At 33.3% G+C, this 57671-nt stretch carries 65 protein-coding genes and 2 other annotated features (1 of these 67 running past the window's edge); of the genes, 11 read left to right on the forward strand and 54 right to left on the reverse strand.

The genetic code is table 11. From position 1 onward, the window contains the following. The 20 genes from ERL59_RS09130 to ERL59_RS09215 all read right to left on the reverse strand — a co-directional run. Positions 1 to 311 (reverse strand): terminase small subunit (locus ERL59_RS09130; protein ID WP_160645905.1); only part of this gene is annotated, 311 nt, incomplete at its 3' end. Between the two features lie 62 nt (positions 312 to 373). After that, the gene (locus ERL59_RS09135; protein WP_160645906.1) at positions 374 to 1063 is read right to left on the reverse strand and encodes a DNA-methyltransferase; all 690 of its coding nucleotides are present in this window, start codon (positions 1061 to 1063) and stop codon (positions 374 to 376) included. 358 nt (positions 1064 to 1421) lie between these two features. Continuing rightward, positions 1422 to 2222, reverse strand: coding sequence for a TIR domain-containing protein (locus ERL59_RS09140; RefSeq protein WP_328699927.1), 801 nt, complete (start codon positions 2220 to 2222; stop codon positions 1422 to 1424). A gap of 234 nt (positions 2223 to 2456) precedes the next feature. Then, positions 2457 to 2999, reverse strand: a complete 543-nt coding sequence (locus ERL59_RS09145) for a site-specific integrase (RefSeq protein ID WP_160645908.1) — start codon at positions 2997 to 2999, stop codon at positions 2457 to 2459. After that, the gene (locus ERL59_RS09150) at positions 2996 to 3442 is read right to left on the reverse strand and encodes an ArpU family phage packaging/lysis transcriptional regulator (RefSeq protein ID WP_160645909.1); all 447 of its coding nucleotides are present in this window, start codon (positions 3440 to 3442) and stop codon (positions 2996 to 2998) included. The genes ERL59_RS09145 and ERL59_RS09150 overlap by 4 nt, the downstream gene beginning before the upstream one ends. Before the next feature lie 101 nt (positions 3443 to 3543). Continuing rightward, on the reverse strand, positions 3544 to 3702 hold the full coding sequence (locus ERL59_RS09155; RefSeq protein ID WP_407925701.1) for a DUF3954 domain-containing protein: 159 nt from the start codon (positions 3700 to 3702) through the stop codon (positions 3544 to 3546). A gap of 48 nt (positions 3703 to 3750) precedes the next feature. Then, the gene (locus tag ERL59_RS09160; protein ID WP_160645911.1) at positions 3751 to 4212 is read right to left on the reverse strand and encodes a hypothetical protein; all 462 of its coding nucleotides are present in this window, start codon (positions 4210 to 4212) and stop codon (positions 3751 to 3753) included. Between the two features lie 29 nt (positions 4213 to 4241). Beyond that, positions 4242 to 4811: a hypothetical protein gene (locus tag ERL59_RS09165; RefSeq protein WP_160645912.1), complete on the reverse strand. Its 570-nt coding sequence runs from the start codon at positions 4809 to 4811 to the stop codon at positions 4242 to 4244. Positions 4812 to 5117: 306 nt separating this feature from the next. After that, complete coding sequence (locus tag ERL59_RS09170) at positions 5118 to 5381, reverse strand: DUF3310 domain-containing protein (RefSeq protein ID WP_160645979.1); 264 nt, start codon at positions 5379 to 5381, stop codon at positions 5118 to 5120. A gap of 2 nt (positions 5382 to 5383) precedes the next feature. Continuing rightward, positions 5384 to 5713, reverse strand: a complete 330-nt coding sequence (locus ERL59_RS09175) for a nucleoside triphosphate pyrophosphohydrolase family protein (RefSeq protein WP_160645913.1) — start codon at positions 5711 to 5713, stop codon at positions 5384 to 5386. Continuing rightward, positions 5714 to 5935, reverse strand: a complete 222-nt coding sequence (locus ERL59_RS09180) for a hypothetical protein (protein WP_160645914.1) — start codon at positions 5933 to 5935, stop codon at positions 5714 to 5716. Then, entirely contained in the window at positions 5936 to 6787 is an 852-nt protein-coding gene (locus ERL59_RS09185) for an ATP-binding protein (protein ID WP_160645915.1), read from the reverse strand. Next, positions 6717 to 7508 carry a DnaD domain protein gene (locus tag ERL59_RS09190; RefSeq protein WP_160645916.1) on the reverse strand — a complete coding sequence of 264 codons (792 nt, stop codon included), beginning with the start codon at positions 7506 to 7508 and terminating at the stop codon, positions 6717 to 6719. Before ERL59_RS09190 ends, ERL59_RS09185 begins: the two co-directional genes overlap by 71 nt. A gap of 11 nt (positions 7509 to 7519) precedes the next feature. Beyond that, on the reverse strand, positions 7520 to 7633 hold the full coding sequence (locus ERL59_RS21600) for a DUF6906 family protein (protein WP_407925702.1): 114 nt from the start codon (positions 7631 to 7633) through the stop codon (positions 7520 to 7522). A gap of 9 nt (positions 7634 to 7642) precedes the next feature. After that, a complete protein-coding gene (locus ERL59_RS09195; RefSeq protein ID WP_160645917.1) occupies positions 7643 to 7807 on the reverse strand; it encodes a hypothetical protein in 165 nt (54 codons plus the stop codon). A gap of 10 nt (positions 7808 to 7817) precedes the next feature. Then, positions 7818 to 7982, reverse strand: coding sequence for a hypothetical protein (locus tag ERL59_RS09200; protein WP_160645918.1), 165 nt, complete (start codon positions 7980 to 7982; stop codon positions 7818 to 7820). A 58-nt stretch (positions 7983 to 8040) separates the two neighbouring features. Beyond that, entirely contained in the window at positions 8041 to 8166 is a 126-nt protein-coding gene (locus tag ERL59_RS21310; RefSeq protein WP_268894508.1) for a hypothetical protein, read from the reverse strand. Positions 8167 to 8186: 20 nt separating this feature from the next. Next, entirely contained in the window at positions 8187 to 8669 is a 483-nt protein-coding gene (locus ERL59_RS09205; RefSeq protein ID WP_160645919.1) for a hypothetical protein, read from the reverse strand. 135 nt (positions 8670 to 8804) lie between these two features. After that, positions 8805 to 8969 (reverse strand): hypothetical protein, encoded by a 165-nt coding sequence (locus ERL59_RS09210; protein WP_160645920.1) that lies wholly within the window; start codon positions 8967 to 8969, stop codon positions 8805 to 8807. Between the two features lie 12 nt (positions 8970 to 8981). Further along, complete coding sequence (locus ERL59_RS09215) at positions 8982 to 9206, reverse strand: helix-turn-helix domain-containing protein (protein ID WP_160645921.1); 225 nt, start codon at positions 9204 to 9206, stop codon at positions 8982 to 8984. A 162-nt stretch (positions 9207 to 9368) separates the two neighbouring features. Between ERL59_RS09215 and ERL59_RS09220 the strand changes: the two genes are divergently transcribed. Beyond that, positions 9369 to 9974, forward strand: a complete 606-nt coding sequence (locus ERL59_RS09220) for a helix-turn-helix domain-containing protein (protein WP_160645922.1) — start codon at positions 9369 to 9371, stop codon at positions 9972 to 9974. 9 nt (positions 9975 to 9983) lie between these two features. On the opposite strand, the gene ERL59_RS09225 is transcribed toward ERL59_RS09220, so the two are convergent. From ERL59_RS09225 to ERL59_RS09285, 13 genes are all read right to left on the reverse strand, one after another. Further along, positions 9984 to 10148, reverse strand: a complete 165-nt coding sequence (locus tag ERL59_RS09225; protein WP_160645923.1) for a hypothetical protein — start codon at positions 10146 to 10148, stop codon at positions 9984 to 9986. 459 nt (positions 10149 to 10607) lie between these two features. Continuing rightward, positions 10608 to 10799, reverse strand: coding sequence for a hypothetical protein (locus ERL59_RS09230; protein ID WP_160645924.1), 192 nt, complete (start codon positions 10797 to 10799; stop codon positions 10608 to 10610). Positions 10800 to 10801: 2 nt separating this feature from the next. Next, positions 10802 to 12067, reverse strand: coding sequence for a helix-turn-helix domain-containing protein (locus tag ERL59_RS09235; RefSeq protein ID WP_160645925.1), 1266 nt, complete (start codon positions 12065 to 12067; stop codon positions 10802 to 10804). 1279 nt (positions 12068 to 13346) lie between these two features. After that, positions 13347 to 13451 (reverse strand): hypothetical protein, encoded by a 105-nt coding sequence (locus ERL59_RS09240; protein WP_160645926.1) that lies wholly within the window; start codon positions 13449 to 13451, stop codon positions 13347 to 13349. Positions 13452 to 14161: 710 nt separating this feature from the next. After that, positions 14162 to 14467: a hypothetical protein gene (locus tag ERL59_RS09245; protein WP_160645927.1), complete on the reverse strand. Its 306-nt coding sequence runs from the start codon at positions 14465 to 14467 to the stop codon at positions 14162 to 14164. A 950-nt stretch (positions 14468 to 15417) separates the two neighbouring features. Further along, on the reverse strand, positions 15418 to 15882 hold the full coding sequence (locus ERL59_RS09250) for a low molecular weight protein-tyrosine-phosphatase (RefSeq protein WP_160645928.1): 465 nt from the start codon (positions 15880 to 15882) through the stop codon (positions 15418 to 15420). Between the two features lie 338 nt (positions 15883 to 16220). Beyond that, positions 16221 to 16481, reverse strand: coding sequence for a hypothetical protein (locus ERL59_RS09255; protein ID WP_160645929.1), 261 nt, complete (start codon positions 16479 to 16481; stop codon positions 16221 to 16223). Between the two features lie 171 nt (positions 16482 to 16652). Beyond that, complete coding sequence (locus ERL59_RS09260; protein ID WP_160645930.1) at positions 16653 to 17417, reverse strand: protein-glutamine gamma-glutamyltransferase; 765 nt, start codon at positions 17415 to 17417, stop codon at positions 16653 to 16655. A 243-nt stretch (positions 17418 to 17660) separates the two neighbouring features. Further along, positions 17661 to 19436: an ABC transporter ATP-binding protein gene (locus ERL59_RS09265; protein WP_160645931.1), complete on the reverse strand. Its 1776-nt coding sequence runs from the start codon at positions 19434 to 19436 to the stop codon at positions 17661 to 17663. 15 nt (positions 19437 to 19451) lie between these two features. Further along, the gene (locus ERL59_RS09270) at positions 19452 to 20261 is read right to left on the reverse strand and encodes a metal ABC transporter permease (RefSeq protein ID WP_201763518.1); all 810 of its coding nucleotides are present in this window, start codon (positions 20259 to 20261) and stop codon (positions 19452 to 19454) included. Positions 20262 to 20283: 22 nt separating this feature from the next. Next, on the reverse strand, positions 20284 to 21078 hold the full coding sequence (locus ERL59_RS09275; RefSeq protein WP_160645932.1) for a metal ABC transporter ATP-binding protein: 795 nt from the start codon (positions 21076 to 21078) through the stop codon (positions 20284 to 20286). A 27-nt stretch (positions 21079 to 21105) separates the two neighbouring features. Further along, a complete protein-coding gene (gene fni / locus ERL59_RS09280; protein ID WP_160645933.1) occupies positions 21106 to 22158 on the reverse strand; it encodes a type 2 isopentenyl-diphosphate Delta-isomerase in 1053 nt (350 codons plus the stop codon). A 380-nt stretch (positions 22159 to 22538) separates the two neighbouring features. After that, the gene (locus ERL59_RS09285) at positions 22539 to 23528 is read right to left on the reverse strand and encodes an alpha/beta fold hydrolase (RefSeq protein ID WP_160645934.1); all 990 of its coding nucleotides are present in this window, start codon (positions 23526 to 23528) and stop codon (positions 22539 to 22541) included. 184 nt (positions 23529 to 23712) lie between these two features. Between ERL59_RS09285 and ERL59_RS09290 the strand changes: the two genes are divergently transcribed. Next, on the forward strand, positions 23713 to 24621 hold the full coding sequence (locus tag ERL59_RS09290; protein WP_160645935.1) for a fumarylacetoacetate hydrolase family protein: 909 nt from the start codon (positions 23713 to 23715) through the stop codon (positions 24619 to 24621). An 88-nt stretch (positions 24622 to 24709) separates the two neighbouring features. Here the strand turns inward: ERL59_RS09290 and ERL59_RS09295 are convergent, their stop codons facing one another. The 3 genes from ERL59_RS09295 to ERL59_RS09305 form a co-directional block, all read right to left on the reverse strand. Next, positions 24710 to 25975, reverse strand: a complete 1266-nt coding sequence (locus ERL59_RS09295) for a methyl-accepting chemotaxis protein (protein WP_160645936.1) — start codon at positions 25973 to 25975, stop codon at positions 24710 to 24712. A gap of 58 nt (positions 25976 to 26033) precedes the next feature. Further along, positions 26034 to 26801, reverse strand: a complete 768-nt coding sequence (locus ERL59_RS09300; protein WP_160645937.1) for a DUF817 domain-containing protein — start codon at positions 26799 to 26801, stop codon at positions 26034 to 26036. A gap of 69 nt (positions 26802 to 26870) precedes the next feature. After that, positions 26871 to 28388 (reverse strand): MDR family MFS transporter, encoded by a 1518-nt coding sequence (locus tag ERL59_RS09305; RefSeq protein WP_160645981.1) that lies wholly within the window; start codon positions 28386 to 28388, stop codon positions 26871 to 26873. 217 nt (positions 28389 to 28605) lie between these two features. Between ERL59_RS09305 and ERL59_RS09310 the strand changes: the two genes are divergently transcribed. Both ERL59_RS09310 and ERL59_RS09315 read left to right on the forward strand, forming a co-directional pair. Beyond that, entirely contained in the window at positions 28606 to 30213 is a 1608-nt protein-coding gene (locus tag ERL59_RS09310) for an ATP-binding protein (RefSeq protein WP_160645938.1), read from the forward strand. Between the two features lie 46 nt (positions 30214 to 30259). Continuing rightward, positions 30260 to 30940, forward strand: coding sequence for a response regulator (locus tag ERL59_RS09315; protein ID WP_160645939.1), 681 nt, complete (start codon positions 30260 to 30262; stop codon positions 30938 to 30940). 22 nt (positions 30941 to 30962) lie between these two features. Here the strand turns inward: ERL59_RS09315 and ERL59_RS09320 are convergent, their stop codons facing one another. The 16 genes from ERL59_RS09320 to infC form a co-directional block, all read right to left on the reverse strand. After that, on the reverse strand, positions 30963 to 31967 hold the full coding sequence (locus tag ERL59_RS09320; protein WP_160645940.1) for an SAM-dependent methyltransferase: 1005 nt from the start codon (positions 31965 to 31967) through the stop codon (positions 30963 to 30965). Positions 31968 to 32030: 63 nt separating this feature from the next. Further along, the gene (locus tag ERL59_RS09325; protein WP_160645941.1) at positions 32031 to 33389 is read right to left on the reverse strand and encodes a tryptophan 2,3-dioxygenase; all 1359 of its coding nucleotides are present in this window, start codon (positions 33387 to 33389) and stop codon (positions 32031 to 32033) included. A 297-nt stretch (positions 33390 to 33686) separates the two neighbouring features. Then, positions 33687 to 35177: a tripartite tricarboxylate transporter permease gene (locus ERL59_RS09330; RefSeq protein ID WP_160645942.1), complete on the reverse strand. Its 1491-nt coding sequence runs from the start codon at positions 35175 to 35177 to the stop codon at positions 33687 to 33689. A gap of 18 nt (positions 35178 to 35195) precedes the next feature. Further along, positions 35196 to 35654 carry a tripartite tricarboxylate transporter TctB family protein gene (locus ERL59_RS09335; RefSeq protein WP_160645943.1) on the reverse strand — a complete coding sequence of 153 codons (459 nt, stop codon included), beginning with the start codon at positions 35652 to 35654 and terminating at the stop codon, positions 35196 to 35198. A gap of 156 nt (positions 35655 to 35810) precedes the next feature. Next, the gene (locus ERL59_RS09340; RefSeq protein WP_160645944.1) at positions 35811 to 36860 is read right to left on the reverse strand and encodes a tripartite tricarboxylate transporter substrate binding protein; all 1050 of its coding nucleotides are present in this window, start codon (positions 36858 to 36860) and stop codon (positions 35811 to 35813) included. 254 nt (positions 36861 to 37114) lie between these two features. After that, positions 37115 to 38944, reverse strand: coding sequence for a cation:proton antiporter domain-containing protein (locus ERL59_RS09345; protein ID WP_160645945.1), 1830 nt, complete (start codon positions 38942 to 38944; stop codon positions 37115 to 37117). A gap of 168 nt (positions 38945 to 39112) precedes the next feature. Then, positions 39113 to 39562, reverse strand: a complete 450-nt coding sequence (locus ERL59_RS09350) for a TlpA family protein disulfide reductase (protein WP_160645982.1) — start codon at positions 39560 to 39562, stop codon at positions 39113 to 39115. Between the two features lie 122 nt (positions 39563 to 39684). After that, positions 39685 to 40233: a peroxiredoxin gene (locus tag ERL59_RS09355; RefSeq protein WP_160645946.1), complete on the reverse strand. Its 549-nt coding sequence runs from the start codon at positions 40231 to 40233 to the stop codon at positions 39685 to 39687. Between the two features lie 254 nt (positions 40234 to 40487). Further along, complete coding sequence (gene leuB, locus ERL59_RS09360; protein ID WP_160645947.1) at positions 40488 to 41567, reverse strand: 3-isopropylmalate dehydrogenase; 1080 nt, start codon at positions 41565 to 41567, stop codon at positions 40488 to 40490. A 145-nt stretch (positions 41568 to 41712) separates the two neighbouring features. Continuing rightward, entirely contained in the window at positions 41713 to 43266 is a 1554-nt protein-coding gene (locus ERL59_RS09365) for a 2-isopropylmalate synthase (RefSeq protein ID WP_160645948.1), read from the reverse strand. Between the two features lie 98 nt (positions 43267 to 43364). Further along, on the reverse strand, positions 43365 to 44357 hold the full coding sequence (ilvC, locus tag ERL59_RS09370; protein ID WP_160645949.1) for a ketol-acid reductoisomerase: 993 nt from the start codon (positions 44355 to 44357) through the stop codon (positions 43365 to 43367). Between the two features lie 116 nt (positions 44358 to 44473). Then, on the reverse strand, positions 44474 to 44959 hold the full coding sequence (gene ilvN, locus ERL59_RS09375; RefSeq protein ID WP_160645950.1) for an acetolactate synthase small subunit: 486 nt from the start codon (positions 44957 to 44959) through the stop codon (positions 44474 to 44476). A gap of 1 nt (position 44960) precedes the next feature. Next, positions 44961 to 46697 (reverse strand): biosynthetic-type acetolactate synthase large subunit, encoded by a 1737-nt coding sequence (ilvB, locus tag ERL59_RS09380; RefSeq protein ID WP_160645951.1) that lies wholly within the window; start codon positions 46695 to 46697, stop codon positions 44961 to 44963. Positions 46698 to 46782: 85 nt separating this feature from the next. Beyond that, positions 46783 to 47050, reverse strand: a binding site (T-box leader). A gap of 86 nt (positions 47051 to 47136) precedes the next feature. Then, positions 47137 to 47496 carry a 50S ribosomal protein L20 gene (gene rplT / locus ERL59_RS09385; protein ID WP_160645952.1) on the reverse strand — a complete coding sequence of 120 codons (360 nt, stop codon included), beginning with the start codon at positions 47494 to 47496 and terminating at the stop codon, positions 47137 to 47139. Positions 47497 to 47521: 25 nt separating this feature from the next. Further along, the gene (rpmI, locus tag ERL59_RS09390; protein ID WP_160645953.1) at positions 47522 to 47722 is read right to left on the reverse strand and encodes a 50S ribosomal protein L35; all 201 of its coding nucleotides are present in this window, start codon (positions 47720 to 47722) and stop codon (positions 47522 to 47524) included. Positions 47723 to 47774: 52 nt separating this feature from the next. Next, a complete protein-coding gene (gene infC / locus ERL59_RS09395; protein WP_160645983.1) occupies positions 47775 to 48275 on the reverse strand; it encodes a translation initiation factor IF-3 in 501 nt (166 codons plus the stop codon). A 37-nt stretch (positions 48276 to 48312) separates the two neighbouring features. Beyond that, positions 48313 to 48444: a sequence feature (ribosomal protein L20 leader region), on the reverse strand. 296 nt (positions 48445 to 48740) lie between these two features. On the opposite strand from infC, the gene ERL59_RS09400 reads away from it, so the two are divergent. The 3 genes from ERL59_RS09400 (at position 48741) to ERL59_RS09410 (ending at position 50970) form a co-directional block, all read left to right on the forward strand. Further along, on the forward strand, positions 48741 to 49259 hold the full coding sequence (locus tag ERL59_RS09400) for a phosphatase PAP2 family protein (RefSeq protein WP_160645954.1): 519 nt from the start codon (positions 48741 to 48743) through the stop codon (positions 49257 to 49259). Positions 49260 to 49425: 166 nt separating this feature from the next. Continuing rightward, positions 49426 to 50511, forward strand: coding sequence for an MGDG synthase family glycosyltransferase (locus tag ERL59_RS09405; protein ID WP_160645955.1), 1086 nt, complete (start codon positions 49426 to 49428; stop codon positions 50509 to 50511). A 120-nt stretch (positions 50512 to 50631) separates the two neighbouring features. After that, positions 50632 to 50970: a hypothetical protein gene (locus ERL59_RS09410; RefSeq protein ID WP_160645956.1), complete on the forward strand. Its 339-nt coding sequence runs from the start codon at positions 50632 to 50634 to the stop codon at positions 50968 to 50970. Between the two features lie 74 nt (positions 50971 to 51044). On the opposite strand, the gene trmB is transcribed toward ERL59_RS09410, so the two are convergent. Both trmB and ERL59_RS09420 read right to left on the reverse strand, forming a co-directional pair. Next, positions 51045 to 51713: a tRNA (guanosine(46)-N7)-methyltransferase TrmB gene (gene trmB, locus ERL59_RS09415; protein ID WP_160645957.1), complete on the reverse strand. Its 669-nt coding sequence runs from the start codon at positions 51711 to 51713 to the stop codon at positions 51045 to 51047. Between the two features lie 109 nt (positions 51714 to 51822). Next, positions 51823 to 52497, reverse strand: coding sequence for a TetR/AcrR family transcriptional regulator (locus ERL59_RS09420; RefSeq protein WP_160645958.1), 675 nt, complete (start codon positions 52495 to 52497; stop codon positions 51823 to 51825). 185 nt (positions 52498 to 52682) lie between these two features. Here ERL59_RS09420 and ERL59_RS09425 point away from each other — a divergent pair, with 185 nt between their 5' ends. The 4 genes from ERL59_RS09425 to ERL59_RS09440 form a co-directional block, all read left to right on the forward strand. Continuing rightward, complete coding sequence (locus ERL59_RS09425; protein ID WP_160645959.1) at positions 52683 to 53423, forward strand: SDR family oxidoreductase; 741 nt, start codon at positions 52683 to 52685, stop codon at positions 53421 to 53423. A gap of 238 nt (positions 53424 to 53661) precedes the next feature. Then, positions 53662 to 54648 (forward strand): XdhC family protein, encoded by a 987-nt coding sequence (locus tag ERL59_RS09430; protein ID WP_160645960.1) that lies wholly within the window; start codon positions 53662 to 53664, stop codon positions 54646 to 54648. Next, positions 54648 to 55295, forward strand: coding sequence for a nucleotidyltransferase family protein (locus ERL59_RS09435; protein ID WP_160645961.1), 648 nt, complete (start codon positions 54648 to 54650; stop codon positions 55293 to 55295). Before ERL59_RS09430 ends, ERL59_RS09435 begins: the two co-directional genes overlap by 1 nt. 59 nt (positions 55296 to 55354) lie before the next feature. Then, on the forward strand, positions 55355 to 57671 hold the 5' portion of the coding sequence (locus ERL59_RS09440; protein WP_160645962.1) for a xanthine dehydrogenase family protein molybdopterin-binding subunit. The gene runs 14 nt beyond the window's last position; 2317 of the gene's 2331 nt are visible here — the first part of the coding sequence; the start codon lies at positions 55355 to 55357; its stop codon lies beyond the right edge, outside the window.

A 57671-nucleotide genomic window follows, 5' to 3' on the forward strand; every position in this document is an offset into this window, starting at 1 on the left:
GAATATCCTGCCTTGATTGCAGACTGAGTAGCATTGAATGTTTTAATGTAGTGCAAACAAAAAAGCCTTTGTTTATCGGTTAACCCTTCTAACTCAACAAGACTTTCTACTACTTCATTTGATTTAGTTTTTTTGGATGTATCCTTTGCAACCTTTTTTGCATCCTTTTTCTTTGGGGTTGCAACCTTTTTCCACTTCTTTCTGCTCTTTCTACTCTTTAAAGTTCCAAGTTTAAGGCCATACTTTTCAGCTAATGCCTTTAAGGTGATATCTGTTGTTTCGTATTCTTTCCTTATTTCTTCCCAGTTCATTTAAGTCATCACCTCACCTCCAAGTATTGGTTTGTGTTGTTTTGTAGAAATAATAAAAAGCGCTACTGTAAGTGCTTAACCCTGTTCAATGTCATTTCATAATATCCTTGATCAATCTCAAAAGCTGTTATCTTTCTATTCAACTTAACTGCAGCTTCTGTTACAGGTCCAGATCCACTAAAGAAGTCAACTACATGCTCCTCTTCTTCACTACTGTTCTTAATAATCTTTTCCATCATCGATACTGGCTTTTCCGTTGGATGTATCGTTTTGTTACCACTAATCCTAGGTATCCTCCAGATGTCTGTTGTACTTCGTGTGTTGATTCTTCTGACTTTCTTTTTACCCTTTACTGCAAAGATAATCAGTTCATGTTGAAAGCGATATTGCCATCCCATTCCCATATGTTCTTTATCCCAAACAATTATGTTCTTTATTTCAAAACCAACCTTACGCATCCATAAAGCCATATACGGAACCATACGCCAATCAATAAACACATAAATATGCTTACCATAGCTTAATATCCTGTAAGCTTGACGTATCCACTGTAAGGTGAATCTTTGATACTCTCTTGTTGTTAAATCATCATTTGCAATGATTTTAAATCTTGGGCGTTTTGTTTTCGTTTGAGTAGTTCCACCGAACTTTAAATTATATGGAGGATCAGCAATGACTAAATCTACTGCACCATCTTCTATATGTTCTTTGGCTCCTTGTATACAATCCATATTGTATAAATAAAAGTTCATTCTGATCTCCTTTCTTGTTGATATATCTGCTGCTTATTATCATCCTGCTTCCCTCCCCTAGCACAATGGATGATATTTTCCCAACAAAAAAAGCGCTAATTTAGCGCCCTTCTTGATATCCTTATTTACTAAATTGAATTCATGTTTCTACCAACCTGTATCGCCACTAAGTAATGCTATAATTCCGGGTACACTCACTAATGCGGATAGTGTCATTGCAGTTAAGACATTGAATACCGTTTTTGTCTTTTTCATATATAATCACCCTTTCAGAATTCCTTTATTTACTTATTACCATAATAACATCTATTTGAAAGAATATACTGCCAACTTTCTGCCAAGATTCTGCCAAAAATATTTATTTTTCTGCGTTGTAGTGGTTACCATAAATTGCTTCTTCCATTAATTCTGACTGCAATTTCATGTAATGATTCAATATATGTCTTTCTGGTAATGTATATAGCGTTGACAATTTTGAAACTATTTCATTTCTACTATTTCCTTCATTCATTAACTTTAATATCTCTTCTCTCATTTTTCTTTGCAATACTTCAGGGACAGCATAAGTTTTCTCACTACTATCAATTGATCTAAGTTTCTTCTCCAGTGTCCTTGTAGTATTTAGTATTTCGGAAAGTATTTCTTTCTCACTTCTTTCCTCAACTTTATTTTCTAATATATGTGTATCTTCCATTATCTCATTAAACTTAGGATTAAATTGATCCCAATATGTATTAAAACTGCTATCCAAGACATTTTCCTTTAATTTATTCGACTGAAGTTCATTGTTTATCGATCTAACTAATCCCAACATACCTTCTCTAGTAGGTAGAGTAGCATTGAACTGTGAAAGTGGACTTTCTATATCTTTTATTTCTAAATCTATTAGTAAAGGAATAACTCTATTTGAAGATAGACCTTTCAAAAGTGCCCCAGCTTCAAACAATATCCATGGTTTATTTTTATTTTCTTTGGTAATACAAATTATACCTACAGCTGTATCCTTTAGTTCGTCATTTATCTCATTGAACCAAATACTTCCTTTGTCAATATCTTTGCTTGACATCCAAGGTTGTGCCGCTTGAATCACACATGGTAACCATTCATATAAATAAGCGGCTACTTCTCTACTTCTTTCACCTGACCAACTAATAAACACCTTCAATTTATATCTCACCTCTTAATTTTTAATCCTCTATAATTCTACCATATTATTACTATATTTTTCTTATTCAATTACACATATCTTAGATTGTGTGCAACTCGCCAGACCTCTGTAATCCTTGGTATATATGATTTCAATCCACTTCCCTAAAATGAGTTACACATATCCTAAATAAAGCTAATTAGAAAGGATACAAAGAAAAAAGCTCAACCTTGGTTAAAGGTAAGCTTATAATTTAAGGTTCTTCATGACGTTATCCATGGCATCTTGGTCAATTCCAATATAGCGTAATGTAAATGCTGGATCAGTGTGATTCAATATTTTCTGAAGCAATGCAACATCCCCAGTTAATTTGTACACGTGATATCCAAACGTTTTTCGTAATGTATGCGTACCAATATCATCTAATCCTACATATTCACCAGCTTCGCGTAAAATCTTATATGCCATTCTTCTCCCAATCGGTTTGTTGATTCCTTCTCTACTTCGAAATAAGTATTCATGATCTTCTTTTCCTTCTACATAATTTTTAAATTCACGATGAAGTTGTGGTGTCATATCTAATCTTTTTTTCTTGCCTGTTTTCATTTCAGTAATATTGAAGTGTTTTCGTTTTGTATCTTTCACTCGTAAAGAGAGGATATCTGATATTCGTAATCCAGAATTAATTCCTGTTACGAATAACATGTAATTTCGCTCGCTCTGTTTCTTTAAATATCGTTTGATTTCAAATATTTGATCTAGATCTCGTATCGGTTGAACAAAGTTCATCCTGCTTTCACCTCATTTTCATAAACTGCAATATCTAGGGCATTCGCTATACTAATAATGGCTTCTTTCTTTTCTCTGTAATAGGTTCGTGAACTCATACCTAAATCGTTATAAATGACATAATCCTTAATGTTTTCTTTTGACATGTAACTTTGAATCAAAATTGCTCTATGATCTCCATTTAAGCGATTAATTGCATTCTGAATAAATTTCATATACTGTTCACGTTCTACATTAAATATAGCTGCATCTTCAGTAGTAGAATGAAACTCATTCGTTTGATTTGGTGGTGTTAATGAATAGGTTGTTGTAATCTTCGGTAATTTTTCAGTTGGTACTTTAAACAAAAGTTTCCTGTACATTTTAAAGGCATCTTCCACAACTTGTTTTGTAGGGTTAAAATCAATTTTTGGCAACTTAAATGTTATTTGATTCCACTCCATAACCCACACCCCCATTGTTTTTATCACCCTAATAAATAAAGAACACTAGTCACAAAATGATAAGTGTGATCCAGTGTCCTTTGGTTTTTCCATTTGGACTTTTATATTTTTTCTATATATGTTGTTCTTACTAATTTAATCTTGCCGCCTTGCCAAGTGATTGTTTGTTCTCCATAACCTGTTTTTGGTGGTGGAACCTCAGTAAGTTCTCCTTCTTTAGTAATGAAAACTTTACTTTGATTTAATTCAGTCTCTATAATGTTCAGTTTGGGTTCTTTATCATCCAAATAATTCACATCCTCTACCATCTATAATACTTCTAGTTGTAATTTTTTCTTTCTTTCAGAAATATATTTGGCTTTCGCTTCTTTTGGATTTATTGGATACACAGGACGACCTAAGAATGAGAATGATATATCTACATGTTCAATGTTGATTCTCATATACTCCGTTATCTTGTAACTCTCACCTTTGAAATTAAAAATATTACCCAATGCCAGTCTTTTTATTCCTTCAGAATCATCGTATTTTCGTTTTGCTTTAAACTTTAGTTGATACGAAGGTTTATAAACCTTTCTTTTAAAATCTCTTTTTTGTATATTTTGGCAAATATAAGATACCTTTAACACTTTTTCATACAATAGTTCAAAGTTTTCAATTCCTATGATTAAATAAGTTGTGCTTCTATGTTCAAATGTATCACCTATTTTTTTAGGCTGTTTAAATAATCGGAATTTAAATGTAAAACTTCTGATAATACTATCACTCAAAGGAGATCACTTCCTTTTAAGGAATTGCCCTATATCTTCACCATAAGACCCTTTGTATACTCTATTAATTCCCAATCGAATGTCTCTAAAATATTTAACAAACGTTCAACTTTAGACGCTCTCCATGCTGTCATAGCGTATGTGTGAACTTTGTTAGTATAATGATGACGATTTAATTTGATATGTCTTTTTGCCTCTGCTTTTGTTAAAAACATAGTATTGGGAACAATAAATGATATTTCTTCCTCGTATGCAGGATAATATCTTCTACAATCGTCATATTCTTGAATCCAGTTAATAACATCACTAAATGAGCTAAATTCATGCTTGATTTTTAACTCTTCAATTTCATCTTCAGTAAAATCTTCTTTCCGTTCTCCGTTTGTAATTTCTTCAACATATTCTTCAAGGCTTAAGGTTTCGCAATTATCCGCATCATATAGTGATACTCTATCTTCATGCCCTTCTGCTGTAGGTATCCACTTATAATCCACAATTGACCAATATCTAGGTGCTGCTTGACCATCATTTTCTTGTGTTTTTAATTCGTTCTGTAAATCTTTTAAAAATCTGATATCATCTCTTACTGTATCACCCAACCTCTTTCACTCCTTAAAATTCAAGATTTATACCAAGAATCGAACCATTCATCGAATGACATGGGTTTATCAGTTTCAGATACATATTAACGTGTAATTGTATTCCATTGTCCTTCCCTCCTAATATTTAAAAACTCAACTATCTATTTGCTAAGCAATTAACTAACCCATGGTGTTAAATGTCTAATCTTCAAATAGTGTTCTCGATCCTCATACTTCATTTCTTTCGTAGAAATATAATAATCTATAGTTTCACAATCTATCTTATCTCGGTGTACATTACATAAAGGTACTAAAGCCCATGTTTTAGTCGCTTTCTGGTTGCACTTTTGATATTGACATTTCATCTTTTTCACCAACCTCAATGAGTTTATTCAAATACCATCGAGCTTTATTCAAATCTTCCTTACCTCCCTTATGTTCATGTCTAGAGCAATACTTTATGACGTTTCCTAAACAAAATCCCTTGAACTGTTCATCTGTTAATTTTGCTATCATAAAGTCAATAGTTTCAATTCCTCCTGCTGTATAATGTTCTGGATTATTTACAGAATCATTTGATTGTTCCATATTCACGATTCATCCCCCCTGTTTATGCTTCTCTCACTATCAAAGCCATTAGGGTATCTCTTTTCAAGTTTTGCTATATTCCCTTTTGCTATATCTTCTAGTGAAACCCTAAGTGCTTCTGATCCTGCAGCTACATACCAAAGTACATCACCTAGCTCCTTTTTGAGCTTATTCTTATTCAGCTCATGACCTTGAAAAATGTGTTTTTTAAGTTGATCCGCAACTTCTCCACTCTCACCGCATAGTCCTAATGCTGCATTCAAAAGTAAATTTTCTGATTCTAACCCTGCTACTGTCCTCATTGCTTTGTATTGGTATTCGTTTAAATCCATTTAACTTACCCCTCTCAACTCATTTTTTTCACTAACCTCAAAAATTAATTCTTTCAGTTTTTGTAATACAAGTTTTTCTCTATTAGTCGAATCAACCCTAGACACAGCCATACTTTTATATACTGACTGTATTCTGTATTCTAGCCTCTCTAAATCTTCCCTGATTAAAAATTCCCATGACTCCCATTCATCTATCATTTGTTGTTTTAGAAATGTTTCCATTTAAGATACTCCTAATCGTTTCATAGCATCCTCTTGCCTTTTAGAACTGGCTATATTTTCAAAAATGTCACAGGAACCGATAATTCTATCGAGCATTCTTCCTTTGTGATCTAAGGGATTTCCATACTTATCTTTCGCAAACCATTGTTTCAGTTCTTTTAAATTCAAGTTGGTTGTGTAATTCGTTTTTTTACCCATCCGACCATTAATAATGGGATAAAGAATTGAGTTATATTCATATTCAGTGAGGCAACCAGAACCCAGCTCGTCCAGTGTCAATAAATCACAAGATATTGCAGCGTTGATAATCTCCATTATTGTAATTTTGCTATTACGATTCATTGTATCTTTAACTAAATTAAATAATTGGGAGCAATCAAGAAATAATGTTACATAACCTTGTTCATAAAGTTCATGGTGTGTAGCTGCTGCTAAATGACTCTTACCGTTACCGACTGTTCCATAAACCATTTTTCCAAATGTTTGATTATCAAAATCATCTGCAAAACTTTTAAATTCTGAATATGCTCTTTCTGTCCCACTTCTTAAAATAAAATTATCAAAGCTCACTTGCTTTAAAGTTTCACTTATTAAGCTTTGTTTCATGATTCTATCTTGTCTTGCTCTTCGATTTGCTTGTTCTCTTTCACATACTTCATTCTCGTATTCATCTATTTTGCATTTACAAGAGGGTAATGGATTAAGATTACCTAAACCTGTTTTAATTCTTTTAATTTCTTTTTTACATCCAAGGCAGCAATAGGCATCTTTTCTAAGATCATCATCCCATAAGTTTACTGATGACGGAATCAGAGACACCGCTTGCGCTATCGCCTGAGTTCCTGCGATCATTTGAATCACCATCCTTTTGTTTATTATGATCTGAGACATACACAACATTTGAATTTTTCTTTTTAATTTCATACTCTTTTTCTGCAGCTATAAAAGCTTCTAAAGTTAATATTCCTTTATCGTAGCTATTAGATAAAATCCCCCAAAAATATCTTAAATCTTTATTTTTTTCTTTTGTAATCTTAATAGCTCTATTGATTAGTTCAGGTTCCATTTTGTCATCAAGATAAGAATTCACTTTTTCAATGGGTGTCGAGTTATAATCTATTGAGAATTGTGATTTCAAATTTTTAAACATACCCCCTACTCGTTCATCCTTACTACTATTACTACTATTTTCAGTTTCGTTTTCGTTTAAGTTTAATAATGTAGAACGTTTGTCGGCATGATTGTCGGTACAACTATTGGAACGTTTGTCGGCATGATTGTCGGAAATAATTGCGGTCAACGAATTTATTTTATAAATAGGGGCTTTATTACCTTTTCGACTTTGAAAGTCAATGTATCCTTTTTGTTTTAGCTCATTTCTTGCTTTTGATATGGTTCTTTCACTTAACTTTGACTTAACACTTAACACCGATGCAGCCACCGTAAATGTTTCTGCCCATCCAGCCTTATTGTTTATATGCATCAATGCGTGCCATAAAGCAATTGCTGATGCTGACAAGTCATTTAGTTCGAGCTGATCATAGAAAGCATTAATTTCTTTTATGTAGTTCAAACCATCATCCCCTAAGCGGTTTTTTCGATTTTTCTAATCTTGTTAGAAAGTTTGTTCACTAATCTAAGTTCATCTGGTGTATCCCTTTCTACAAACCAGTTATTAGGAATTAAATTAACTGTGATAACAGTTCTTTATGTTGCCTTTTTAATCGTTTTGGATGTTTCATTGTTTATTACTTTCCTTTTCAATTCTTTAATATAGAAACTAATAATCCAGTTGATCAGATATTGTTTTTCTTCCATGACCTCGTAACTGTTAAATCCCTTATAAATTACTTGTCCATAAAACTCTCTCATAAAATCACCTCTATGAAACTTTCAAACTATTAATTTTATGTTTAGCCCAATTAATTCGATCAGAATAATAATGAGCTGCACTAGTATCTCCAAATAATTCTGCTTCTTTTTTTAATTTTTCTGCTCTTGTCATTTCAATTTCCCATAGTTCTATTTGGATCATGTCATGGTTCATATTTTACTTTCCTCCTAAATTTGTTATAATTAACATATATTTTTTATTATTTGTTGGGTTAAAGCGTGACTGTTGCAAGCAGTTGCGCTTTTCTTATTCTTACTAAGTTATTCAAAGCAATTAATCTAGCGTTCTTTTTAGTCGAGTTATTCAAAATATAATGCCAAGCTTCATACTGATACATTTATGCACTCTCCTTTCTTTTTATCGCTCTCCATTCCTAATCAATTCTTTTCTTCTTTTACTTACCTCTACAAGATCAATTCCAAATTCCTCTGCGTATGAACCCTTCACTACGTGGATCACTTCTTCAACGTCCTCAATCTCCATCAATAAATCTGTAACAAGTTCCTTTTTTTTCAGAGGGTTCATTCTAGTCAACGTTAACGCCTCCAATTTTGTGTAAAGTTCTTTCATTTCAATCAGGAGCCTTTCTTTTAAAGCACTTGGATGTAAATCAACATCCTCGCCAAATGTATCAAATAAACTTGAAATATAACCTCCTGTACGCTGATTGGCTATTTCAATAGCCATTTTGAATGACATTCTTGCAATGATTGGTTCACGATCCTCTGGAAGCTTTCTTTTCTCTGTATCAATCATTGCTACAGCACTTCGTGACATATTAAGTCTGACAGCCACTTCTTTTTGAGGCATATTTAACCTCTTAGATAAACTCATTGCCATAAAATCAAATCTCCTTTCGTGACTTTCTTAAAATTCATTATTAGATATGTGACTTTAAACCTCTTTTAAGTCACTGAAATTAGAGGTATTATTTAGTTAGTCCATTCCCACCCACTATTGTTAGTGGCCTTCTTTTTATAGGGTATGTGAGGTATTATTTATATTTAGCTTTTTGTTACTGTTCTGCTGCTTGTACATTTTTTCTTTCTTCTTTTGTAAATAGTTAGGAACAATATGTTTGTTCCATGCTGCTGCAAAAAGTTCAATTGGTGGCTGGGGTAAGTGATTTTTTTTAGACATTTGTTTTACCTCCTATGCTGATTTATTCTTATTATCTAAGAAATTTTCTTTATAAAAATATCTAGGAGAAACCTCAAGTGCTTTACATATTAATTCATAACTATCAATATCAATTTTCTGTTTATTCAGCATTATTCTAGATATTTTTTTTAAATTGATACCTGATAAATTTGCAACAGATGTATACGTAAGACCCTCTGATTTTATAAATTTACGAATGCGTTCGTTCATATTCATTTTTCTCACCTCATTTCTTAGAAACAAAGAATTTATATCATTATAATAATTCTTTGTTTCTAAGAAGTCAAGGTTTTTTATACTTTTTCTGATTATTTAAGAATATTTTCTTAAATAATAGGAATAATGCTATAATAAAATAACTAAAGGAGGATTTAAAACATGTCAATTGTTTCTAGGAGATTAAAGGAAGCTAGAGAAAGGAAAAACTTAAGGCAAATTCAAGTCAGAGAAAAGACCGGTATAAACAACAAAACTCTTAGTGGCTATGAACAAGGTGTTAGTGAACCTGATCTAGATACTCTAAATGTTCTTGCAAATTTATATGAAGTGTCTATGGATTGGTTAATGGGAAGAATTGATGAAAAATCTGAATCACTTCTTCCAAAACCTGAATTATTAACAGAAGAGTTCATTAATGAAGAAAGAAAAATAAATGAAATATTTAAAATTATATTTGAAAAATACCTTAAAATTATAGATATAAATTCTTTAAATAAATTTGGTGAAAAGCGCTATAATATACAAAATGGGGATTTTCATCCTATGACTAAAGAGAATCTCAGAAATATGCTTTCGGAATTATCAATTGATGAAAAAATAGAATTTATGATTGCTTCGGCGACTACAGCAGCAATTGATAACAATTCATTAGTTGTTGATGGCGAGAAGACTAACTTAACTAACGATGAAGCACAACGGATACAGGAAGAACTAGAAATGTACCGACTACTAAAACAGAAAAGGCAGGAAAATAAAGACAAGTAATATATCCCACTACTTGTCTTTGTTTTTTAAACAAATGTCTTCCCATAATCTCCATAGTACTTCATGGCTCCTTTCTTTGATTACCTCTAATGTTTTTTTATTAACCCCTTCTAAATCATCCATACTTACTAATTCATCATTTTTTACTACATAATTGTCTATGTTTCTTCCCATAAATATTACCACCTCTTATTCTGTTTAACTCTGGAGAATATAATTTCCAAAAATAAACCATTTTATGGGTGAAATGCGTAGAGATAGAAGGCACTATTAATCAGTTTATTATTACTACTCTGAAGTAAAACAAACTTACAAACATAATAAGAACATATGTTCTATTTTTATATTATAGTGTAATTTAATTAATTTGTGTAGTAAAAATATGTATATAATTAATTGTTGGTTGTAAGGTACTTAATTGTTTCAATCAGAAGAGTAGATATTTAAACATAATTTCCAATACCCCTTTTTTAAAGTTTTACATTGAATAATGTATTAATATCTACTATTCTACTACGAGTTGCAAAATATCGAAGAAATAAATTTAAATTGCAATATATTCCTTTTTATACAACAAAAATCCACCCTTTTTTACAAGGGCAGATCTTTGTATTTTACATATAGTTTATGTTTCTACCAACCTGTGTCGCCACTTTCTGATAATAGTATGGGTGTTTTAGACTTTTCAAAGGTTGAATCAAAATTTTCAAATATCGGATTTGATGAAGAAAAGTCCTCCTCTGGGACAGCCACATGTATACTTACCATTGCGAATAGTGTAATGGTGATTAAGACTTTGAATGTTACTGTTTTTACTCTATTCATAATTAATCTCCTTTCCTAACTTTTTCATCAAAATAAACTTCTATTTGCTCAATAAGTGAAGAATCAATCTCTTCTTTATTGAGATTATGCATAGTTTGTCGTAAGCATTCGCTTTCTTTAACAACAAGATCAACTTTAGCATATCGTTTTGCTGCCTCCAAGTAACAGCCTATACCTTCCTCTATTTTTTTTAATAAGATATAATAGTCACCTTTGAGTTTGAAATAGAGAGCGAGCTGAGAATGTTTAAATGGTGTTAGGCTAGGAATAGATAATAATTTTTCTTCTAATTGGAAAAGCTCTTGCAGTTCTGATAGTTTTTTCGTTTGCAAGTTTAGTGTGATTAAATGATTTACAACATGTAGTAAAGCGTCATCCAAACAATATGGCAGGCTCTCTCGCAGTTCTGAAATGGCTAATTGATGATTTCCATTTGCTGAAAGTAACATTGTTTCTGTTATTTTGGCATTGTCTTTCACTTCTGGAAGCGAAAATTCCTTATATTGAGCCAAATAATCTTTTGTTTGTTCATAATAACCTAAGTAGTAATAGCCATTACATACTGTATAAATGGAGTCTGCTTTCATTTTAGTATCATATATTTTGGCATCCAATGCCTTTTCACCCAACTCTACACTATCTTTGAACAAACACAAGTTGTAAGCATGAGTCGCTAATTTATAGTACATTATACCCTTCTCTTCACTTGTAAGGAACTCTTCAAATTCTAGAATACCTTTTCCAGATTCATAAGTCGAGCGAAGTTTTGTAAAGTCATCCCGTTTGATTAAGTAAGTCTGTAATAAACTTTTGGCGAAATATGGCATAATTCCATAAGCCCGAGAGTAGTTTACAATCAATTGATATAGAGCTAGTTTAGTTGAGGGTTCCTCTATACTTGCTATTCTAGAATAAAGTTTCTCAACTAAATGTACGCTATCCTCTGTAGGAGATTGAAGAATTTTCTTTGCTATTTTTTTTAACAATTGAATGTTTTCAGAATGATTAAAGTCATTTAAAATAGTAAATAAAACCTCAGATCTTTCTTCAACCTCTATGTATGGTTCCATCAACTCTTCTTTAGGAATTTCTAGTGTAGAACCTATTTTTAAAATAGCTTCCAAAGTTGGTCTCTTAATTTGTCCCGATTCAATCCTAGATATATTTGACTTATCTACATTAGTTAATTGATCTAATTTTTCTAAAGTTATCCTTTTATTATTTCGATGATATCGGATTAACTCCCCCAAAGATGATAATTTTTTCAATTTTTATCCGCCTCTCCGTCTACTTTAAACCAGAACAAGGAAGGTGAACATTCACCAACCTTTATTTAACAAAAGAAAGTCTGACATTTTGATATATTATAAATAATCAATAAATACAGAATTTAAGTTTTGGTGAGTATGCGTTGCCGTTTTTTTGTTTTGTTTTTTAAATTATATAAAACGAACAAATTGCGGTATATTATATTTTTGTAGTAATATTCTTCCTGTTAAGTTAACATAACTATCTCTCCCATACAATTGGGAAACATATTGTAAAATACGACTATTATTTAAATAAAGTTTCTTTCATTGGGCAACTTTTGGAAAATATTACATTTAGACTACCTACAAAATGGTTAGGGAAATTTTAAAGAATTCTATCAGTTAAGAAAATAACAATTGACTTATTAGAAATCAATTGTTATTTTTTCGTATAATAGTATATAATATGAATATAATAATAAAACCGCAGGTACAGGTATACCTACGGTTATACAACTAGATCGTCAGAATAGCGGTCTACTTAGTGAAAGTAATCCACTTCCTAACTTCGGTGGTCAGGGTGGATTACTTTTTTATCTTATCGATTAAAGTAATCACGAGCATGATTAGCGAAATTGTAAGCATTGAGCTTGTAAAAAATATAGCTAATTCACTCATACCGTCCACCCCCTTTCATAGGGGATTGACCGCCACCCTGCCGATCCATTCATGTTGTACATATAAAATTATATCACTGATTACAAACATTACCAATCAAAAAATAAATGTTACTTTGTATCATGTATGGTGATCCTTTTAAGGAGCAAAGATATGATTTTGATTAATGATTAGTTAGTTCTCTTGAACAAATGGAACAGTTCCAACTAATGAATGTTTGACACATTCACCTAGGGACTGTTCTCTTTATTTTAATAACGTAGAAACCTCACTACATCAAATCATAGTGAGGTTTCCATTTAGGCATAAAAATGAGCGCATGTTTTTGATAATTACCTCTTATTACTAAGAGTTGATATATCATATGTTCAAAGACTTCATTTTGTATAGCCAAGTACCCGTAGACAATTACACATTTTTAAAAGTTTTTCACTAGAAGTGCAACTCTCTATTAGCACTTATTAATACCAATCTCCTAATAATGAACGTATCTATAGTATGTATTTAATGATAAAAGACAAGTTACAATTCAATAAAAATGTCACTTATCCCAAATTGTTAGCGTATTTTATTAAATTAAATTTCAATGGAGAAAGATTCTCCATTGAAATTAAGAATATTAATATTTAGAAACAGCTGCAATTAAAATAATAACTAAAAGGATGAATAGTACTAAAACAATAGCTGCAGTTCTGCTTGAACCGTATCCACTGTAACAACTCATTATATCCCCTCCTTTGTATTTGGAATAATATATATTATGTAGTTCATATTTGTCTGGTATAGACACATTACATGCATGTTAAAAAATGTGCATTTTACCTAAACTATTAAGTAAATACTGTATTCCCATATCTAAATTCCTATCCTTTATATAAACATTCCCATTCACATAATAAAGGTAAAAGCCTCACTGGATCACATACAAAATAAAAAATTATAAGGATGTGTTAGTGTTTTTAATGATTCAAAATGTGACTGTTGTGTCTGCTATGAATTAAACTACATGACATACAACTTAAACCGACAAAAAAAAGTACAGGAGATTGTAGTTGTTATGAAGATCCAACTAATAATTGAACCTCTATTAGGTTAAAATGTTGTTTTAAAGATACCGTTTTCTACTTCTATTATTGAATACGTAGGCTAAGGAATTGTTATATTTGGAGGGTTTGAAGGAGCTATACAACAAATAAATATCTTATCTACTTGTGAAACAAGTTTCGTTGATCCACAATAAAATTATTTTACACACAGTTAGGAATATTGATGAGATATGAAGTGACTTATAATGAAAAACTACTCTTCAATAACAATAATGAAGATAAATGGTTTATATATTCATTTATCTTCATTACTGTTATAATCTACACCGATTCTGATAATTTTGCACCCTTATACCATAATAGGGAAATACCTAAAAAAATTTCCCCTTTAATCCTTTTTTAAATTGCTTAAATGTGGCCATAATTGCTTTTGTCTGGCCTCAGGATCAGTTATCTCAGAATCCTTAGTAGTTTGCAAATGACCAATATTTTTTTTCACAACCATTAAATCATCCCTGCCTACTTGAACGCTATTAGATGATTGAACTTCTGTAACACACAATACTTCTCTTGCATTCAAGTTATTATTTTCTCCAGAGTTATTATTAGTTGGTATGGTTTCATCAAATAAAAAGAAACTTCCAGATATTATCATCTCCTTTGCATTTTTAAATGTGACTAGATATTCCTTCATTCATTGTTCCTCCTCAAAATAAAAATAATCAGAATTAGTGGCATTAAACGACACATATATTAAACTTTTCTCAAAGTACGTTCTCCATTTCTGTATATTTTTTTGTTTTATGTATTGAACTTTATCTTTAAGTCACTATTTGTATTAAGTTCTAAAAAAAGATACCTGTTTTTTAGAATACAAAAAGCACCCAATTAGAAGATAAGGTGCTGTGTTGTTCAAAAAAATTATTATTAAGCAACTGGAAAAATGTTTAATATTGATAAGTTCAGCTTTTTTATTGATTTCAAGTTTCTTAAAGTTTAGCACATCACTTCTACTGTCTATGGATGCTGTGTATATTTCAAAATCAGAACATAGTTAGACTAAATTACATTTATAATATGAATATTTACCAGCTTCACAGTGTCATCTATCATAACATGCCTGTTTTTTAAAGTCTATTAGCATTTATTTCCTTTTAATGGATTATTTTAACTATAGAATCAATTAGATCATTTCAATAGTAAACACCCTTCCGTTTAACTGTTCAAGTAATCTATAAAGTAATTACAGTTGCTTTAAGTCTTCCAGATGCAGCACCTAAAATCGTACAGACTTACTTCAGTTTTATAGCATTTTACTACATCAAGATGATACATTTTGATTCCTGCAATTGGATTATCAATAACTTCAAGAAAGATTGTATTGCTAGTTCATATTTTTCACTTCAAATGGGGACCTATTACTGAATTTTGAGTTTTAGAATCAAATTCATCAAGTGATTTTAATCAGTATTTTATTTTTTTTAGTTATATTTTTTTTGGTAAATGGAATAATATATTACGCAAGCTGTCTGTACTAGTCCTTATTAAGAGCCATCTCTTAGTAAGGACTTTCTTTTTATTCAGTGAATAATAACCTTTCCCCAAAAAAAAGAACGCCTTATTAGCGCTCGTTTAAGAATAAAATCACTTCATATTTTTTATCATTGTTTCTAAAAGCTGCTCACAGCTGGAATCAATCATCTCATATACTTCATCAAAATTACCAGTAAAATAAGGATCAGGAACGTTTGTGATCTCACTTGAAGGTAAAAACTCTAACATTCTGTAAATCTGAATCTCTTTATCTTTTGAAAGCATTTTTAAATCCTTCAAGTTTTTTTCATCCATCGCAATAATGTAATCAAAATCATTCATATCTTCAACTACAACTTGTCTTGCTTTTAAACCGGTATAATCCACTTCATATTCATCTAAAATATTCCTAGTTCCTTCATGTGGTGGATTACCTATATGCCAATCTCCAGTACCAGCAGAATCCACTTCTATTTTGTTTTGCAATCCTCTCTTATTCACTTTATGTCTAAAGACAGCCTCTGCCATTGGAGAACGACAAATATTTCCTAAACAAACAAATAAAACTCGAATCACTGTTTAACCACCTATGCTTTCATAATATCATTCGCCCAATTATAACTTGTATAAAAACAGATCTCAACAAAAATGGACAAATAACTAGGGGCATTCGTTTGATTTTTATGTAAATTGGTGAATTCGTCCAGTCAAATAACATGGAACTTCATACTATGTATTATCAAAAAAAAGAATGTCTATTTTCAACAATATTCCAATACTAAGCTGCCCAGTCACTCATAAATGAGACAAATAGTTATACAGTAATAAAGTCAAGGGAAAAAAGTAATATTATAAAATCCACGGAATAGATGGGCATATCTATTCCGTGGAAAAACAGACTTTTTGCATTAAATTTAACACAGAAGCCCTCTACTGAGAATAATAACAAGAAGGATAAACAATACAAGGACAACAGCAGCCCAATTGTATCCTCCTCTTGGACAGTGGTGTTTTGATACAGCTGCTGGCGCTATATTCTCATAGGCTGGTGCTATATTTTCATATTCAGCTGCCAAGGCTGGATTCACATCATATGCTGGCATTACATTGGATGCTGGCATTACATTGGATGTTGGTAATACATTTGCTGGAGCATAAGGATTAACATTATTCATAGTTCTTCTTCCTTTCTATGGTTTATTTGAGGTGTTCCATACTAGTTTATTGCGGATAGACGTTTGTGGACTGGGTATTTAACCATTCTTTCTATTTTTGTGCTAATGCGGAGTTTGTACTTCGTTTCAAACAAACCATTTTGATACTACACTTCAAAGGAAATAACTTCATTACATATATTGTGGTGTATACATCGTAGTATACTCATACAGTCTTTTGTAATCTGGTCTTGTTGCTTGATCTAATAAAAAAGCAGATCTCGTACTTCCTGGATAGCGGAATGAATTTAATTCCGCAATCATACCTTCCTTTGGTTTAATCCCAACACCATGACCAAAATAAAGTCCATTTCCCATATAAACAACATTTTCACCCTGCCATTGAGGAGTACTAGGATCTACATCTGGATTGTCGAAATATAAAATATCACCCGGGAAATAGTCGTATCTTCGGGTAGTAATTAGATGTAAATCTTTATCATACTGCCAGGCCCATAAATATAAATTTTGAAACAAATGATTAAATCTCTCTACGCCTAAAGACTGCATTACTGCTTTGTATAACACAATAACCATGCCGGTAGCACATTCAAACCCATATTCAGAGCCATTAACGAAAATGTCATTTATGGCATCTGAAGGTCGTACTCCTGGAAGTAACCTCAAAGCTCCATTTCTTTCTGTAAACCAATATCTTGGATTTGCTCTTGAATATCTAAACGTAGCAAACGAAGCATCACTATTATTTAATAATTTTGCAGCTTCGGTGATATTCTCTCTCATTTGGAGTTCAAAATCTAATTCTTTGGCAGAAGAATATGAATATACCGCCTGACTATTGATCATTTGTCGTAAAATATCCCTTTGAAATTCAGATAACGTCATTTGTGATTCAAGTTGTGGGAATGTTACATATCGATTGTTGATTCGTATCATTCTCGTACCGTCTCCCCTCTATACAATTGCCTATACAACAGCTTATGAAATTACATAGAGGAGGTTCCTAAAGAAAACTAACTGATTGGCGAGCTTTTTTAAGCGAAGACAGAAGGATAGTTACCCGTTCATAGAGGAATTGGGATCAGGATGTGTTAATGCTAAGGTTATGAAAGCAGAACATTTTACATGGATGTAGTGTGATCTAATCGGCTAATCCATTGAGGATAAATCAATTTTGTATTAATAATTTGTAGTTTTAACAGGTGAATCTGAAGTAAGGTTCTGTACATTATATAAACGTGCATAACCTCCTCCTGTTTTCATTAATTGTTGATGAGTACCCATTTCTTTAATTTGACCATCTTCCATATACACAATTTTATCAGCATGTGTGATTGTGGAAAGACGATGAGCAACAATGAGTGTTGTTCGATCTTTTGCTAAACGGTCTAACGATTTTTGAATCAAGGCTTCTGATTCTAAATCTAGAGCTGAGGTGGCTTCATCCAAAATTAATATTTGTGGATCTTTGAGGAACACTCTTGAGATAGCAACACGTTGTTTTTGCCCTCCAGATAATTTCACTCCACGTTCACCAATTTCAGTATCATACTTATTAGGAAGCTCCAGAATAAAATCATGTGCATTTGCAGCTTTGGCAGCTTGAATCATCTCTTCTTCTGTAGCATCAGGTTTTCCAAACAGAATGTTTTCACGGACAGAGCCACTGAATAAAATGTTATCTTGCTGCACCATTCCAATATTTTCGCGTAAACTTTTTGTTTGAATATTTGTAATATCATGACCATCTATACGAATAACTCCTTGATTGATATCAAAAAATCGAGGAATTAATCCTACAAGTGAAGACTTACCCCCTCCACTCATCCCTACTAAAGCAACTGTTTCCCCTGATCGTATCGAAAATTGAATATCTTTTAAAATAGGCTCCCCATCTTTTAGATAGCTAAAAGTAACATGATCAAATTGGATATCTCCTTTTACGTTTCTAATAGGATAGGCATGAGGAGCATCTACAATATCGTATGGCTCTTCCATGAACTCCACCATTCTTTCTAAAGATGCTGCAGCTTGCGTTAATACAGTAGAGGAATTTACCAAACGACGTAATGGACTGTACAACCGATCCAAATAACCAAAAAAAGCAACAAATGCTCCTAAAGTCAGATTTCCTTGAATCACTTGATAACCACCATAACCGATGACAAGAAGTGGTGCGATATCAGTAAGTGTATTAATAATTGAATGAGTTAGTGCATTCCATCGAGTTTGTTTCAAAGCTTTATCTAAATAGATACTATTTCTTTTTCCAAATCTGTCTCGTTCAACTTTCTCCAATGTAAAACTTCTAATGACTGGTATTCCTTGAATTCTTTCATGTAAATAAGCCTGAATTTCGGCTAAAGCTTGTGAACGATCCTTTGTTAATTGTTTCAAACGTTTATACAATATTTTTACTGCAATCGCATACAGAGGAAAAATCGATATCGCGATTAGTGCGAGTATAGGGTTTAAATAAAACATAAAACCTAGAGCAATTGTAAGCGTAAATAAATCTAACCAAATATTCATCAAACCGACTTCTACTATACTCTTCGTTTGCTCAACATCGTTAATAAATCGAGAGATGATTTCTCCAACCTTTCGGTTTTGATAAAAACGAATGGATAATTTCTGAATATGATCAAATAAACGATTACGGATATCAAACAATATACGACTAGTAGCAAGTTGAGCAAAATATTGCCTTAAGTATTCAATAGGCCATCTCACAATAATAAATAAAATGAGGGCACCTACAAGTAGGTAAACAAGCTTTGAAACCTTCTCATTAACAGCCATTTCATCATTTGTAAGTAAACCATCTATGACATACTGCATCATTAAAGGTAGTGTTAAAGGAATGCCAAATTTGATTACCCCTATAATGATCGTGATAAAAATTAATTTCCAATAGGGCTTTACAAATTGAAAATACGTTTTAAATGGACTCATCATTGTCTGCCCCTTCTATAAAGATTTTTTTCTGGAAAATAAAAACGAAAGCATTAACAGAGCAATAGACAACAATACCACCGTACCTCCAGGAGCAAAATTCCAAATCCCAGCAATGATTAAACCACCCATCATTGCAATTTCAGAAAAAATAATTGCCATCCACATCGTATGTCGAAAGCTCTTTCCAACTACTAAACTACATGCAACTGGAATCGTAATTAAAGCTGATACTAATAATGCTCCAACTATTTTTATGACCACACTAATCACAAGCGCGGTTAAAGTCGTAATTAAAATGTTATAAAGTCGCGTAGAAAGACCGCTTACACTAGCGGCATCTTCGTCTAGTGTAACTAAAAATAATTCCTTATAAGAAATAACAACAAATGTAATTACAATCAAAGTTACGGCAAAAACGATCCAAATATCAGCAGTGTTCAGTGCAACAATACTTCCAAACAAATAATCCTGTACATTGATATTGAATCCTTTACCTGATGTAAATAAAACAGAGGCAAAGGCTATACCTCCAGACATAATAATAGCAATCGATAATTCTGCGTAGCTTGGATAGGCCTTTCGTAATTTCTCTATTGCAAAAGATGCAATAAGCGCAAAAACAATTCCAAGAGCAAGAGGATAGACCTCAATGATAAAACCTAAAGCCACTCCAGCAATGGAAACATGGGATAAAGCATCCCCAATCATGGATAATCTTCGCAATACGATAAACACACCAATTAATGGTGCAACAATTCCTATTAAAAAACCTACAAACAGTGTTTTTTGAAAAAAAGGAAATAAAAATATATCTAAATCCAAAATTCAATCCTCCAAAATCAAATCATATTTTTAAAGCTTCACCTTTTATGAATCCTTTCAAAGAGTGTGTTAAATCTGTTTCAACACAATCTTCCAAGTCATGTGAATGCTTCACATAAAACTTTAACTTTCCAGAAGTATGTATTGCTTCATGCCCTAAATAGGAATACATCATATCAACATCATGTGACACCATTAAAAAAGTAATATTATGCTGCTTATGCATATGTTGAATCATATGAAAAAAACTTTCTTGTGTTTCGGCATCAATACCAACCATAGGTTCATCTAGAATGAGTAAATCTGGATTATTGATTAAAGCTCGTGCTAAAAATGCACGTTGTTGTTGACCTCCGGATAAGTTCCCAATTCGACGATGAGCTAATTTTTCAATACCAAGTGCTTGAAGTGAATCATCACATTTCTCTAATTCTCTTTTTGTTAATCTTTTAAACATTTTTTTCTTTCCGTATAAACCAGAGAGCACAATTTCCTTCACAGTAGCAGGAAAAAATGGATTCATTGCATTTTTTTGAGGCACATAACCAATTCGATCCCAATCTCTAAACTCTGATATCGGTTGATCAAACAATCTAATATTGCCACTTACAGGTTTAATCAAGCCTACAAGCATTTTTAACAATGTAGATTTACCTGCACCATTTGACCCAATTAAACCAACAAAATCTCTCTCAAAAATTTTAAAATTCAAATTTTGAATCACAGGGGTTTTATTTTCATAATAAAACGAAACATCTTCTATGGAAATGATACATTCATGACAATGATCAAAACGATTATTATTCAATTCATTCATTTTCATTCTCCTAACTTCATTCTGCTTTTACATTCTTTTAGCATAGGATTTATACTCAATATTTCTACACTCACACCATTCTTTGGTTGTGCCGGTAACAACCAGCGAAGCATTTACTAGTTTTTCAACGCGTGGTTTTCCAAGCATCGTCATGATCAATTTGATTTGTTCATGCCAATTTTGAATCCTATGTATCGCTTTCTCAACTCCCTGTTCCTTTAAAAGAGACAACACAGGGGATGCCAATCCAATCGCCTTGGCACCTAAAGCAAAGCTTTTCACCATATCAAGTGGATTTCGGATGCCTCCAGAGGATATAAAATCAATCTCAGTTTGATATTTAGCAGACTCAATCAAAGAAACAACTGTGGACTGCCCCCACTCATTTATAAAATCAAAATCTTTGCCTTCTCTTCGCTGATTTTCTATCCAAGCAAAATTGGTACCACCCTTGCCTCCAACGTCAATAATGTGTATTCCAATACCTTTCAGAGTTTCATATGTCTCTTTACACATTCCAAATCCAACTTCTTTTACAATGACAGAAACAGGTACTTTTTCTTTTATATGATGTATTTTTTCAATCATGCCTTTAAAATGTCGATCTCCCTCTGGCATCACTAACTCTTGCGGGATATTTAAATGTAACTGAAGCATATCCGCTTGCACCATTTCAATTGCTTCCAACGCATCCTCTACCGTACTATCTGCACTTACATTTGCAAAAATAATCCCTTTTGGATTTACTTTACGCACTACCTCATAAGTGCGAATAAGTTTATGATTTCGCAAAGCTGCTTTTTGTGAACCTACAGCAAGTGCCATTCCCGTTTCCTTAGCAATAACTGCTAAATCATGATTAATTTGTTCAGTAGAAAAAGCCCCGCCCGTCATCGCATTGATAATCAAAGGAGAAGTCAAATTTAATCCTCCTAAATTCACATTTACATTGCACTCCTGAACATCCATTTCAGGTAAGGAGCGATGAATAAAATGCAACTCATCAAATGATAAATAACGCTCACTTTTATTTGATTGTAGGGCTAAGTTTAAATGATCCAGCTTTCTTTGTTCTCTCATTCACTTTTCCTCTATATGTTTTATTTAGTTATCTATAATATAAACCATTCTTTCATATTAAAATCATCATGCTACATTATAGCTTATAAGATAAGATTTGAACATTTCAGTTGTACAAGTTCCAAATATTAAATCGTAATAATTACTATTTGTATTCTGAATTATACATGAAATTCTTTTAATGTGTCTATCTTTTAGTTATTGTAAGTTTAACATTTTACAGCAAACTAAAAGAATCCACTTTGAAAAAAAGATTGATCAAAATAGATTCTAATTAAATCCATACGCTGATTTTCAATAAATCCTTCCAGTGTTTTATCTAAATTCTTTAATCCCTTTAATTTAACAGTGGAATATGGATTTTCATATTATCATACTAGTTAGTGGCTTTTAATCACTGATATACAAATATCGTAAAACTTATCGGGCTCTTCAAAATTAGGAGAATGAGCAGATTTTTCAAACCAAACTAACTCTTTTTTTGGAGATAGCAACGTATGATAATACTCTTCAATTAACTCATGGGGAGTTTGATAGTCATGACGACCCACGCACAAATATACAGGAACTTTAAATTTATTCACATCTTTTAATAAATCAACTTCCATTAAATCTTCCCATAAATTCTTTAATGAAAAAAGTATGCCATTCTTGATCGTCCTAATCCAATCTAAAAATGTATATTCTTTAAATGCTAAGTACTTTATCAAAAGTTTTAGAAAAGTACTCCCATGAACTGATCCCCCAAATTTTTCCAACCACCTTCTTTGTATACGCAAACCATTCAAACTTTTATATGGTGGAGGACCTATTTTTATTAATTGTCTAATCGCCTTTTTATTATTTGTTTCTTTTGCTTTATCAAGCGCAAAGGAATAAGAAATACTTTCTCCTCTCTTCATGTTCACTACTTGGCCCACTCCTATATATGCATGTATTAATTCAGGATATTTATATGCTGTAATTGAGCCAAGAAAACTTCCCCAAGAATGTCCAACTAAATATAATTTTTCCTGAATGAAACGTTTTAAAAGAGTATTAATTAGTTCATAAATATCAGAAATAAATTGATTAATATTCATTGATTCTCCAGCAATATCTGAAGAGTAAGATTTACCTGCTCCTCTTTGATCCCAATTAACTACAACAAAGCTTTCTTCTAATTTCTTTTGCGATTTTGGTGCAAAACCTATTTGAGCTGAACCAGGACCACCATGTAAGAAAAGTAGTAACGGAGAATTTATATCTTTTCCTCTCATGAGAACATATTGATTTATTCCTCCAATCATCATTACCTCTAAGGAAGCAATACTATCTTTTATTATTCTTCCCTTTGAATCTCTAAAACTAGGTGTTCTACTTTTAATCATTTATATCCCCCTATATATTAAATAATGTATTCAACTTATAAATTACCAATATAATTTCTTTTTAATAACAATGATTTCTAACTGCTAGTCTATAAAAATGGCTTAACAATCACCAATGAATTATCTAATCATAGATTTCGTATGTTAAAATAAAAATAAATACATAAGGTTAGGAGAATGACGGATGAGATTTGTAACAGCAGAAAAAGACAATAGAACATTTATTGGAGTCACTAATGAACAGCTTTCATATGTCCTCGATCTTACTTTAGCAGATAAAACCAAACATCAAACAGCTCAGTTACCAGCTACAATGATTGAATGTATCGAATTAGGAGAGCAATTTCTAAGTTTAGCTAGTTCCCTGGAACAATGGATCATAGAAAATCCTGATCAGAATAAATTCAAATATCAAATAGATGATATCAAATTACTTGCCCCCATCCCTAGACCAACAAAAAATGTATTTTGTATTGGAAAAAACTATAAAGATCATGTACTCGAGATGGGCAGTGAAGCTGATCTTCCATCCGATCCCATCGTATTTACAAAACCCCCTACAGCTGTAATTGGAAACGAAGATATTATTTTAAATCACAAACAAGTGACAGATGAATTAGATTATGAGGGTGAGCTTGCTGTTATTATTGGTAAAAAGGGTACAAACATCACAAAAAAACAAGCTTTAGATTATGTGTTTGGATATACGATCATAAATGACATAACAGCTAGAGATTTACAAAAAAAACATAAGCAATTTTTCATAGGAAAAAGTTTAGACTCTTCCTGCCCAATGGGACCTGTTATCGTGCATAAGACAGAAATTAATAACCCAAATCACTTAAACTTGCAAACGAAAGTAAATGGTGAAATAAGACAAAAGGCAAATACGGAATTATTTATTTTTGATGTAGAAACCATTATCTCTATTATTTCAAAAGGGCATACATTAGAACCTGGTGATATCATAGCAACCGGAACTCCTGCTGGTGTTGGAAAAGGATTTAAACCACCCCGTTTATTGCAACCAGGGGACCAGATTGAAATTTGGGTAGAAGGTATAGGGGTTTTAAGGAACACAGTGGAACACTAAAATCAATTTAGGATAGATAAAGTTATTAAAAAAGGTTATCCATACTCGTTTTTCTAAAACAAAATGGATAACCTTTTTGTGCAATTTATTACACCTTAAATTTCTGAATCATTTCCTGTAAATCAAACGCTAATGCATTTAGTTGACTTGCAGAAGCGGATATTTCTTCAGTGGAAGCATTTTGCTCTTCCGTTAAAGCAGCAATTTGTTGAGATTTAGCAGATGAACTATCAGACACTTCTACAACCTCTTTCGCTAAATCAATCATATCTTTGAATCCTGCATGCATCTGCTGCATCGTTGCTGACACATCTTGAAATTCATGGGATACTTCTTGAATCTTATTCACAATCTCATTAAAGGTTTTCCCAGTTCCTCCAACTAACGAATAACTTTGATCAAATGAAGCTTTGCCTTCTTCTATTGCCGTCACAGCCTGCCCCGCTTCATCTTGGATTTCTTGAATCAACTTACTAATATCTTCAGATGCTTTTGCTGATTGTTCTGCTAGTTTTCTTACTTCTCCTGCAACGACTGCAAAACCTCTACCATGTTCACCCGCACGTGCTGCTTCAATGGAAGCATTTAAGGATAGAAGATTCGTTTGCTGAGATATGTCTGTAATCATTGTAATAATTTTGCCGATCTCCTGTGATTTTTCATCAAAGGATTTCACTATATTTGAAGTATAAGTTACTTTCTCTTCTAGAGATTTCATTTGCTCCATACCTGCTTGTACAACTTGATTTCCATCAACTGCTTTATCATTTGTTGATTTTGTCATTTCAGATATAGATTGAATGGAACCCGTTATTTGACCAATTCCTTCTGAAATATCATTTACAGATTGATAAGTATCTGTAATTTTCATAACCTGTTTTTCTGATCCAAAAGCTACTTCATGAACTACTTTTGTTATTTCATCAATCGACTGATAATTCTGTTCAGTAATTGCAGATAGTTCATTTGATTGATCAGTTACCTGGTTAGAAACCTGGGTAATTTTATGTATTAGATTCTTCCACTGATTAGCCATCTCATTCATCGCTATAGCGATCGGTTTTAATTCCCCTACTTTTTCCACATTAATTTTAGAAGACAAATCACCTGCAGCCATTTGATTGACTCCATTTATAATATCTTTCATAGGCATAATAAATCTTTTAAAGTTTAGTATAGTTATGATAGAACCTATGATCACTCCACCGACTGTTATTCCAATCGTATTCAACCAAAATAATTTCCCTTGTAAATCAATTATAAATCCAATAGAAACCCCTAATAATACACCTCCAAAGATGATGAGTATTATTGTCCGGAATAAATAACGATAAAGTGAAACCGTACCCTTCATTCTATTACCCCTTTACTTTAAAAAATAAGTTATTAATAAGGTTTATTATACCATTTTATCAAGTTTGCAACTGTTCTTTTACATATTTCAACTCTGAGATGATCATAAAAGTGATAACAACCAATAAAAACCACGAGGTTATTTTACTGAAATGAACTAGCTGCCAAAAGTTTGATTGATTAGGATACTGCCAAGCTCCTAAAAAAGTTGAAATATTTTCTGCAATCCAAATGAAAAAACCAATTAGGAAAAAAGATAATGTAACAGGCATACGATAAACTTGATTCATTAATGTGAATAAAACCCGAGTTCGATAAAATAAAATAAACAATAATCCGATCAAGACCCATCTTATATCAGGTAGGACATAGTTCGTAAAAAAATTAACATATATGATTACACCTAAACCCCACACCATCTTTCGATTTGGCCAATAAATCAGCGTGAGTTTTAATCTTCGCCATGCTTGACACATGTAACTTGCTACACTAGCATACATAAAGCCACTATATAACGGAACACCTAATATTTTTGTATAAGCTTCCTCTGGATAAGACCACGATCCAATATTCACTTTATAAAGTTCTAAAACAAGTCCAATTAAATGAAAAACGAAAATAACTTTTAACTCATCCATTGATTCTAATTTACTTTTCACCATAAACCATTGTATAAAGATACAACTCATCAATATAAAATCGTAACGTGGTAAAAAGGGAATTTGTATAACTTTAGAGACTGCAAGCGTTAAAAATATACTTACTGGAAAAATACACGACATTGCTTGATGGTATACAAAAAATAAAAATTGTTTCAAATACTTCATTATGTTATCTCCTATAAAGTTATCTGTTATTGATCACAATTGCATTTAGATGAGAGTAGTTGCATTCATTTACGTCAAAGCTTCTTTTGGTTTTTTCTTCTTTGTTTCTGCTGCTTTCAAACGTTCCTTCCCCATCATCATAACGAATAAGAAAGAAATAAGCGGTAAGAAAATCGACCAAAAAAATAAATTAGAAATTGAATCTGCCAAAAAGGTAGTAATTACTTTTAACAAATCCTCAGGGATGAGTTCCCTGTTTTCTGGAGCAAATAAACTAGTTGCATCTCCCATAAAACTAGGATCGCTTTGACCAAATGAGCTTTCTATCTTACTACTGAAATATTGTGATTGAATCGCCCCAAAAACCGTGACTCCAATTGCAGCACCTATCGTTCTGAAAAAAGAAAGAAGCGATACTCCAACCCCTTTATATCGACCATCAATATTTTGTAAAGCAGACAAATTAAGTACTGATAATGAAGCACCTATACTTAATCCAACGAAAATCATATACATCGTAATCATCAGTCTTGAAGTGTCCCCATCAATGGTTGATAAAAGCGTTAATGCAATCGTTAATAGAATGGTTGATCCCAACATTACAGTTCGATAAGACAAACGATCTACGAGTTTCCCTCCAATAATACTGCTTGCTACTACACCTAACATCATAGGTGTCAACGTTTGACCAGAGGCGCTAGCAGATTCACCATAAACCCCCTGTACAAATATAGGAATGTATGTTGAACAGATCACCATTGCCGCTCCGAAGAACAAGCTGATGAGCTGACTAGAAGTAAACAGATTCTCCTTAAACAATCCAATAACAACAATCGGTGACTGTACACGTTTTTCTACATAAATGAAAGAAACAAACAATAGAACAAATATGCTAAACAACCCGATAATGAACGGGGACGTCCAAGCGTATTGATCTCCACCTAGTTCTATTGCAAACATTAAACTTAACAGTCCAACAATAAGAATGCTAGCCCCAGCCCAGTCAATTTTTTGCTTCTGTAAGCTAAGTGTTTCTTTATAAAAACGTGTAATTAGAATAAAAGATATAATACCAATTGGTATGTTAATATAAAAAACCCATCGCCAATCCAGGTAATCCGTAAAAAAAGCACCTACAGCAGGGCCAAAAACACTGGAAATGCCAAAAACAGCTCCAAATAATCCATTCATTTTCCCTCTTTTTTCGGGAGGAAATATATCAAAGATAATAGCAAAAGTGATCGGCATTAAAGCACCTCCACCAATCCCTTGAATAGCACGAAAAAAAATTAACTGTGACATATTCAAAGCCAATCCACACAAAACAGAACCGATTAAAAAAACGACCAACCCAATTAAGAAAAATAATTTACGGCCATACATATCCGATAATTTTCCGAAAATAGGAGTCGATACTACTGTTGCAATCATATAAGCTGAAAATACCCATACAAAATATTCATATCCACCTAACTCTGAAACGATAGTTGGCATAGCGGTCGCCACAATCGTTTGATCCAATGATGCTACAAATAATCCTAATAATAGTCCCATAACTGCAAAGTTAGAATTCGTCTTCTGGTTCATCAATATTCTATTACCTCCAAAACGAAATATACCCAGATTTTATCATAGGATACATGATAGCATGGGTTATTTTTTTCACAAAAAGGGATAGATACAAAATGTAAGCGTTTCGCTCTATTATTTGATACAATATACTTACTAATAAACCAATTTAATAAGTGAATAATAACCATAAACTCTTAATCTAACAACTATCCAATAAAGTGAGTTGTTTTTCATGAAACCTCTAAAACTTCAAACTAAGATGGCACTATTAATCTTAACTTTACTCGTTTTTGTCATCGTGATTCTAAGCAGTGTGTTTGCCTATTTTATCTCTAACAGCTTAGAAGATCAAATAGGCAGCCGTGCTTTAAACATAGCAAAAACTGTTGCTATCATGCCTGAAATAAGGGGAGGATTTAAAACTGAAAAGCCTTCCGCTATTATTCAACCTCTTGCTGAGCAAGTCCGTATTCAAACAGGTGCTCAATTTGTTGTTATAGGTAATATTGATTCTGTCAGGTATTCTCATCCTGTAGAAGAACGTATTGGACAAACCATGGTTGGAGGAGATAACGATCGAGCATTACTTCATGGTGAATCTTATACGTCTAAAGCTACAGGTACATTAGGTCCATCATTGCGAGGGAAAACTCCGATTTTTGATGAAGCTGGTGAAATTATAGGAATTGTGTCCGTAGGTTTCTTAATTGAAGATATTGAACTGATTTTAAATTCATATCAAAGGAAAGTATTATTGCTAACGATATTTGTTTCTTTCATCGGAATTATTGGTGCTTTATATATTGCTAAAGGATTTAAGAAATCAATATTCGGTTTAGAGCCCAGGGAGATTGCCAGTTTGTTTCTAGAAAAAAATGCAATCTTAGAATCCATACATGAAGGCATCATTGCGATCAATGCAGATGGGAACATCACATTAGTAAATCAAAAAGCGTATCAAATCATAAATAAACACCCTTCAGAAAATATAATTGGAAAAAATATATTAGAAGTGTTGCCACATACTAAAATGTTAGACGTTTTACAAACTAAAAAGAGTCAGTTTAATCAAGAGCTAAAGATTGGAGCAAACGATATCATTGCAAATCGAGTCCCTATTTTTGATAAAAATCAGATTGTGGGTGTTGTTTCTAGCTTTCGTAATAAAACAGAGATTGATCAGTTAACAAATGAACTTTCGCAAGCTCAATCCTATGCTGAAGCTTTAAGGGCACAAACTCATGAGTACTCAAATAAACTCTATACGATCTCTGGCTTGATTCAATTAGCCTCTTATCAGGAAGCCATTGATTTTATTACTAAAGAAACAACGGACCATCAAAATTTAGTCGAATTTTTAATGTCAGCCATTCCAGATACAATGATTGCAGCATTAGTACTTGGAAAATACAATCGTGCACATGAGCTGAAAATTGAATTGATTATTGACAATGAAAGCAGTATGAAAGATATCCCCCATGAATTAAATCGAGAGAAAATCGTCACGATTATAGGTAATTTGATAGATAATGCATTTGACGCTACTAAAACTAACGATATAAATAAAACTGTGAAAATATTTATGACTGACATTGGTAATGATCTCATCTTTGAGGTTGAAGATTCTGGATCAGGTATAGATGAACAAGATTTACCTTATATCTTCCAAAAAGGTTTCAGCACTAAACATGGTGAAGATCGAGGAATAGGTTTATATCTAGTAGATAATGCCGTAAAATATTTAAATGGTTATATTACTACATCGAAAAGTGAACTTGGGGGTACTGTTTTTACAGTGATACTACCTAAGAATACCCAAAAAGTGAACGATAATTCATAGATGATATATCCCTTGTCAAAAACTTAAGCAACAAGGAGGTAGTTACATGCAGAACATTCGGATATTTATTGTAGAAGATGATCTCAAAATAGCAGAAATTAATCGTCGTTTTACAGAGAAAATTCCTGGGTATGAAGTATGTGGGATATCCACAAATTTAACAGAAGCAAAGGAAATGATTGACATCCTTCAACCTGATTTAGTATTGTTGGATATTTACTTTGCGGATGGGAATGGCATTGATTTGTTATGGTTTATACGTCAGCAATACAGGAATACGGATGTCATCATGATCACAGCTGCAAAAGAGGTAGAAAGAGTGCAAAGCGCCATTAGAGGTGGCGCAATTGACTATATCATTAAACCGATTATTTTCCAACGCTTTCAACAAACTTTAGAAAAATACAAAAACTATAAAGAACAAATATCAACGATGAGTCATGTAGATCAAAAACAAGTTGATCATTTATTTGATACGGTTCATAAACAGACAAAGCCATCTGAATACCTTATTCCAAAAGGAATTGACCCTATAACGCTAGATAAAATAAAAAATCATATTAAACATGAAGTAAACGGTATAACTGCTGAGCAACTTGGAAAAGAAATCGGTGTAAGCCGCACTACCTCCCGTAGATATTTAGAATATATGGTATCCATTGGAGATGTACGTGCAGAATTGACATATGGAAGTGTTGGTCGCCCTGAGAGAAGATATTTTCTATGATAAATAATCTCATAAGTAAGAATCACACCTTGAGTAAATAAAGGTACGTATAAGGTGTTCCAAATTCTATACACTTTTCAACAGCTAATCCCGCTCTTGCAAACAACTCATCATATTCTTCTTTTTTGGGTATATATACACCCATGTAATTGTGGAGCAACTCATAACCTACATTAAAAATTGGCAGCTGTTCCAGCTCTTCTAATGAGGGTTTTTGTACTGTATCCGCAATCAGGAAGTATTTTACGTTGGGGAATGCTTCTCGTAAACGATCAAATAGTGTTTCACGCAAATCTGATATGTTATACAAATCATGCAACATCATGAAGCTACTAACTAATTCTACTTCTTCTAAAATAGAATGAAACTTATCAGTGCGAAAAGTATCAAGTACATTGGCGCATACCATTTTTAATCGATTTTCTAATCCATGCATTTTCACTTGTTCTTCAGCCATGCCAATAGCATCTGCACTAATATCAACCCCGACTCCATTGATATGAGAGTAACGCTCTGCCCAAGTGATTAGGCGTCCCCCATTGCCACAACCAAAATCAGCAATGGAATTCACATGAAGATGATCAAGCACATCAAACAACAATTTTTCCATAAAAGATCGATTGTTCATATCAGCCCCAAGGGCTACCATGCCTTCATTACGTAAATGTCCCCATGGCCGAGCACTTTTAGTAAGATTACCCAATTCACGGAACATTTCTCCGTAACCACCAACACTCCAAGTAAAATAGCCTAACATCTGGCGTAATTCTTCTCCCATTTCTGTTACATTCATTGTTCCATCTTTATTAAAATGAAAATAACCTAGAGCTTCGCCTGCTTTTAACAATCCTTGCAATTTTGAAAGATGACTATCTGTTCGAACAGCAATTTCTTCTATCGTTACATTCTCTCCTTTTTTTATCACATCAAATAATCCAATTTGCTGATAAGCAAAGGCAACATTTGCACCTACAAAACCATTAAAAAGCATGTCGGGATGAATAGGTTTAAGTTTTAATACTGGCAATTGAGATTCCTCCTATTAAAAAAATAAAAATATAATACTAAAAATGTTTATTTATCTCATGATTCAAGTCAATTCATTTTCATGGAGAAACGGAAATAATTTTCTTGAAGCATATTTCTCCAAATATGAAGGTCCTAGTGTATACCCTGTTCCTTGTTCATTACCGATCATTTTGACGGCCATCTTAAAATGCATATTGTTCCAAGATATGAATGTCTCTTCAAACCGCTTCATACACTTAATCCATTCTTCAAAAATAGGTTGCTTGCAAACGGACTCATCTGTCAAATAATCTCGCATATAAGTTTGAAAATTGGAAATGTTTCCTTTTAAATAATCTTTTTTTATACTGGGGACAGAATTGAAGGCTGGCGAATTTAATCGCTCTTCCAATGGCTCTGCTGCTAGTATCTCAATCAATTTATACTGTTTAGACTGTATTGCACTTGCACCTTCTGTATAAATACGAAAAGCAGCAAAGTTGTCTTTCTCCATCATCATCACAACTCTGAACAATGCAGGACCACAGTCAAGTATAGCTTTAAGTGTTTCCATAATAGTTATAGATTCTTTAAATTTTTGAATCTTAATTTGGGAGAGACAAGTTTGAAATCCTTTCACTACAATGCTGAAAATAGTTTCTAAACTTTGCAAGCATCTTATAAACATATACTCATCATGAATTGTGTACACTGGCAAAATGGCTAAATTTAATGCTTTTAATGATGACTCCGGCAGTTGTTCTAAAATATCTTCACTTACTTTGAGTAACATATCAGCAAGTTTCTTGCTCAATGTTTCATTTGAATCCAATTCTGTTTGCAAAATTTTTAATGTTTCGTCTAAATTTTTAGGTAACTGGAGAGTATATGAAAATGGACTATACACTTTCATGGCACGTAAAACATGAAAGATAATTCGCTTCAAATGATGGTTAGAAGATAAATTCCTTTGAAACCTCTTATCAGCTCCAATCAATGTATGGCATTCAAAACGAATAATATCAGATAGAATCGCAGCTAGATGTAAAATTTGAACCTCCAAATACTCAATAAATTCTAAGTCATCTGGAATAACTAATTCTGAAATAATTCTAGTTCCGGTATAAGTATGGTAATCATAAATCCCTTTATGTTTATCTAGAAGCATGACTAAAAACTGTTGTAATAAAAATGAATAAAAAGATTTATCCCCTGCTAATCGATGATTCACTTTTTCCTCAATTTGTAATAATTTGTTGAGAATCTCTTCACGAACAAAATGTTTACCCACTTTGTGGTAGTAGTCCAAGATCGTTTGGAATGGAAAATTTTCAAATAATGATTCTAAATGAGCACTCTCATTATCTAACAATGAAAAATAAATTTGGAGTTCATTCATGACTTTACTAGGTTCTATATCTAATGATAAGTTTGTTTTCATATCTAACCACTCCTTACTTTTTTAATAGAAGACAAGTAGTTAAAACAACAAAACAGTCCATACTAATTTGCTTCAACGCAACACAGAATTGAACATCACAAAATGCTTTATAAAACAACTAAACATTATTAACTTTACTTAATTATAACAATATAACCCTATATTTTCCATTAAATGCAAAAAACCCTACTTTAGCACTATATACTTAAAGTAGGGACAATTTTACTAGATAACGTTGAAATTTAAATTTAAACTCTAGTTAATTTGTAAGTAATTCATGTTATCTTTCCAACAGTTTTACTTCTGACTTTTTTTCATTTTACTTCTCAACAGTGGCAATAGAAGTGATAAAACAGATAAAGCAATTAAAACAGCTGAGATTGGACTTTGTACAAAGGTCAAATAATCACCTTTTGAAATGGTTAGAGCCTGACGAAAAGAAGTTTCCATCATCCCTCCTAAAATAAAAGCTAGGATCAGCGGTGCAGCTGGGAAGGATAACAATCTCATCACATACCCTAATATTCCAAAACCCAACAATAAATATAAATCAAATGTATTAAAACTAATGCCATATACTCCAATTAAACAGAATACGATGACAAGAGAAATTAACAACTTTTTCGGGATATATAATATTTTTGCGATCAATGGAATTAACGGTAGGTTTAAAATTAACAAAAAGATATTTCCGAAGTACATGCTAGCGATGACACCCCAAAATACATTGGGTTCTTCCTGCATTAACAATGGCCCTGGTGTAACCCCAGCAACAAGCAAAGCCCCTAGTAAAACTGCAGTTGTACCTGAACCTGGAATACCTAACGTTAACAATGGCACAAACGCACCACTTGTAGCCGCATTATTCGAAGCTTCTGGTGCAGCTAAACCTTTTATATTTCCTTTTCCAAATGTCTCTGGATTTTTAGATATTCGCTTTTCAGTAATGTAAGACAAAAATGATGAAATGGTTGCTCCTGCTCCTGGAAGAACTCCAATGATGAATCCTAATACTGAGTGTCTTGCTATTGGACCAGAAATTTCTTTTGCCTCTTGTTTTGTAACTCTTAAACTTCCAACTTCCGATTCCTTACTATTATTTTTTTTATTCCTACTTAACACTAAATTGGTTACTTCCGCTAATGCAAACAACCCTAAAGCAATGACTAAAAAATCGATTCCATCCAATAAATTTACTGAACCAAATGTAAATCGTGCAGTACCTGTTAATAAATCTCTACCCACTGATGCAATCATAAGACCTAAAACCGCAGAGATTAATGCTTTTATCGTTGACCCTTCCGACAAACTTGAAATGGCTGACAACCCTAAAAACATTAATGCAAAATATTCAGTTGATCCAAATTGAGTAGCAAAACTGGCCATCATCGGTGCTACCAACATTAAAGCAAAAACACTAATCGTACCACCACCAAATGATGAAATTGCGGCAATAGCTAATGCTTTCCCTGCTTTCCCCTGTCTCGCTAAAGGATATCCATCAAATGAAGTAGCTACTGTTCCTGCAACTCCTGGAGCATTTAATAAAATAGATGAGGTTGAACCTCCAAAAATAGCACCGTAATATACACCAGCCATTAATATTAAAGCTGAGGCAGGCTCCATCCCATAACTTAAAGGAATCATGATCGCAATTGCAGAAATGGGTCCCAAACCTGGGAGCATTCCAATTACCGTTCCAGACAACACTCCAATAAAAACAAATAGCATATTTTTAAAACTCAATGCAACTGCAAATCCATTAATTATATTATCAAGAACTTCCATTAGATTTCCCTCCTTATTTTAAAATGGTAATATTCCTGATGGTAAAGATAGTCCAAGTAATTCATTAAAGGAAACATAAATAACGAGGGTAAATATACCAAAAATAATGAACATTCTTATCCAACTTGTGTAACCTAACATTCTTGAAGTAGCAGTCAAAAATAAAATCGTTACAATGATAAAACCAATGAACTCAAGCAATGTAATATATAAAAGTACAAATAAAACGATGAGTAATAACAAACCTATTTCCTGTTTTGATATGTTTCTTTTAGCTTTCTCTTGTTCTGTTTCCTCTTTATTTTCTATAAATAAAAAAACAGATAATATCAATAACAAATATCCTAAACCCTTTGGCATAATATCAGCATCAATTTTAGCAAAGGGTGAGGGTTCTATTTGATAACTATAAATTAAATAGATAATTGAGAATAAAAATATCACGATGGATACTTTACGATTCATGGAGTTTAACATTTTAGTCACCTACCACTCAAATTTATAAAATTCCCCTAACGCTGGCCCTAGGAGATATCGTCAAATCCTCTACTTTATGAATAAGAAGGATGGAGCTACCACCCTTCTCAAATGTTTTCATTTCATGATTTCTTTCTACAATATCTTTTGTTTTTACTATAATCCCAACTCTTCCATAAGAGCTTCATATACAGTGTATTGCTCATCTAAGAACTTACCAAACTCTTCACTGGACATAAAGTTGTCTTTCCATCCAAAGTTATCTCTTCTTTCTTGCCATAAAGCTGTTTCATACATAGACTCAATTGCACTTTCATAATACTTCACAGCTTCTGGATCCATACCTTTAGGAGCCATAAATCCACGCCAGTTAATGAATTCATCCTCAATACCTTGCTGTCTTAAAGTCTGAAATTCAGAGATTACGTCCCCTTCTAAAGGCTCTGGTGAAGTAATCGCCAATACTCTAACATTTCCTGCTTTAGCTTGCTCAGCAGCTTCAGCAAGGCCAGTAGAATATACATCAACATCGCCACCAAGTACTAGTGTCATACCACCGATATCTCCAGCAGGCAAGTAATCGATGGATGTAATATCTACGCCTGCAGCTTTTGCTGCTTTAATAAATTGAATATGATCCATACTACCTGGTGAAGAATCACCAGCTATTGTAATTGAACTTGGATCTGATTTAAGGGCTTCCATCACATCATTTATGTTTTGATATGGCGAATCCACATTCGTAACGAAGGCACCAAAATCAGCAATTACTCCAGCGATTGGTTCAAAATCATTGTGTCCTAATTCTGACCCTCCATTTAAAGGTACTAATAGGATAGGTGAAGAAGTAACAAATAACATATGATTGTCCCCTTGTTTACCATCTACATAAGACCATCCGATCGCCCCACCACTACCTGATTTGTTGACAACAGGCATTCCTTCACTAACAAGTTCTTCTTCAGTCAAAACCTGAGCTACTGTTCTGGCAGTTGTATCCCAGCCACCACCAGCTCCACCTGGTGCAACCACTTCAATCGGTTCACTTGGCTCCCACCCTTCAGCTTTCGGTTCTTCAGTCGTTGGTTCCTCTGTATTAGGTGTTTCTGCTGGTGTTTCCGGTTCACCTGATTCTCCTCCACAAGCTGCTGCAAAAATAAGAATAAATGAGAATAATAACATGAACCAAACTTTTCTATTTTTCATTAATATTCATCCCCTCTTTATTGTAATCGCTTACAGTTAAGAGTTTAATTGATACCATTTTAAAAGTGAATATTTTGTGAATATTAAAAGAAAAATCTATTTTGCTTATTTTGTTCATATTGTTCATGAATTACCATTGACGAGCCACAAAGGGAAAGACAGAAGGTGTATTATCAGTTAAGGACATTCTGATGAGAAGAAAAAAACCTCCAATTAAGGAGGTTATTCGTTCATTAAATTATCCAATTTTTGATTTACTCTACTGAAAATTTCAATTCCCGTATACTCTCTACATCACCACTCACTAGCAAGCGATCCCCTAATTCAATCTGTGTATTTCCGTGTGGAATAATAAATGAATCACCACGATAGATTCGTAAGATCAACATGTTTCCTGGAAGTGGTAAATTGTATAAATATTCATCATGATAGGTTTGATTATTCATCGTTACTTCACCAATAGAACCATCATGATGAGTAATTAATTTTACCGCACTTGGGTGTTCAACCAATGCTTTTAATAATGTTCTGGATGCGTATAAAGTAGAAAATAAAGATAAATCTTCTTCAGTTTGTACATTTTTAAATAAATCAGGATTTTCAATCCTAACAATAATGTTACTAACACCAAGTGTTTTAGCGTATCTAGCTAGTTCTAAATTGATATCATCATCCATCGTAGCAAATACGATGATATCCGTTTTAAATGCATCCAGTTGCTCTAATGATTTAGCATCTAAATGTGGAATTTCAACAAGGGGAAACCGGCTGTATGCTTCTTCCTTCGACTCATCATTTTTCGATTCTGTACTATATAGATTTACTTCATATCCTTCTTTTATCATATCTTGAGATATTGGTAAAGTGATATGATTGGCACCTATAATGGAAATAATTTTTGGCTTTTTAACGATCGGTGGAAAGATTTGATTAAAAAGTATAGGTGCAAGTAAACAGCTGATAACAGCTACTAAAATAAGAGCCCCATGCATCGTCTCATCAATCGCTCCAATTTGTAATGCTAAAGCTGCAGCGGCAATAACTAGACTTAATGTTGAAGAAAGTAAAATCCCTGATCCTAACACTTCGCGCCATGGAAAGTGTCTTTTTAAAATCAAAACAGGAATCATTTTTGAAAGGAAAATGGCTGCCAATAACAACGGCATAAGGATTAAAATTTTAGCATCAGTAAATAGATCCCATAAATTTAGATTTACTCCTAACATGACGAAAAAGATAGGTATCAAAAAGCCATAACCAAATGACTCCAGTTGATGAACAAACTTTTTATCTGGTGCTAATAAAGAAACGATTACTCCAGCCAAAAATGCACCTAGTATGTTTTCAATTTCAAATGTTTCAGATAATACAACAAATAATAATATCAAAGCAAATACAGCTCTTGTTCCCATTTGTGCTGTGCTTTTTCTTAACACATCAAATAACTTGCCCTTAACAAAGTTCTTTAAGAATAAATAAGTAAATACAACTAGTCCGAAAAACACTAACAACAATAACATTTGGGTTACATTTTCTGACTGATAACTTATGTAAACAGCAAGTAAAATCATCGTAGCAAAATCTGATAATACGGCAACAAGTAAAATAATTTGCCCAAGTGGAGTGTCTGTTATTTTCTTCTCTTTTAGGACGGGTACTACAACACCTAATGATATCGTTGCAATGATTAACGTCATTAACAATGGATCTTCAATCAAATTCATCCATAATAACGTATAGGATAAACCAAAGGACACAACGAAAACACCCACTAGAATGATTAAAGATAATAATAGAGGATTTACTTTATTATCTTCCACCGCTTTTTTCTTCTTAAAGGAAGCAAAATCAATTTCCAATCCACTTAAAAATAATAAGTATATAAAACCAAATAATGATAATAATTCTAGCCATTGGTCCTCACTAATCAAATTTAATCCACTCTTACCTATGATTAAACCAGCAATAATTTCTGCAACAACGACAGGTATCATTTTTAAATGAAACCGATGAAGCAGAATAGGTACCAGAAAAGCTATTGTGACAACGATCATTAAAGAAGTTAATTCAGTAGTATGTTCCACTTTAAATATTTCCCTCCGTAATTTCTATATGTAACTTATTTTAGACTAGAGATTTATTTCTAAGATGTTGTCGGCTTTTTTTTTGAAAAAACTAGAGAAAAAACTTAAAAAACACGTTTCTTCTCTAGCTTTGGTTATCTCTATATTATTGTCTTTCCACTCTTTTTTTTATTCTTTTGGGGAAAGAATTTTATTAATACGTTGTTCAACCATTTTCAGTCCCTTTTCACCTGCTTGAAAATGGCGAAGTTGATGATTTTCATCAAACAAATAATAAGCTGGAACATGTTCATTTTGGAACCTATCTGTAATGGCATGCTGATTGTCTATCATAACTGGATGTTTTAATCCATATTTTTGAATGTTTTCTTTGGCAACATCAATATCCGTATCCTTTTCAGATCGAGGCATATGTACCCCTATTACTGTTAAGTTATATTGAGCCTCGTATTTTTCTCGCCATTCATTTATTTGTGACAAGCTTTCCTTACACAAATGACAGCTAACTGCCCAGAAATGGATTAAAACAGGTTTCCCTGTTAATTCATCTTTAGATAATTCTCCATTCACCCATTCAGACACACCTTGAAAAATAGGTAACTCTGTACGCAAACGCATTGGCATTGTCTTTCACCTCTCATTATTTTATCATAACTAACCTTATACTATGCTAATTTATACTTAAAAAGAAGAAACCCCTCTTACCTACAAATGCAGATAGAGGGGGTTATTAATAATACTTAGTTAGCTGTTAATTGTTTTTCCCCTGGTTTCCAGTTTGCTGGACATAAACCACCAGATTGAAGAGCTTGTAATATACGAACCGTTTCATCAACACTTCTACCTACATCGTTGTGGTTTACAACTTGATATTTTAACTCTCCATCAGGATCAATGATGAATAATCCACGAAGTGCAATACCTTCTTCTTCAATTAACACACCATAATCACGAGCTACAGATTTAGTTAAGTCCGCTGCTAGTGGGAAATTTAATTTTCCTAATCCATTTTCATCTACTGGCGTATTGATCCATGCACGGTGAGAGAATTTACTATCTGTACTTACACCTAAAATTTGTGTATCAAGATCTTCAAAAATACCACTTGCTTCACTTAAAGCTGTAATTTCTGTTGGACATACAAATGTAAAATCTAGTGGATAGAAAAATAAAACTAACCATTTTCCTTTATAATCAGAAAGAGATACTGTGCTGAAATCTTCCCCATTACCTAGTGCTGTTTCCATTGTAAAATCTGGTGCTGGTTTCCCTACTAAACGTTCTGCCATTTTAAAAGCCCCTCCTAAAAAATATAATATTTTAAGTTAAATGAAGCTACCAAAAAAACAATTATATGTAATGTTTTAATGGATAAGCATCATTTTTACTGAGTGATGTGTTCACATTAGAAATGTTATCACTCCACAAAACCAAAGTCAATAACTATATTGATTTTTTTTTAATAATTATTATAAATAACAAAATTATAAAATGTTTTTCCATTATTTTCATAGGTTTAAGAAGGAGATTATGGCATTTAAAATTATTTTTTCATTGCAGCTATAATTTGGTCACCCATTTGAGAAGTACTTAACACATTTGTTTGATCAGTAGATATGTCCCCTGTACGATGTCCGTAATCTAATACATTCTTCACTGCTTTTTCAATCAAATCTCCAGCTTTTTGATATCCAAATGAGAGTTTAAACATCAATGCAACAGAAAGAATAGTTGCAATAGGATTTGCTTTTCCTTGTCCTGCAATATCTGGCGCAGAACCATGTACAGGTTCATATAATCCAAAACTTCCTTCACCTAAGGAAGCAGAAGATAACATACCTATAGATCCTGTAAGCATTGCAGCTTCATCACTTAAAATATCCCCAAACATATTCTCTGTTACAATAACATCAAAACTGGAAGGTCTGCGTAATAATTGCATGGCACAGTTATCTACTAACACATGCTCTAATTCAACATCAGGATACTCTGGTGCAAGACGGTTCACTGTTTCTCTCCATAAACGGGAACTTTCCAACACATTTGCTTTATCAACTGAAGCTAGCTTCTTTCTTCTAGTTTTAGCAATCTCAAAAGCTTGTCTTACAATACGTTCAACTTCCATAACATTATAAGCACACGTATCTACTGCTTCTTCACCAAACTCAGTATTACGTCTAAATTTTTCCCCGAAATAAATTCCTCCTGTTAATTCACGAACTACAATTAAATCCGTACCATCTAATACTTCTGGTTTTAAAGTAGAAGCTTCCTTTAAACAATCAAATACAACCGCAGGTCTTATATTTGAAAATAAACCTAATTCTTTTCTAATTCCTAACAACCCAGTTTCAGGTCTTAATTCTTTTGAATTATTGTCCCATTTAGGACCTCCAACAGCACCTAATAAGACTGCATCAGAGTTTTTACACATTTCCAATGTTTCTTGTGGTAGAGGGGTGCCTTTCTCATCAATAGCAATACCACCAAATAACCCGTGTTCTATTTCAAATTGATAACCAAAAAGTTCTTCTGTTTTTCTAAGGACTTTCTTGGCTTCAGCCACTACTTCTGGACCAATCCCATCTCCATCAATGACTGCGATTTTTTTTATGTCAGACATGTTATCTCTCCTTATCAAAAAAATATCCTGCCTAACATAGGATGTGGCAGGTTATTTATTTTTTTATAAACTATTTTCTAGTTAAGAGCCACAAAAGTATTCGAATACTCCTTCTTGGAATTCTCTTCACTTTTGTGGGTATTATTTAAATTAAAGTAATATTTCCTCTCTTATTGACATGATCAGAATTTTTTTTGTCAATAATTCGGTTCACTGCATCAATGTAAGCACGTGCACTTGCATCAAGTATATCTGTGCTAACACCACGTCCCGTGACTGCAATATCACCTTGTTTCAATACAACATGCACTTCACCTAATGCATCTTTACCATGCGTTACCGATTTGATGGCGTAATCCTCTAAAGTAACATCTTCTTGGGTTGCTTTATCAATTGCATTATATATGGCATCTACAGAACCGTTTCCTTCTTGCGTTTCTTCAGCGATCGCATCTTCTTTAGTCTTAATTCGAATCGTAGCTTTTGGAATAGATTGATTTCCATAAGATAAATCAATTCGTTCAAGCGTAAAAAACTCTGGTGTGCTAACAAGCTTTTCTACTAACATCGCTCGAATATCTTCATCACTTACGTTTTTCTTCTTATCCGCTAGGTTTTTAAACTTTTTAAAAGCTTCTTTAATCTGCTCTTCATTTAGATCGTCATACCCCATATCCACTAGCTTTTCACTAAACGCATGTCGACCTGAAAGCTTACCTAATACTAATTTACTTTCTTTTAAACCAATTGTTTCAGGAGACATAATTTCGTAGGTTGTTTTTTCTTTTAACATACCATCTTGATGAATGCCAGATTCATGGGCAAAAGCATTGGAACCTACGATCGCTTTGTTACCTGGTACAGCCATTCCTGTCAATTTGCTCACTAAACGACTTGTACGATAAATTTCATTTAACTTTAAAGAGGTAGTTGCTTCATAAAATTCTTTCCTAGTTTCTAATGCCATTGCCACTTCTTCAATAGAAGTATTTCCTGCACGCTCTCCTATACCGTTAATAGTTCCTTCAATTTGATCTGCTCCATTACGTATGGCTGCTAATGCATTTGCTGTAGCCATCCCCAAATCATCATGGCAGTGTGCACTTAATTGAATATTTTCAATTCCAAGAACGTTTTCTCTCAAAGTTTTGAATATATTCCCAAATTCATCAGGTGTCATAAAACCTACGGTATCTGGAATATTCACAACAGTAGCACCAGCACGAACTGCCATTTCTGTCACTTCACATAAAAAATCCAATTCAGTTCGAGCTGCATCTTCAGGTGAAAATTCAATTTTACTAAAATATTTTTTTGCATATCGAATAGCTGCTTCTGCTGATTCAAGTACTTGTTGTTTTTCCATACGTAACTTATATTTGCGATGTATAGGAGAGGTTGCAAGAAATAAATGCAAACAAGGATCCTCAGCTTTTTTTAATGCTTCCCTCGCTGCTTCAATATCTTGCTCGCGGGAGCGAGAAAGTCCAATGATAGATGAATTTTTTACTGCCTCAGCTACTTCACTAACACTTTTCAAATCACCAGGTGATGCTGCAGGGAAACCTGCCTCAATACGATCAACTCCAAGCCGTTCTAATTGTAAGGCAATCTCCACCTTCTCTTGGGTATTTAAGTTCACTCCTGGAGATTGTTCACCATCTCTCAATGTTGTATCAAACACATATATCTTTCTCATCCCAAATCCACCTCCTAATATGGTTTTTCAGTACAAGGATGTACTGATGCCGACGTTAACCACATGGACGTGGTTGATATTAGTCGGCGTTCAATGATTTACTTTTTAATCCAATGCATCATTTCACGTAATTTTGAACCTACTTCTTCAATTGGATGCTCTGACTCTTGACGACGAGTTGCTGTAAAGAATGCACGATTCGATTGGTTTTCTAAAATAAAGTCACGGGCAAATTTCCCTTGTTGTATATCTTCCAATACTCTCTTCATTTCTTTTTTCGTCTCTTCTGTAACAATACGAGGACCGGTTACATAATCTCCATATTCAGCTGTATCACTGACGGAATAACGCATTCTCTCTAATCCACCTTCGTACATTAGATCAACGATTAGTTTTAATTCATGTAAACATTCAAAGTACGCAACTTCAGGTTGATAACCTGCTTCAGTTAATGTTTCAAATCCAGCTTTTACAAGTGCACTTACACCACCACATAATACGGCTTGCTCACCAAATAAGTCCGTTTCTGTTTCTTCACGAATCGTTGTTTCAATCACTCCTGCTCGTGTACAACCGATACCTTTAGCGTAAGCTAAACCAAGCTCTTTTGCTTTTCCTGTCGCATCTTGTTCAACTGCGATTAATCCTGGTACACCAAATCCTTCTACGTAAGTACGACGCACTAAATGGCCTGGTGATTTTGGTGCAATCATAAATACGTCTACATCTGAAGGGGGTACGATTTGTCCAAAGTTTATATTAAAACCGTGTGAAAACATAATTGCAGATCCTTTTTTTAAGTTTGGAGCAATCTTTTCGCTATATACGGTTCCTTGTGTTTCATCAGGCATTAAAATTTGAATAATATCTGCTTTTTTAGTTGCTTCATCCACTGTATATACTTGAAATCCATCGTTAGTTGCCTGGTCCCAAGAACGACCTTTACGTAAACCAATAATAACATTAATACCACTGTCTCTGAGATTTTGAGCCTGTGCATGCCCTTGACTACCATATCCGATTACTGCGATTGTTTTTCCTGATAATACGTTTAAATCTGCATCGTTTTCATAATACATTGTAACTGCCATTGAATAATTTCCTCCTTTTTTTTCTCCCTTGAGTGGGTAATACATAGTCTAAGAATAAAACCTTCTTAGACTATGTATACCCACTCAAAAGAGTCTCCCATGTTTTATAAATAAATTTAAACTCCTCTTATCATTGCTGCTACACCTGTACGAGTGATTTGAATCACTCCATATGGTTTTAATAATTCCACCATCGCTTTCACTTTTTCAGAATCTCCTACGACCTGAACCATAATGCTCTTTGGACTAATATCTACGATCGTTGCTCTAAAAGTTTCCACAACACCAATGATCTCAGGACGTATGGAAGGTTCAGCGTTCACTTTAATTAAAGCTAACTCACGTTCAACCATTGGATTAGCACTTATATCAATTACCTTGATTACATCGATCAACTTATACAACTGCTTTGAAATTTGTTCTAATTTATGATGATCACCATTCGTTACAATAATCATCCTGGAAAGGCCTTCTTCCTCAGACTTCCCAACTGTAATACTTTCAATGTTATACCCTCTTCGACCGAATAAACTTGCTACACGTTGTAACACCCCAGGTTGGTTGTTTACTAATATTGAAATGGTATGTTTTGTCGTATTCATATTACGAATCCCCCATTAACATTTCATCAATTGTGCTTCCTTGTTTTACCATTGGATACACATTTTCATGTTTTTCAACTATAAAATCGATTAATACTGGACCTGGTGTATCCATAGCTTCTTGCCAAGCTTTTTGTGCTTCTTCTTTATTGGTTGCTCTTAGCCCCTTTACTCCATATGCTTCAGCTAATTTCACAAAGTCTGGACTCCCAGATAAGTCGATATGACTATAACGATTGTCATATATGATCTCTTGCCACTGACGTACCATTCCTAATACTTGATTGTTAATGACAACAATTTTTACAGGAATATTGTTAATCGCACAAATCGCTAATTCTTGTGCACACATTTGCATACCACCATCACCATTGATGGATACCACAAGTCGATCTTGATTTCCCAATTGTGCGCCTATGGCTGCAGGAAAACCAAAACCCATCGTACCTAATCCACCTGATGTTATCCAAGAACGTGAATGATTGAATCTATAATACTGTGCAGCCCACATTTGATGCTGGCCTACATCAGTTGTAACGATCGCTTCACCCTTTGTTGTTTCATGAATCATCTCAATGACATATTGTGGTTTAAGATGATTGTCACCATCTTCATACTTAAGTGGAAATTCTTTTTTCATCTTCTGTAATTCTTCAATCCATGCTTCCGATTGTGCTGGTTTTGCTTTTTTATTTGCAAGTTCTAGAACCTTCTTCACATCTCCCACACAAGGAATTGCTGTTTCAACCACTTTTCCTACTTCAGCAGGGTCAACATCAATGTGTGCTATTTTTGCATTTGGCGCAAATCCTTCCACCTTCATCGTTACACGATCATCAAATCTTGCACCAATTCCTATTAACAAATCACAATTTTGAATTGCTTTATTTGCTGTATATGTTCCATGCATGCCCGGCATGCCTAACCATAAATCATTTGAGCTAGGAAAGCCCCCGATTCCAAGTAAAGTTGTAATCGTTGGAATATTGGTTTTAGTTACAAATTTTAATAATTCGTTTTGTGCTCCTGCATATACAACGCCGCCCCCTGCAAGAATCACTGGTTTTTTTGCCTCATCAATTGCCTTTAATAAACGTTCTATTTGAAGTTTATTAGGTAATACCGTTGGGTTATACCCACGAATACTAATTTTACTATCATAAGTAAACTTTGTTTTAAGTGCAGATACGTCTTTAGGAATATCAATAAGAACCGGGCCTTTTCTACCTGTTGAAGCTATGTGAAAAGCTTCATGAACGATTTTAGATAAATCTTTAACATCCCGAACTAAGTAACTATGTTTTGTAATCGGCATGGTGATTCCAGTGATATCTGCTTCTTGAAAGGCATCTGTTCCGATAGCTGTGCTCATTACGTTTCCTGTAATGATTACAAGTGGAACTGAATCCATATATGCTGTCGCTATTCCTGTGACAAGATTTGTAGCTCCTGGACCAGAAGTTGCTATACACACACCAACCTTTCCTGTTGAACGTGCATATCCATCAGCAGCGTGAATGGCTCCTTGTTCGTGCCTTGTTAATAAGTGATTAAAGTCAGGGTTTCCATGGATTGCATCATAAATATATAAAACGGCTCCTCCTGGATAACCAAAGACGCAATCAACACCTTCTAAAAGTAGTGAACGAAGCAAAATCTCTGATCCTGTAATTACATCCGGTTGCATCAACTTAGCATAAAGTTCTTTATTTGTAGCCTTTAACGTCTGGGTGCTCATCTTACATCCTCCTCTCAAAATAATAAGATTATAACTATTTTTAAATACCAAAAAATCCTTTCATCCCACTGCTCTACTAAAGCAAAAATGGGACGAAAGGATTTTCCTTACGTGGTACCACCCAACTTTGTTACATACTTCACAATATATAACCTCAGAAAGTAACGATTAAGAAATAGCTGTCACTTACAGCATAATAACGTATGCCTACCGATTCCCCCTACTAGGTTAAACCTTTCAGGAAAACAGCTCCAAGGCGAGCTCGTAAATAAGGGTTATGGCAAAGGTTTCAGCAAATCCTCTGCTCTCTGTTCACAGTGCCCTTATTCCTTTATCCTTTTCATAGCCGATGATCCATATGTGATTGGGTAATGATTTTTAACTATTATATATACTACTTAAGTTTAAGTCAACATATTTTCATCGGAATGCAAAAAATTTAGGCATTAATTTTTTCTTTTGCTACATTTGCTAGGTTAGTGAAACCTTGTGTATCATTTACTGCAAGGTCTGCAAGCATTTTACGGTTAATATCTACACCTGCAAGTTTTAAACCATGCATTAATTTACTATAACTTAAACCATTAGTTCTAGCTGCAGCATTAATACGTACAATCCATAATTTACGGAAATCACGTTTGCGCTGACGACGGTCACGATATGCATATAGCAATGATTTCATAACCTGTTCATTTGCTGTTTTATAAATTCTATGTTTAGAGCCAAAGTAACCTTTAGCAAGTTTCAATACTTTTTTACGACGACGACGTGCAACATATCCACCTTTTACTCTTGCCATCTTCTTCTACCTCCTATGTTCACTATTATTTAAGATTTGATAATTGTTGAGCTAAACGTTTAACGTCACCTTTAGCCATGATTGGTTGAGTTTTCATTAAGTTTTTCTGTCTTCCTGACTTTTTAGCTAACAAGTGGTTTTTACCACGTTTATGTCTTTTAATTTTACCCGTGCCTGTCACTTTAAAACGACCTTTTAAACTGCTGTGAGTTTTCATTTTAGGCATAATTGTATCCTCCTAAGAATTAAAGTATATTTCCTGAATCAGCTTTGGACATCTATTTTTTTGTTATCGGAGCAAGCACCATAATCATGCTTCGACCATCAAGTCTAGGTCTACGCTCAACTTCGGCATACTCTTTAACGTCTTCGATTACTCTATCAAGTACTTTTTTACCAATGTCAGCATGTGTAATCTCACGACCACGAAAACGAATCGAACACTTCACCTTATCTTCTGCCTTAAGGAATTTGATTACATTACGCAGCTTAGTTTGATAATCGTGTTCTTCGATTTTAGAGCTGAAACGAACTTCCTTAATATCCACAACTTTTTGATTTTTACGTGCTTCTTTTTCTTTTTTCTGTGCTTCATAGCGATATTTACCGTAATCTATGATACGACAGACTGGTGGTTTAGCTGTTGGAGCAACAGCAACTAGATCTAAATTTGCATCATATGCTAAACGTAACGCTTCTTTAATGGGTTTGATTCCAAGCTGGTCTCCCTCGGCTCCAATTAAACGAACCTCTCTAGCTCTTATAGATTCGTTAATGATATGTTCTTTAATAACGTGTCACCTCCGCTAAAAATTTAAAACAAAAAAAATGTGAGCAGATTCATTCGCCCACATCATTTATTTCATCTCACAAAGAGATAAGATTTATCATTTGAACCAGCTAACAGCATGTTAGTCAGGTGAGAAGCGGGCGCTTCTGCTTGTTGATTTGTTCTAACTATAAAAAGATACCACATGGAATTGCTGTTGTCAATTTGTTTATTCAATAAACACGAATTGTTCCTTTCAAGTTTAACATATGAATTAAAAAACACCATGAAAAATAAACTCATTTTATACAATTTTTTTATATAGTTTTTATATTCCTTTTACTATTCTATAGTATTATAAAGAGAGTTAGAGATATATCTTAAATTAAAAGTGGAAAAATCAACAAATTTCCTTTAAAATTACCCATACAACACTTTCTTTTCAGACGTCAGGTTTAAAAGGTGGGAATGGAATATGTTATATCGATTAAAAACGATTGAAAATCAAATATTTTTCTTTATAAATGTAAAACTAAAAAATAAAATATTAGATATTGTCATGACAAATATTACTCATTTAGGCGGAGCTTTATTTACCATATGTGTTACTTTAGCGTTGTCTATTTTTGCATCTGCTCCATGGAAACATGTTGCTTTTATGAGTTTAGTATCATTAAGTTTAAGTCACATTCCAGTAGCAATCATTAAAAAAACTTATAAAAGATTAAGACCTTATCTAGTTATTAAACATGTAATCACTTATAAAAATCCATTGAAAGATCATTCTTTTCCATCAGGTCATACCGCTGCTATTTTTTCAATTATTATACCTTTTATCATTAGCATACCTGTAATGACTATCATTTTGCTGCCATTAGGTTTCATCGTTGCAATCTCTAGAATATATCTAGGACTACATTACCCATCTGATGTATTTGCAGGTTTAATCATTGGTACATTAACCGGTATATCCGTGACAAACATTTTAGGATAACTTAATCTAGAAAGCTTTTTAGTTTCAAATGGGAATTTTTTTTTGAATTTCTGCTCGCCGATCGGGGAAAATTAATTTTATCATCAATCATAATATTTATGAAATAGAATTTGGAAATAAATATTAGTTATTTTAAAAAAACGATCAGAAGTAGGTGAGCGCTGTTTTGCAACAAAAAAATGTACTCATTTTATCAGAAGGATTTGGGACAGGTCATACACAAGCTGCATATGCCATTTCTGATGGGTTAAAAAATCAATTTATTGATACCAAAGTAATTGAATTATTAAAATTTCTTCATCCAAATTTAGCACCTCATTTCTTTAATGTATACCGTAAAACATTAAATGTACAACCCAAAATATATGAGAAACTGTATAAATCTCAATATGAAAATTCACTTAATCGTTTTACTCAAATGCTTCTCCATCGTATCTTTTACGCTAGAACTTATACATTTATTAAACAATTTCAACCAGATACTATCCTCTGTACTCATCCTTTCCCCAACGCCGTGATTGCCAGATTAAAAAGATTAGGACTTCAAATACCTTTATATACAGTACTTACTGATTATGTTATACATGGGGCTTGGATCACACCAGAGACAGATAAATATCTAATACCTACTGAAGAAATAAAAAGACAATTAATTAAAAAAAATGTACCTGAAGAAAAAATTATGATCTCTGGCATTCCAATACACTCTAAATTTTGGAAAACAAATGAAAAGTTAAAAATAAGGGACAAGTTTGGACTTCAAACTATGCCTACTGTGTTAATTATGGGGGGCGGCTGGGGAATGATGAAATACAATGAATTAATGGAATATTTATTGTTATGGAAGGATAAAATTCAATTCATTATCTGTATGGGGAATAATGATAAGGCTCGAAAAAAGATCATTTCAAATACTAAATTTCAACACCCTAATATCCATATTTTTGGTTTTACTAAAGCAATTGATGAATTAATGGATGTTTCAGATTTGTTAATCACAAAACCAGGCGGAATCACTTGTACAGAAGGTTTAGTAAAACAACTACCCATGTTATTTTATAACCCTATTCCAGGTCATGAGGAAGATAATTGTCAATTTTTCTTAAATCATCATCTGGCAGAAAAACTTACTTCAATTGAAGAACTAAAATTTTGGCTAAATCAGTTGGTGCAGCAACAAGAAATCACATTTCAATCAAATTCTTTTTGTACAACTCAATTCTCTGTAGATGAGATCAATTGTCTGATTTGAGAAAATTAAGACAAATTAACAGGTCCAATAATACAATCCCATCTCCAACTCACTGAATAAACTATTAATATATGAAACCTTATTGGTCTCATATAATTAATGGTTCATGGAGGTGAGAACGTGTCTAAACGAAAAAGTAAAACATGCCCTAAAAAAATTCAAGACTGTAATTGTTGTACAACATCATTGAAAAAAGCAATCGAAGAAAATTTTGATCAATTTGATCTAATTGGACTTACATTTTTTGGAGGAGTTAATATTGCTGTTGCTGTTGGTATCTTTATTGATGTTAGAGATGAAGTATTAGTTGCTAGAAACATTTTTAATATCCCTGGTACTGAATCAACAAGTTTTATCCCGTTGTGTGATATCTTAAGTGTAGATAAACTTGATAATCCTCCAACTCCTGCACCTGCTGAAGGAGGAAACCTATTTACCATTAAACCAATTAATGAATAAAATATCATCTTTATATAGATTAACCCTCCATGGTCAGATAATGACTAGGAGGGTATTTAACTGCAAAATCAATTTTATTTCAATAAAATCACTTCACAACGATGGATTCTCATCCCCTGTTCCACAAATTTTTCTTCATATTCTGTAAACACATGGTTTTCAGGCGTACCCTCTTTATGCAAGTCTAACTTTATATTTTTCATTTTTAAATCCAAATCAGCAAATGAATTTAAAGAAAACTCAAAGAGGGAAACAGAATCAGTTTTTAAATGAATTTCTCCCTTATCTTTTAAAACATATTGGTATTTATTCAAGAAATTTGTATGCGTTAATCGACGAGAAGCATGTCTTTTTTTGGGCCATGGATCACTAAAATTTAAATATATTTGATCAATTTCATTCTTTTCGAAAACTTCCTCTATTTTCTCTATATTCATTAAGACAAGTCTTAAATTATCTATGTTTGAAACCCCTTGTTCTTCCCTCAAATCATATGCCTTCTCACTTGCTTTTCTAACTAACTCATCATATAAATCTATCCCTATAAAATTGAATTCAGGATACTTCAAGCTCATTTCTGAAATGAATTTTCCTTTTCCCATCCCTAACTCTACGTGAATAGGATTGTCATTTCCAAAAATGTCTTTCCATTTGCCTTTATTAGCTTGTGGTTTAAGTTCAACCACATCTTTAGCGTTTTCTAAAAACTCAATTGTATCTGATCGGCGTCTCAATCTGCCCATGTAGATGTAACCCCCGTTTATCCTCTAAGTTCGTAATCATTGATATCTTATCATCAGTTATACTTTTTGAGCAACAAATATAAGTTGTATAATATTACTACTTAGTAAATTATGAGGAATACGAATTAGATAACTTACGAGTAAGGTACTCAATTTTTTCCAATATCGTTGATTTATCATTCATTTTTTTTAACTCTTGATCTTTAAACACTTGAATTTTTTTGGCTTGATAATAATCTAATAACACTTGTTTTATTGTTAGTCCTTCCTCTAATAAGAAAGCTGGGTCAAGTAATTTTCTCAACATCACTTCATCTTGTACAGTGTAAATACTTGGATTTAATGAATGGAATATTCCTTCCTTCATACCCATCTCATAAAACTGTCTAATATTCATTTTTCTTTGTCGACGTGCAGAAATGATTGTTTCATATAAGTCAGGAAAACCAACCTTTAATTCTTCTAAAAATAATTCTGAAATATAAATAAAAGTGAGTACTTCTTGTTCAAATAATTTTTGAAAACGATCTATATAAGTGATTTCATTGTTTAAAATAGTTTGATCCACTTCTTTATAATATGCAATATAAGTCCCAGTAAGCTCTTGTATGATTTCTTCTTTAGAAGAAAAATAGTTATAAAGGGAAGCTTTACTGATCTGCATATGCTCAGCCATATCTTGTATTTTCAAAGAATTAAACCCTTTTATACGAATCACATTCATTAATTTACCTACGTATGTTTTTCTCATCTCTTCCCTTAATTCAGCATCAATTTTACGCATATTATTTCCTCCTTAGTTCTATTAATTATTATACCATATAGTCACATCACAATATACATTTTACACTTTTTATGTTCTTTTTGTTTACAATGTAAAAAATAAATGTTATAGTTATCACAGAAATATTTTAGACAATATAAATATAAAAAGTCTATAATGAATATAAAAAATTAGGAGTGATTTATATGAGTAAAAAAGTAGCCATTATCACAGGAGCTAGTAGTGGGATTGGGCAAGCAACAGCACTAGAATTATCAAAACAAGGATTTAGAGTCATGTTAGCAGCAAGACGAGAGGACAGATTAAAGCAGTTACAATCTGAAGTGATTCGTCATGGTGGTGAGGCTTCTTACCAAGTAACAGATGTAACTTCTTTTGCAGAGGTTGAAGCATTAGCTAAAGCAACGATTGAGCAATTTGGTCAAATTGATATCCTAGTGAATAATGCAGGAATTATGCCATTATCATTTATAAGCAGTAGAAAAGTGGATGAATGGGATCGCATGGTGAATGTGAATATTAAAGGTGTACTTTATGGAATTGGTGCTGTTCTCCCATACATGGAAGAACAAAAATCTGGACATATTATCAACATATCATCTGTAGCAGGTCATAAAGTGATGCCAACAAGTTCTGTTTACAGTGGTACAAAATTCGCTGTGAGAGCAATCACTGAGGGATTACGTCAAGAAATGAAATCAGGGCAGAATATTCGCACAACGATTATTTGTCCAGGAGCTGTAGCAACTGAATTAACACATACAATCTCTGATGAGAATATCATCCGTAACTTGCAAGAAAATTATTCAGATGTACAAACTTTAACAGGTGAAGATATTGCAAAAGCAATTGCATATGCAGTATCACAACCAGACCATGTAGATGTGAGCGAAATTATTATTCGCCCGACAGAACAAGCATTATAATTATTAGGATATAAAAGGCACTCATATATTAAATTTAAAATACAAAGCACACACATAACATGCATGTGATTTCTCTTTGAAATTACATGCTTTTTTAATTATAAATCTAAAAACTCATTAAAATTTTGAAATAAAAACTCCGATAGATGACTTTCATTTAGATATAAACAAATCATGTTATAAATTTGCAAAAACTAAATATACTACAGTGAAACTTCTTTTTTGGAGGAAAATGGGTATGGAGAATATTCATCAAATATTAGAGGTTATTGAACACTCCACAAAAAATTACGTATTAGCCACCATTATTCATGTGGAAGGTACAGCATATTTAAAAGAAGGGACTATGATGTTAATTCAAGAGAACGGCTTACAAGTTGGTGTTTTAAGCCCAGGTTGCCTAGAAAGTGACCTTGCTATCAGAGCCAAACAGGTTTTTAAAAATGGCAAATCTCTTACAATTACATATGATATGAGTGATAAAACAGATATCTCATGGGGACAAGGAGCTGGGTGTAATGGTGTTATATTTATTTTATTAGAGCTTCTAGATCACAGGCTAAAAGAAAATATGCTTCATATAAAAAAATCTCTTGATCAAGATATTCCTATTTTACATATAAAAATATTAACAGCAGATTTGAAACTTCTAAATAACCTTTATTACTTATTTGAAGGGAACACATTCTTTACACCTCAAAGCGGTGTTCAAAAATCTGAATCTAACTTGATTTATACACACGTATTTTTGCCCAAACCTCGCCTCATTATTTTTGGAGCAGGACCTGATGTAAAACCGCTAGTTTCACTTGCAGCATTATCAGGGTTTTCAATTACCTTATGTGACTGGAGAGGAGAACTCTGTAATTATAATCACTTTCCCTCTGCAAACCAATTGATTGTAGGATTCCCAAAAGAAACGATTATTAAATTAAACCTTACCCCTCAAGATTATGTTGTCATCATGACGCATCATTTTCAAAGAGATCAAGAAATTCTATCCACACTCATTCATCAAGATTTACGTTATCTAGGTATCCTTGGACCCCGTGTCCGAACAGAAAAATTGTTAAATCGTACATCAATCCCCCTCTTCCTTCGCTCACCTATCGGACTTACCATTGGAGCAAAAGGTCCTCAGGAAATAGCTATTAGCATCGTTGCAGAGTTGATTCAATGTTTACGTACACCATTACTCCAAAATGAGTTTGAGTTGGATAAATGATGAGTGATCCTATCATTGGTGTACTTCTCGCGGCAGGAAAAAGCAAGCGAATGGGAAATAACAAGTTGAAATTACCACTAGGAGAGCAAACACTAGGAAATATTACACTAAAAGAAGCGATAAAATCCTCATTGGATCATCTAGTAGTTGTAACTAATAAACAAGATCATCTTCAATGGATCTCCCCTTTTCTGTTATCACCACTGTTGAGAGATAAGTGGACTCAACAAACTTGCAAATCAGCAATTAAGGGGCAAGCATATTCAATAAAATGTGGAGTAAAAAAAGCGATGCAATTACAAGCAAAGTCTATTATGATACTGCTCGCGGATCAACCTTTTATATCTAAAGATATAATAAACAAATTAATTGAACGTTATTTACATAATGAAAATGCCTATTTTATTGCAGCCTCTTTTCTGAACAGAATTAGACCTCCCATTTTATTTTCACATCAAATGTTTCCTATACTTATGCAACTGGAAGGAGATATAGGGGCGAGATATATATTGGGCAATGAAAAATGGCAGGAGAAAGGAATTATAGTTCCTTTTGAAGATCCCATCCCTTTTTTAGATGTAGATACCAGAGAGGATTATGAATTTGCAAAAAATGTATGGAAGTCTCTAAAAATGACAAAGTGTTAAACCTCTAATACCTCTAATACATTAATAGTGAACCTTATGTAAGAGGGAGTGTATAGGCTATGGATATACTCGGAAAAAGTATAATTCGGAAAGAGGCATTAGATAAAGCAACTGGCAAAGCAAAATATACTGCAGATGACCTTTCCGTATCTATGCTTCATGCAAAAATGAACATCAGTCCTTATGCTCACGCAAGAATTACACATATTGACACATCTGAAGCATGGAAACTCTCTGGTGTTCGAGCTATCTTGGCTGGAGAGCAATTTCCTCTAACAGGTGAAGAAATCCGTGATCGTCCCCCCATTGCCTATGATAGAGTACGGTATTGTGGTGAAGTTGTAGCTGTTATTGTTGCTGATAGTCCAGCGATTGCTAAAAGTGCTTCTAATCTTATCAAAGTTACCTATGAACCTCTACCTGTTGTCAATTCTCCTAGTGAAGCTTATAAAATAAATGCCCCTTTAGTTCATGAAAATATAAATTCGTATCACCGCGAAAAAGGTGTATATCCAGAAGCAAATACCAATATTGCAAATCGTACAAAGATTCGAAAAGGAAACATGGAATTAGGTTGGAGAAAAAGTGAGATTGTTGTTGAAGCTAATTTTTCCTTTTCTCCATCTGATCATGCCGCAATGGAAACAAGATGTGCCATTGCAGAGATTCGTGAGGATGAAACCGTTATAATTACCTCCTCTTCCCAATCGCCTTTTATGATAAAAAAATTAATGCACACTTATTTCGATATTGATATAGGAAAAGTAATTGTTAATACACCTTTAGTTGGTGGTGCTTATGGAGGAAAAGCATCTGTTCAATTAGAGCTTATTGCATACCTAGCTTCTAAAGCCGTCAATGGAAGAAAAGTGAAGGTTTTAAATTCCAGAGAAGAAGATTTGATTACATCCCCTGTCCATATTGGTTTAGACGCAACGATAAAGCTTGGATGTACGAAGGATGGTGTTTTACAGGCAGCGGAAATATTATATTTATTTGATGGAGGCGCATATTCAGATAAAGCGGTTGATATCAGTAGAGCAGGTGCGGTTGATTGTACAGGACCTTATCGCATAAACAATATTTGGTGTGATGCTTTATGCATGTATACAAATCATCCATATGCTGCACCATTTAGAGGTTTCGGTCATTCAGAAGTCACGTTTGCTTTCGAAAGAACAATGGATATATTAGGAAATAAAATGAAAATGGACCCCTTACTCCTAAGATCCACTAATGCTATTTTATCTGGAGATACAACACCTACTCAAGTACTTGTAAACAAAAGTAATGTAGGAAATGTATCCGAGTGCATCTCCAGATTGAAAAAAATCATCAATTGGGATGAAGGAAAGATTGAAAAGGTGAGTGATACGAAGGTTCGAGCAAAAGGAATATGCTGTACTTGGAAAAACTCAACCATCGATCCTCATGCTGGGTCTGGGGTTACACTAACCTTCAACCCTGATGGCAGCATGAATCTTATTTCCGGCGTTGTAGAAATAGGAACAGCAACAAAATCGGTTCTTGCACAAATGTTAGCGGATAAAATGAAGATGGATATTCATAAAATCTATGTGCAGATGGAAGTCAACACACTATCTACCCCTGAACATTGGAAAACAGTATCTAGCAGAGGAACATTTATGGCGGGTCGAGCTTTACTTAGCGCAGCTGATGATGTCATTTATCAGTTAAAAAAATTAGCTGCATGTATATTGAGATGTTCTAACGAAGATTTAGAAGTTGGATTTGGTAGAGTCTTTTTAAGAGATAATCCAGAACTCTATTTAAATATTAAAGATATTTGTTATGGATACAAATACCCAAACGGAAATGCTGTTGGAGGTCAAATTATTGGCAAGGGCCATTATATTCAAAGACACATCACTTATTTTGATCAAGACACTGGGAGAGGAAATCCAGGTCCAGAATGGACTGTTGCTGCACAAGGGGTTGTGGTTGAATTGGATCGTTCAGATTACACTTATAAAATTATAAGAGCAATTACAGTCGTTGACATTGGAAAAATACTCAATGAAAAAGCCGCTTTAGGTCAAGTCATGGGTGGAATGAGCATGGGATTAAGTTTTGCTGGACGAGAAACCTTTATTTTTGATCAACAGGGAAAAATTATAAATCCCCAACTTAGAACTTACCGTCCTCTACGTTTTGGTGAACATCCTCAGTATGATGTGGAATTTGTTCAAACTCCTGTGATAGATGGCCCCTATGGTGCACGAAGTGTAGGTGAACATGGATTAATTGGTATGCCAGCCGCTTTAGCTAACAGTTTATCCCTTGCTGCTGGAGTTGAGCTTAATCAATTGCCTCTTATCCCAGAATTAATTTGGAAAACGAAAGAAGGTGTTACCC

The sequence above is a fragment of the Chengkuizengella marina genome, assembly GCF_009910845.1.
Taxonomy (GTDB): domain Bacteria; phylum Bacillota; class Bacilli; order Paenibacillales; family KCTC-33759; genus Chengkuizengella; species Chengkuizengella marina.

Excerpts from the sequence above, each read along its gene's own strand:
- ERL59_RS09135 (WP_160645906.1), bottom strand. The coding sequence starts at position 1,063 with ATGAACTTTTATTTATACAATATGGATTGTATACAAGGAGCCAAAGAA.
- ERL59_RS09145 (WP_160645908.1), bottom strand. The coding sequence starts at position 2,999 with ATGAACTTTGTTCAACCGATACGAGATCTAGATCAAATATTTGAAATC.
- ERL59_RS09150 (WP_160645909.1), bottom strand. The coding sequence starts at position 3,442 with ATGGAGTGGAATCAAATAACATTTAAGTTGCCAAAAATTGATTTTAAC.
- ERL59_RS09170 (WP_160645979.1), bottom strand. The coding sequence starts at position 5,381 with ATGGAACAATCAAATGATTCTGTAAATAATCCAGAACATTATACAGCA.
- ERL59_RS09175 (WP_160645913.1), bottom strand. The coding sequence starts at position 5,713 with ATGGATTTAAACGAATACCAATACAAAGCAATGAGGACAGTAGCAGGG.
- ERL59_RS09180 (WP_160645914.1), bottom strand. The coding sequence starts at position 5,935 with ATGGAAACATTTCTAAAACAACAAATGATAGATGAATGGGAGTCATGG.
- ERL59_RS09185 (WP_160645915.1), bottom strand. The coding sequence starts at position 6,787 with ATGATCGCAGGAACTCAGGCGATAGCGCAAGCGGTGTCTCTGATTCCG.
- ERL59_RS09195 (WP_160645917.1), bottom strand. The coding sequence starts at position 7,807 with ATGAGAGAGTTTTATGGACAAGTAATTTATAAGGGATTTAACAGTTAC.
- ERL59_RS09200 (WP_160645918.1), bottom strand. The coding sequence starts at position 7,982 with ATGAACCATGACATGATCCAAATAGAACTATGGGAAATTGAAATGACA.
- ERL59_RS21310 (WP_268894508.1), bottom strand. The coding sequence starts at position 8,166 with ATGTATCAGTATGAAGCTTGGCATTATATTTTGAATAACTCGACTAAA.
- ERL59_RS09205 (WP_160645919.1), bottom strand. The coding sequence starts at position 8,669 with ATGGCAATGAGTTTATCTAAGAGGTTAAATATGCCTCAAAAAGAAGTG.
- ERL59_RS09210 (WP_160645920.1), bottom strand. The coding sequence starts at position 8,969 with ATGTCTAAAAAAAATCACTTACCCCAGCCACCAATTGAACTTTTTGCA.
- ERL59_RS09215 (WP_160645921.1), bottom strand. The coding sequence starts at position 9,206 with ATGAATATGAACGAACGCATTCGTAAATTTATAAAATCAGAGGGTCTT.
- ERL59_RS09220 (WP_160645922.1), top strand. The coding sequence starts at position 9,369 with ATGTCAATTGTTTCTAGGAGATTAAAGGAAGCTAGAGAAAGGAAAAAC.
- ERL59_RS09225 (WP_160645923.1), bottom strand. The coding sequence starts at position 10,148 with ATGGGAAGAAACATAGACAATTATGTAGTAAAAAATGATGAATTAGTA.
- ERL59_RS09230 (WP_160645924.1), bottom strand. The coding sequence starts at position 10,799 with ATGAATAGAGTAAAAACAGTAACATTCAAAGTCTTAATCACCATTACA.
- ERL59_RS09240 (WP_160645926.1), bottom strand. The coding sequence starts at position 13,451 with ATGAGTTGTTACAGTGGATACGGTTCAAGCAGAACTGCAGCTATTGTT.
- ERL59_RS09245 (WP_160645927.1), bottom strand. The coding sequence starts at position 14,467 with ATGAAGGAATATCTAGTCACATTTAAAAATGCAAAGGAGATGATAATA.
- ERL59_RS09255 (WP_160645929.1), bottom strand. The coding sequence starts at position 16,481 with ATGAATAATGTTAATCCTTATGCTCCAGCAAATGTATTACCAACATCC.
- ERL59_RS09260 (WP_160645930.1), bottom strand. The coding sequence starts at position 17,417 with ATGATACGAATCAACAATCGATATGTAACATTCCCACAACTTGAATCA.
- ERL59_RS09265 (WP_160645931.1), bottom strand. The coding sequence starts at position 19,436 with ATGAGTCCATTTAAAACGTATTTTCAATTTGTAAAGCCCTATTGGAAA.
- ERL59_RS09275 (WP_160645932.1), bottom strand. The coding sequence starts at position 21,078 with ATGAATGAATTGAATAATAATCGTTTTGATCATTGTCATGAATGTATC.
- fni (WP_160645933.1), bottom strand. The coding sequence starts at position 22,158 with ATGAGAGAACAAAGAAAGCTGGATCATTTAAACTTAGCCCTACAATCA.
- ERL59_RS09285 (WP_160645934.1), bottom strand. The coding sequence starts at position 23,528 with ATGATTAAAAGTAGAACACCTAGTTTTAGAGATTCAAAGGGAAGAATA.
- ERL59_RS09290 (WP_160645935.1), top strand. The coding sequence starts at position 23,713 with ATGAGATTTGTAACAGCAGAAAAAGACAATAGAACATTTATTGGAGTC.
- ERL59_RS09295 (WP_160645936.1), bottom strand. The coding sequence starts at position 25,975 with ATGAAGGGTACGGTTTCACTTTATCGTTATTTATTCCGGACAATAATA.
- ERL59_RS09300 (WP_160645937.1), bottom strand. The coding sequence starts at position 26,801 with ATGAAGTATTTGAAACAATTTTTATTTTTTGTATACCATCAAGCAATG.
- ERL59_RS09305 (WP_160645981.1), bottom strand. The coding sequence starts at position 28,388 with ATGAACCAGAAGACGAATTCTAACTTTGCAGTTATGGGACTATTATTA.
- ERL59_RS09310 (WP_160645938.1), top strand. The coding sequence starts at position 28,606 with ATGAAACCTCTAAAACTTCAAACTAAGATGGCACTATTAATCTTAACT.
- ERL59_RS09315 (WP_160645939.1), top strand. The coding sequence starts at position 30,260 with ATGCAGAACATTCGGATATTTATTGTAGAAGATGATCTCAAAATAGCA.
- ERL59_RS09325 (WP_160645941.1), bottom strand. The coding sequence starts at position 33,389 with ATGAAAACAAACTTATCATTAGATATAGAACCTAGTAAAGTCATGAAT.
- ERL59_RS09330 (WP_160645942.1), bottom strand. The coding sequence starts at position 35,177 with ATGGAAGTTCTTGATAATATAATTAATGGATTTGCAGTTGCATTGAGT.
- ERL59_RS09335 (WP_160645943.1), bottom strand. The coding sequence starts at position 35,654 with ATGTTAAACTCCATGAATCGTAAAGTATCCATCGTGATATTTTTATTC.
- ERL59_RS09340 (WP_160645944.1), bottom strand. The coding sequence starts at position 36,860 with ATGAAAAATAGAAAAGTTTGGTTCATGTTATTATTCTCATTTATTCTT.
- ERL59_RS09350 (WP_160645982.1), bottom strand. The coding sequence starts at position 39,562 with ATGCGTTTGCGTACAGAGTTACCTATTTTTCAAGGTGTGTCTGAATGG.
- ERL59_RS09355 (WP_160645946.1), bottom strand. The coding sequence starts at position 40,233 with ATGGCAGAACGTTTAGTAGGGAAACCAGCACCAGATTTTACAATGGAA.
- leuB (WP_160645947.1), bottom strand. The coding sequence starts at position 41,567 with ATGTCTGACATAAAAAAAATCGCAGTCATTGATGGAGATGGGATTGGT.
- ERL59_RS09365 (WP_160645948.1), bottom strand. The coding sequence starts at position 43,266 with ATGAGAAAGATATATGTGTTTGATACAACATTGAGAGATGGTGAACAA.
- ilvC (WP_160645949.1), bottom strand. The coding sequence starts at position 44,357 with ATGGCAGTTACAATGTATTATGAAAACGATGCAGATTTAAACGTATTA.
- ilvN (WP_160645950.1), bottom strand. The coding sequence starts at position 44,959 with ATGAATACGACAAAACATACCATTTCAATATTAGTAAACAACCAACCT.
- ilvB (WP_160645951.1), bottom strand. The coding sequence starts at position 46,697 with ATGAGCACCCAGACGTTAAAGGCTACAAATAAAGAACTTTATGCTAAG.
- rplT (WP_160645952.1), bottom strand. The coding sequence starts at position 47,496 with ATGGCAAGAGTAAAAGGTGGATATGTTGCACGTCGTCGTCGTAAAAAA.
- rpmI (WP_160645953.1), bottom strand. The coding sequence starts at position 47,722 with ATGCCTAAAATGAAAACTCACAGCAGTTTAAAAGGTCGTTTTAAAGTG.
- ERL59_RS09400 (WP_160645954.1), top strand. The coding sequence starts at position 48,741 with ATGTTATATCGATTAAAAACGATTGAAAATCAAATATTTTTCTTTATA.
- trmB (WP_160645957.1), bottom strand. The coding sequence starts at position 51,713 with ATGGGCAGATTGAGACGCCGATCAGATACAATTGAGTTTTTAGAAAAC.
- ERL59_RS09420 (WP_160645958.1), bottom strand. The coding sequence starts at position 52,497 with ATGCGTAAAATTGATGCTGAATTAAGGGAAGAGATGAGAAAAACATAC.
- ERL59_RS09425 (WP_160645959.1), top strand. The coding sequence starts at position 52,683 with ATGAGTAAAAAAGTAGCCATTATCACAGGAGCTAGTAGTGGGATTGGG.
- ERL59_RS09430 (WP_160645960.1), top strand. The coding sequence starts at position 53,662 with ATGGAGAATATTCATCAAATATTAGAGGTTATTGAACACTCCACAAAA.
- ERL59_RS09435 (WP_160645961.1), top strand. The coding sequence starts at position 54,648 with ATGAGTGATCCTATCATTGGTGTACTTCTCGCGGCAGGAAAAAGCAAG.